Annotated in this window: 49 protein-coding genes, 1 tRNA gene and 5 pseudogenes; 27 read left to right on the forward strand and 28 right to left on the reverse strand. The window is 63.7% G+C overall.

Annotated elements, in window-relative coordinates; all coding sequences use genetic code 11:
* Positions 1-22: 22 nt before the first annotated feature.
* A complete protein-coding gene (locus tag N5J71_RS00005; RefSeq protein WP_074856336.1) occupies positions 23-394 on the reverse strand; it encodes a transcriptional regulator in 372 nt (123 codons plus the stop codon).
* 44 nt (positions 395-438) lie between these two features.
* Between N5J71_RS00005 and N5J71_RS00010 the strand changes: the two genes are divergently transcribed.
* Positions 439-852 (forward strand): BRO family protein, encoded by a 414-nt coding sequence (locus N5J71_RS00010; protein WP_279916025.1) that lies wholly within the window; start codon positions 439-441, stop codon positions 850-852.
* Positions 853-897: 45 nt separating this feature from the next.
* Here the strand turns inward: N5J71_RS00010 and N5J71_RS00015 are convergent, their stop codons facing one another.
* Positions 898-1542: a YecA/YgfB family protein gene (locus tag N5J71_RS00015; RefSeq protein ID WP_279916026.1), complete on the reverse strand. Its 645-nt coding sequence runs from the start codon at positions 1540-1542 to the stop codon at positions 898-900.
* Between the two features lie 146 nt (positions 1543-1688).
* Here N5J71_RS00015 and N5J71_RS00020 point away from each other — a divergent pair, with 146 nt between their 5' ends.
* Positions 1689-3698, forward strand: a complete 2010-nt coding sequence (locus N5J71_RS00020) for a peptidase U32 family protein (protein ID WP_084342439.1) — start codon at positions 1689-1691, stop codon at positions 3696-3698.
* Positions 3699-3817: 119 nt separating this feature from the next.
* On the opposite strand, the gene N5J71_RS00025 is transcribed toward N5J71_RS00020, so the two are convergent.
* Positions 3818-4126 carry a putative quinol monooxygenase gene (locus N5J71_RS00025; RefSeq protein WP_003462257.1) on the reverse strand — a complete coding sequence of 103 codons (309 nt, stop codon included), beginning with the start codon at positions 4124-4126 and terminating at the stop codon, positions 3818-3820.
* A 153-nt stretch (positions 4127-4279) separates the two neighbouring features.
* On the opposite strand from N5J71_RS00025, the gene mdaB reads away from it, so the two are divergent.
* Positions 4280-4867: an NADPH:quinone oxidoreductase MdaB gene (gene mdaB, locus N5J71_RS00030; protein ID WP_003462259.1), complete on the forward strand. Its 588-nt coding sequence runs from the start codon at positions 4280-4282 to the stop codon at positions 4865-4867.
* Between the two features lie 13 nt (positions 4868-4880).
* Here mdaB and N5J71_RS00035 read toward each other — a convergent pair whose 3' ends face one another.
* The gene (locus tag N5J71_RS00035) at positions 4881-5738 is read right to left on the reverse strand and encodes a CAP domain-containing protein (protein ID WP_003462261.1); all 858 of its coding nucleotides are present in this window, start codon (positions 5736-5738) and stop codon (positions 4881-4883) included.
* A gap of 182 nt (positions 5739-5920) precedes the next feature.
* On the opposite strand from N5J71_RS00035, the gene N5J71_RS00040 reads away from it, so the two are divergent.
* Positions 5921-6964: a diguanylate cyclase gene (locus tag N5J71_RS00040; protein WP_084342014.1), complete on the forward strand. Its 1044-nt coding sequence runs from the start codon at positions 5921-5923 to the stop codon at positions 6962-6964.
* Between the two features lie 11 nt (positions 6965-6975).
* On the opposite strand, the gene N5J71_RS00045 is transcribed toward N5J71_RS00040, so the two are convergent.
* Entirely contained in the window at positions 6976-7425 is a 450-nt protein-coding gene (locus N5J71_RS00045; protein WP_003462266.1) for a hypothetical protein, read from the reverse strand.
* 135 nt (positions 7426-7560) lie between these two features.
* Positions 7561-7901, reverse strand: a pseudogene (locus N5J71_RS00050) (hypothetical protein).
* 167 nt (positions 7902-8068) lie between these two features.
* Between N5J71_RS00050 and N5J71_RS00055 the strand changes: the two are divergent.
* The 3 genes from N5J71_RS00055 to N5J71_RS00065 all read left to right on the forward strand — a co-directional run bounded on the left by N5J71_RS00055 (position 8069) and on the right by N5J71_RS00065 (position 10746).
* Complete coding sequence (locus N5J71_RS00055) at positions 8069-8350, forward strand: peptidylprolyl isomerase (protein WP_003462270.1); 282 nt, start codon at positions 8069-8071, stop codon at positions 8348-8350.
* A gap of 267 nt (positions 8351-8617) precedes the next feature.
* A complete protein-coding gene (locus N5J71_RS00060; protein ID WP_279916027.1) occupies positions 8618-10147 on the forward strand; it encodes a GGDEF domain-containing protein in 1530 nt (509 codons plus the stop codon).
* Between the two features lie 59 nt (positions 10148-10206).
* Positions 10207-10746: a DUF1003 domain-containing protein gene (locus N5J71_RS00065; protein ID WP_279870215.1), complete on the forward strand. Its 540-nt coding sequence runs from the start codon at positions 10207-10209 to the stop codon at positions 10744-10746.
* A 184-nt stretch (positions 10747-10930) separates the two neighbouring features.
* On the opposite strand, the gene N5J71_RS00070 is transcribed toward N5J71_RS00065, so the two are convergent.
* Complete coding sequence (locus tag N5J71_RS00070) at positions 10931-11824, reverse strand: EamA family transporter (RefSeq protein WP_055986635.1); 894 nt, start codon at positions 11822-11824, stop codon at positions 10931-10933.
* A gap of 139 nt (positions 11825-11963) precedes the next feature.
* On the opposite strand from N5J71_RS00070, the gene N5J71_RS00075 reads away from it, so the two are divergent.
* From N5J71_RS00075 to N5J71_RS00090, 4 genes are all read left to right on the forward strand, one after another.
* Positions 11964-12698, forward strand: coding sequence for a sulfite exporter TauE/SafE family protein (locus N5J71_RS00075; RefSeq protein WP_003462287.1), 735 nt, complete (start codon positions 11964-11966; stop codon positions 12696-12698).
* Positions 12699-12818: 120 nt separating this feature from the next.
* On the forward strand, positions 12819-13520 hold the full coding sequence (locus N5J71_RS00080) for a YebC/PmpR family DNA-binding transcriptional regulator (RefSeq protein WP_003462289.1): 702 nt from the start codon (positions 12819-12821) through the stop codon (positions 13518-13520).
* Between the two features lie 138 nt (positions 13521-13658).
* Positions 13659-13928, forward strand: a complete 270-nt coding sequence (locus tag N5J71_RS00085; RefSeq protein WP_279916028.1) for an NUDIX domain-containing protein — start codon at positions 13659-13661, stop codon at positions 13926-13928.
* A gap of 141 nt (positions 13929-14069) precedes the next feature.
* Positions 14070-14399, forward strand: a complete 330-nt coding sequence (locus N5J71_RS00090; RefSeq protein WP_104728046.1) for a DUF2025 family protein — start codon at positions 14070-14072, stop codon at positions 14397-14399.
* Between the two features lie 143 nt (positions 14400-14542).
* Here the strand turns inward: N5J71_RS00090 and N5J71_RS00095 are convergent, their stop codons facing one another.
* From N5J71_RS00095 to N5J71_RS00105, 3 genes are read right to left on the reverse strand one after another with little or no spacing between them, the layout of a single operon-like run.
* Positions 14543-15451, reverse strand: coding sequence for an FHA domain-containing protein (locus N5J71_RS00095; RefSeq protein ID WP_279916029.1), 909 nt, complete (start codon positions 15449-15451; stop codon positions 14543-14545).
* Positions 15452-15466: 15 nt separating this feature from the next.
* Positions 15467-16945, reverse strand: coding sequence for a serine/threonine-protein kinase (locus N5J71_RS00100; RefSeq protein WP_279916030.1), 1479 nt, complete (start codon positions 16943-16945; stop codon positions 15467-15469).
* Positions 16946-16961: 16 nt separating this feature from the next.
* A complete protein-coding gene (locus tag N5J71_RS00105; RefSeq protein ID WP_074856319.1) occupies positions 16962-17750 on the reverse strand; it encodes a PP2C family protein-serine/threonine phosphatase in 789 nt (262 codons plus the stop codon).
* A gap of 140 nt (positions 17751-17890) precedes the next feature.
* Between N5J71_RS00105 and N5J71_RS00110 the strand changes: the two genes are divergently transcribed.
* The gene (locus tag N5J71_RS00110; protein ID WP_074856318.1) at positions 17891-18301 is read left to right on the forward strand and encodes a GNAT family N-acetyltransferase; all 411 of its coding nucleotides are present in this window, start codon (positions 17891-17893) and stop codon (positions 18299-18301) included.
* A 108-nt stretch (positions 18302-18409) separates the two neighbouring features.
* Positions 18410-19456, forward strand: a complete 1047-nt coding sequence (locus tag N5J71_RS00115; protein ID WP_279916031.1) for a GGDEF domain-containing protein — start codon at positions 18410-18412, stop codon at positions 19454-19456.
* A 4-nt stretch (positions 19457-19460) separates the two neighbouring features.
* Here N5J71_RS00115 and N5J71_RS00120 read toward each other — a convergent pair whose 3' ends face one another.
* From N5J71_RS00120 to N5J71_RS00130, 3 genes are all read right to left on the reverse strand, one after another.
* A complete protein-coding gene (locus N5J71_RS00120) occupies positions 19461-19787 on the reverse strand; it encodes a hypothetical protein (RefSeq protein ID WP_075748944.1) in 327 nt (108 codons plus the stop codon).
* Between the two features lie 141 nt (positions 19788-19928).
* Positions 19929-20004, reverse strand: a tRNA-Thr gene (locus tag N5J71_RS00125).
* Positions 20005-20059: 55 nt separating this feature from the next.
* Positions 20060-20902 (reverse strand): CvfB family protein, encoded by an 843-nt coding sequence (locus N5J71_RS00130; protein ID WP_084342003.1) that lies wholly within the window; start codon positions 20900-20902, stop codon positions 20060-20062.
* A gap of 240 nt (positions 20903-21142) precedes the next feature.
* Between N5J71_RS00130 and N5J71_RS00135 the strand changes: the two genes are divergently transcribed.
* The gene (locus tag N5J71_RS00135; RefSeq protein ID WP_003462311.1) at positions 21143-21334 is read left to right on the forward strand and encodes a PFL_1563 family small protein; all 192 of its coding nucleotides are present in this window, start codon (positions 21143-21145) and stop codon (positions 21332-21334) included.
* A 39-nt stretch (positions 21335-21373) separates the two neighbouring features.
* Here N5J71_RS00135 and N5J71_RS00140 read toward each other — a convergent pair.
* Both N5J71_RS00140 and N5J71_RS00145 read right to left on the reverse strand, forming a co-directional pair.
* Positions 21374-22518: pseudogene (locus N5J71_RS00140) on the reverse strand (PQQ-dependent sugar dehydrogenase).
* 83 nt (positions 22519-22601) lie between these two features.
* Positions 22602-23303, reverse strand: coding sequence for a substrate-binding periplasmic protein (locus N5J71_RS00145; RefSeq protein ID WP_084342002.1), 702 nt, complete (start codon positions 23301-23303; stop codon positions 22602-22604).
* A 171-nt stretch (positions 23304-23474) separates the two neighbouring features.
* Here N5J71_RS00145 and N5J71_RS00150 point away from each other — a divergent pair, with 171 nt between their 5' ends.
* Positions 23475-24452, forward strand: a complete 978-nt coding sequence (locus N5J71_RS00150) for a zinc-dependent alcohol dehydrogenase family protein (RefSeq protein WP_257597590.1) — start codon at positions 23475-23477, stop codon at positions 24450-24452.
* Positions 24453-24833: 381 nt separating this feature from the next.
* Positions 24834-26874, forward strand: a pseudogene (locus N5J71_RS00155) (hypothetical protein); the annotation flags it as partial.
* Positions 26875-26956: 82 nt separating this feature from the next.
* On the opposite strand, the gene N5J71_RS00160 reads toward N5J71_RS00155, so the two are convergent.
* Complete coding sequence (locus N5J71_RS00160; RefSeq protein WP_104729005.1) at positions 26957-27742, reverse strand: hydroxypyruvate isomerase family protein; 786 nt, start codon at positions 27740-27742, stop codon at positions 26957-26959.
* Positions 27739-28629, reverse strand: coding sequence for an NAD(P)-dependent oxidoreductase (locus N5J71_RS00165; RefSeq protein WP_003462323.1), 891 nt, complete (start codon positions 28627-28629; stop codon positions 27739-27741). Before N5J71_RS00165 ends, N5J71_RS00160 begins: the two co-directional genes overlap by 4 nt.
* 129 nt (positions 28630-28758) lie before the next feature.
* Between N5J71_RS00165 and N5J71_RS00170 the strand changes: the two genes are divergently transcribed.
* The 4 genes from N5J71_RS00170 to phnE are packed head-to-tail and all read left to right on the forward strand — an operon-like array spanning position 28759 to position 31986.
* Complete coding sequence (locus tag N5J71_RS00170) at positions 28759-29610, forward strand: putative selenate ABC transporter substrate-binding protein (RefSeq protein WP_074856304.1); 852 nt, start codon at positions 28759-28761, stop codon at positions 29608-29610.
* Entirely contained in the window at positions 29607-30407 is an 801-nt protein-coding gene (locus N5J71_RS00175) for a phosphonate ABC transporter ATP-binding protein (protein ID WP_003462327.1), read from the forward strand. The genes N5J71_RS00170 and N5J71_RS00175 overlap by 4 nt, the downstream gene beginning before the upstream one ends.
* Positions 30401-31228 (forward strand): PhnE/PtxC family ABC transporter permease, encoded by an 828-nt coding sequence (locus tag N5J71_RS00180; RefSeq protein ID WP_279916032.1) that lies wholly within the window; start codon positions 30401-30403, stop codon positions 31226-31228. The genes N5J71_RS00175 and N5J71_RS00180 overlap by 7 nt, the downstream gene beginning before the upstream one ends.
* On the forward strand, positions 31225-31986 hold the full coding sequence (gene phnE / locus N5J71_RS00185; protein ID WP_279916033.1) for a phosphonate ABC transporter, permease protein PhnE: 762 nt from the start codon (positions 31225-31227) through the stop codon (positions 31984-31986). The genes N5J71_RS00180 and phnE overlap by 4 nt, the downstream gene beginning before the upstream one ends.
* On the opposite strand, the pseudogene N5J71_RS00190 reads toward phnE, so the two are convergent.
* The 3 genes and pseudogenes from N5J71_RS00190 to pap form a co-directional block, all read right to left on the reverse strand.
* Positions 31977-32572 (reverse strand): annotated as a pseudogene (locus N5J71_RS00190) (LysR family transcriptional regulator); the annotation flags it as partial. The gene phnE and the pseudogene N5J71_RS00190 overlap by 10 nt on opposite strands.
* 237 nt (positions 32573-32809) lie before the next feature.
* Positions 32810-33430, reverse strand: coding sequence for a LysE family translocator (locus N5J71_RS00195; protein ID WP_003462333.1), 621 nt, complete (start codon positions 33428-33430; stop codon positions 32810-32812).
* Positions 33431-33621: 191 nt separating this feature from the next.
* Positions 33622-35109 (reverse strand): polyphosphate:AMP phosphotransferase, encoded by a 1488-nt coding sequence (gene pap / locus N5J71_RS00200; protein WP_279533664.1) that lies wholly within the window; start codon positions 35107-35109, stop codon positions 33622-33624.
* Positions 35110-35243: 134 nt separating this feature from the next.
* Between pap and mnmC the strand changes: the two genes are divergently transcribed.
* A complete protein-coding gene (gene mnmC / locus N5J71_RS00205; RefSeq protein ID WP_074856296.1) occupies positions 35244-37220 on the forward strand; it encodes a bifunctional tRNA (5-methylaminomethyl-2-thiouridine)(34)-methyltransferase MnmC2/FAD-dependent 5-carboxymethylaminomethyl-2-thiouridine(34) oxidoreductase MnmC1 in 1977 nt (658 codons plus the stop codon).
* Between the two features lie 151 nt (positions 37221-37371).
* On the opposite strand, the gene N5J71_RS00210 is transcribed toward mnmC, so the two are convergent.
* On the reverse strand, positions 37372-38265 hold the full coding sequence (locus tag N5J71_RS00210; protein WP_108234213.1) for a DMT family transporter: 894 nt from the start codon (positions 38263-38265) through the stop codon (positions 37372-37374).
* A gap of 149 nt (positions 38266-38414) precedes the next feature.
* On the opposite strand from N5J71_RS00210, the gene N5J71_RS00215 reads away from it, so the two are divergent.
* Complete coding sequence (locus tag N5J71_RS00215; protein ID WP_003462350.1) at positions 38415-40301, forward strand: DEAD/DEAH box helicase; 1887 nt, start codon at positions 38415-38417, stop codon at positions 40299-40301.
* A 610-nt stretch (positions 40302-40911) separates the two neighbouring features.
* Here the strand turns inward: N5J71_RS00215 and N5J71_RS00220 are convergent.
* From N5J71_RS00220 to bglX, 4 genes are all read right to left on the reverse strand, one after another.
* On the reverse strand, positions 40912-41442 hold the full coding sequence (locus N5J71_RS00220) for a cytochrome b (protein WP_279916034.1): 531 nt from the start codon (positions 41440-41442) through the stop codon (positions 40912-40914).
* Positions 41443-41633: 191 nt separating this feature from the next.
* Positions 41634-44174, reverse strand: a complete 2541-nt coding sequence (gene mdoH / locus N5J71_RS00225) for a glucans biosynthesis glucosyltransferase MdoH (protein WP_279916035.1) — start codon at positions 44172-44174, stop codon at positions 41634-41636.
* Entirely contained in the window at positions 44167-45702 is a 1536-nt protein-coding gene (locus N5J71_RS00230; protein ID WP_279916158.1) for a glucan biosynthesis protein G, read from the reverse strand. The genes mdoH and N5J71_RS00230 overlap by 8 nt, the downstream gene beginning before the upstream one ends.
* 260 nt (positions 45703-45962) lie before the next feature.
* Complete coding sequence (bglX, locus tag N5J71_RS00235) at positions 45963-48257, reverse strand: beta-glucosidase BglX (RefSeq protein ID WP_279916036.1); 2295 nt, start codon at positions 48255-48257, stop codon at positions 45963-45965.
* A gap of 511 nt (positions 48258-48768) precedes the next feature.
* On the opposite strand from bglX, the pseudogene N5J71_RS00240 reads away from it, so the two are divergent.
* Positions 48769-49131: pseudogene (locus N5J71_RS00240) on the forward strand (AraC family transcriptional regulator); the annotation flags it as partial.
* A gap of 109 nt (positions 49132-49240) precedes the next feature.
* Positions 49241-51871: a DEAD/DEAH box helicase gene (locus N5J71_RS00245; RefSeq protein WP_279916037.1), complete on the forward strand. Its 2631-nt coding sequence runs from the start codon at positions 49241-49243 to the stop codon at positions 51869-51871.
* A gap of 15 nt (positions 51872-51886) precedes the next feature.
* On the opposite strand, the gene N5J71_RS00250 is transcribed toward N5J71_RS00245, so the two are convergent.
* On the reverse strand, positions 51887-52381 hold the full coding sequence (locus N5J71_RS00250) for a phosphate-starvation-inducible protein PsiE (protein ID WP_003462362.1): 495 nt from the start codon (positions 52379-52381) through the stop codon (positions 51887-51889).
* 226 nt (positions 52382-52607) lie between these two features.
* On the opposite strand from N5J71_RS00250, the gene N5J71_RS00255 reads away from it, so the two are divergent.
* A complete protein-coding gene (locus tag N5J71_RS00255) occupies positions 52608-53582 on the forward strand; it encodes an MBL fold metallo-hydrolase (protein WP_279533669.1) in 975 nt (324 codons plus the stop codon).
* A gap of 108 nt (positions 53583-53690) precedes the next feature.
* Entirely contained in the window at positions 53691-53954 is a 264-nt protein-coding gene (locus tag N5J71_RS00260) for a YebG family protein (protein WP_013716633.1), read from the forward strand.
* A 39-nt stretch (positions 53955-53993) separates the two neighbouring features.
* Here N5J71_RS00260 and N5J71_RS00265 read toward each other — a convergent pair whose 3' ends face one another.
* A complete protein-coding gene (locus tag N5J71_RS00265; RefSeq protein WP_279916038.1) occupies positions 53994-54236 on the reverse strand; it encodes a hypothetical protein in 243 nt (80 codons plus the stop codon).
* An 82-nt stretch (positions 54237-54318) separates the two neighbouring features.
* On the opposite strand from N5J71_RS00265, the gene N5J71_RS00270 reads away from it, so the two are divergent.
* Positions 54319-54723 (forward strand): DUF488 domain-containing protein, encoded by a 405-nt coding sequence (locus N5J71_RS00270; RefSeq protein ID WP_279916039.1) that lies wholly within the window; start codon positions 54319-54321, stop codon positions 54721-54723.
* Positions 54724-54745: 22 nt separating this feature from the next.
* Here N5J71_RS00270 and N5J71_RS00275 read toward each other — a convergent pair whose 3' ends face one another.
* A complete protein-coding gene (locus N5J71_RS00275; protein WP_279916040.1) occupies positions 54746-55768 on the reverse strand; it encodes a Leu/Phe/Val dehydrogenase in 1023 nt (340 codons plus the stop codon).
* Positions 55769-55831 lie beyond the last annotated feature (63 nt).

Raw genomic sequence — 55831 nt, forward strand, 5'->3', positions numbered from 1 at the left:
TCTGAGCCAAGTGGGTGCATGTTCAGTGCTCGCTGGGCTTCTTCTCGGCCTTGGCTACAACAGCCAAGGCCATCACCACTTCGCGTGCCACCTTGCGCTGCGCAGCAGGCAGAGCCAGAAAGGCCTCGATCACCTCACGTTCCTGATAGAACTTGGGATCTTCCCAACGGCCACGCTGCTCGCGTACGGCGGCACCGGCCTGTGCGCTAAAGCGCAGTACCTGCGGTTCGATACGCAGCCACTCGGCAAGCACCTGCAATTTGTCCTGCGACGGTATCGCCTCGCCACGCAACCAGCGGGGAACCGCCTGGAAGGTCACGGAACGGCCCCAGTAACGCGAATTGAACTCGCGTTCGAGCACGGCGGGGCGATCTGGATATCCAGCCGCAATCATGGCGCTACGCAGGCGCTGGGCGAATTCGGTTTTCTCGTCTCACTGTGCAGCGCGCCGCAGACGGCCGTTTCTGGTTCGTCGCGAAGACCGTTTACCAGGCCCTGGAACTGGCCGACGAACAAGCCGCCCTGCTGCTTCACTGTCGACCGGAGGGCATCCTCTTCGGCAACGAGGAAACGCCTCAAGCCATGATCGACCTGGAGAACCTGCTACGCCTGAGCCTGAGCAGCACCAGCCCACGCGCGGAACGTCTGCGCAGCTGGCTCTGCCAAGTCCTGCTGCCGCACCTGTTCAGCAGCTCCAGCCTGCCCAGCTATCGACAGCTGAGCACGCCAAACAAACGCCTGCGCGTACTCAAGTGGCACGACGACTGGTGGATGTCGATGAATGACGTGATGCAGGTTTTCGGCACCCGGCCGGAGCTGCTGGCGATGAACGAGGACCCGTGCTGCAGTTGAGCACGACGCCGGGGCTCGCTCGCCAGGCATGCTGACAGCGACCGGTCAGCGCATGCAGCACTGCTTGTACTTCTTGCCACTGCCGCAGCTGCAGGGGTCGTTGCGCCCGACCTTGGCGTCATCACGGCGTACCGGCAGCAGCGGGTCCAGATTCTGCTGCCAGTACTCGTAAAGCTCGACGGCGGCCGGCTCCAGCATCGCTGTGCTGGCTTCGTATTCGGCATCGGTCATGGCCTTGAGCGTCTCGCTGCCGCTTTCGTCGCCGTGCAGAGTGATCAGCGCCAGGGCCGCCTGCGCCGACTCGGGCAGCGCCTGCTCCAGCCAACCGGCAACCGCCGCACCGCGCAGGTAGCCCGCGCACCACTCGGAGACGATCAGCTTCTCGCCCTTGCCGTTGTTGTCGGCCAGGAAGATCGCCTCATAGTCATCGGGTTCCTTGCTGAGCATGTAGGCGGCTTCGCTCATCAGCTCGACGGCCAGCTTCATGAAGCGCTCACCATCCTTGTCGCTCGGCCATTGCGGCGGCTGGTCGGCCCAGATCGCCGAATACCAGACGGCAGGCGCGACCTGGCGCGGGGCGGAGACGATGGCGGCGAAGAAGCCGTCCAGTTCGCTGGCAGAGAGGATCGAGTCATCGTTGCCGTACTTGAGCAGCCACTGATCGAGCCTCTCCAACCCTCTGTTGTCCATCGCCACGCCTCCGCCTGAAAAAGGCCGCTACTGTACCTGCATCGGCGCGTATTGCCAGCCGTCCGGCATCTGGCGAGTGCCCAGCGGGCCACAGCCCGGTACAATGCGCGCCTTGCCCGTGTGTCAGCCTGATAAAAGAAAACACCATGTCCTTGCCCAAGAACCACCTGGAACTGCTCAGCCCTGCGCGTGACGTCGAAATCGCCCGCGAGGCCATTCTGCATGGCGCCGACGCCATCTATATCGGCGGCCCGAGCTTCGGCGCGCGGCACAACGCCTGCAACGAGGTGAGCGAGATCGCCAAGCTGGTGGAGTTCGCCCGGCGCTACCATGCACGGGTGTTCACCACGCTCAACACCATCTTCCACGACGACGAGCTGGAGCAGGTACGTACGCTGATCCACCAGCTCTACGACGCAGGCGTGGATGCGCTGATTGTGCAGGACATGGGGGTGATGGAGCTGGATATTCCGCCCATCGAGCTGCACGCCAGCACCCAGACCGACATTCGCACCCTGGCACGCGCCAAGTTTCTCGACCAGGCCGGTTTCTCCCAACTGGTACTGGCACGAGAGCTGAACCTGCAGGAAATCCGTCAGATCGCCGATGCCACCGATGCCGCCATCGAGTTCTTCATCCACGGCGCGCTGTGCGTGGCCTTCTCCGGCCAGTGCAACATCTCCCACGCGCAGACCGGGCGCAGCGCCAACCGCGGCGACTGCTCGCAGGCCTGCCGCCTGCCCTACACCCTCAAGGATGAAAAAGGCGGCGTAATCGCCTATGAAAAACACCTGCTGTCGATGAAGGACAACAACCAGAGCGCCAACCTGCGCGCCCTGGTCGAGGCCGGCGTGCGCTCGTTCAAGATCGAGGGCCGCTACAAGGATGTGGCCTATGTGAAGAACATCACCGCCCACTACCGCCGCGAGCTCGATGCCATCCTCGAGGACCGCCCGGACCTCGCTCGTGCCTCCAGCGGCCGTACCGCGCACTTCTTCGTGCCCGATCCGGACAAGACCTTCCACCGTGGCAGCACCGACTACTTCGTCACTGAGCGCAAGGTGGATATCGGCGCCTTCGATTCGCCCACCTTCACCGGCCTGCTGGTTGGCAACGTGGAGAAGGTGAACAAGCGCGACCTGATCGCGGTCACCCATGAGCCGCTGTCCAACGGCGACGGCCTCAACGTGCTGGTCAAACGCGAGGTGGTCGGCTTCCGCGCCAACATCGCCGAGTTGAAAGGTGAGTTCGAGGAAGACGGCGAGAAGCGCTACCGCTACCGCGTCGAGCCCAACGAGATGCCCGTGGGCATGTTCCGCTTGCGCCCGAATCATCCGCTTTCGCGCAACCTCGACCACAACTGGCAGCAGGCGCTGCAACGCACCAGCGCCGAACGTCGTATCGGCGTGAGCTGGAAGGCCGAGCTGCGTGAAGACGCCCTCAAGCTCACCGCCACCAGCGAAGAAGACATCAGCGTCGACGTCGCCCTGCCCGGCCCGTTCGGTGTCGCCAACAAGCCGGAACAGGCGCTCGATGGCCTGCGCGACCTGCTCACCCAGCTAGGCACCACCATCTACCACGCCCAGAGCGTGACGCTGGATGCGCCGCAAGCGTTCTTCGTGCCCAACTCGCAACTCAAGGCGCTGCGCCGCGAGGCCATCGAGGCGCTGACCGCAGCGCGCGTGGCCGCCCATCCGCGTGGTAGCCGCAAGGCCGAGACCGAGCCGGCGCCGGTGTACCCGGAGTCGCACCTGTCGTTCCTCTACAACGTCTACAACCAGAAGGCCCGCGACTTCTACCATCGCCATGGCGTGCAGCTGATCGACGCCGCCTACGAGGCCCACGAGGAAACCGGCGAAGTGCCGGTGATGATCACCAAGCACTGCCTGCGCTTCTCCTTCAACCTGTGCCCGAAGCAGGCCAAGGGCGTCACCGGCGTGCGCACCAAGGTGGCGCCAATGCAGCTGGTACACGGCGATGAAGTGCTGACCCTGAAGTTCGACTGCAAGCCGTGCGAGATGCACGTGATCGGCAAGATGAAGGGCCATATCCTCGATCTGCCGCAGCCGGGCAGCGCCGCGACCCAGGTGGTCGGCCACATCAGCCCGGACGACCTGCTCAAGACCATTCGCCAGAAGCCGGGCTATAGCCACTGAGCCCAGCCTCGCCAGTTCCCGGTAGCCCGGGTGCAATCCGGGGCATGCGCCTGTATGTCCCGGATTGCATCCGGACTACCACAACAATCGCCAGCAAGCTGGCTCCTACGGATCGCGAACTAGGCCCGCGCGGCACTCGCCGGGCTAAGCATCTCGATCTCGCGAATCTCGAAATCACGACGCAGATAGTCCATGCGCTGGTCATGGAACTTGCGCATGTGCGGCAGTGCCGTGTGTTCGGCCAGCGCCTCCGGCGACGCCCAGACCTCGTAGAAGATGAACAGGGTCGGGTCCTGGGCGTCACGCAGCATGTGATATTCGACGCAACCGGGTTCGGCGCGGCTGGGTTCGACGTAAGCACGGAACAGTTGCTCGAAGGCCTCGGCCTGCTCGGATCTGGTGTGCGCGTGAAGGATGAAGCCGTACATGGATGCAAGCGCCTCGATGCGGGAAGATGCCTCACCTTAACGCAGCATTCGGCGAGCCTTTCATGATTTTCAGTCAACAATTATTTGATCACTTCGGGGGGTTTCGCACGCGCAGGGCCCGATAACCTGCCGCCACATTTTTGGAGAACCCCCATGAAAAAGATCCTCCTGCTCAACGGCGGCAAAGCGTTCGCCCACTCCCACGGCCAGTACAACAGCACCCTGCACGACGCGGCGGTGGCCTTCCTCGACCGCGCCGGCTTCGACGTCAAGACCACCTTCATCGACGGCGGCTACGACGTGGAAGAAGAAGTACAGAAATTCCTCTGGGCCGATGTGGTGATCTACCAGATGCCCGGCTGGTGGATGGGCGCACCCTGGACGGTGAAGAAGTATCTGGACGAGGTGTTCACCGCCGGCCACGGCAGCCTGTATGCCAACGACGGCCGTACCCGCTCCGATGCATCGCAGAAGTACGGCAGCGGCGGGCTGATTCAGGGCAAGCAGTACATGCTGTCACTGACCTGGAACGCCCCGGTGCAGGCCTTCGAGGACCCGACCGATTTCTTCGAAGGCAAAGGCGTGGACGCGGTGTACTTCCCCTTCCACAAGGCCAACGAGTTCCTGGGCATGACTGGTCTGCCCACCTTCATCTGCAACGACGTGATGAAGGAGCCGAACATCGAGCACGACGTGGCACGCTACGAGCAGCACCTGGCCCAGGTGTTCGGCGTCAACTGAAGCCGGCGCTCACTCATTGCCCGCCGAACAACGCCGTCCAGTAGATGCCGGCATCGCTCTGCGGGTCGTTGGCATAGGCAGCGCCTAGCTCGCTGAACTCCGGGTTCATGATGTTGGCGCAATGCCCGGAGCTGGCGAGCCAGCCCTCGACCACCTTGGCGGTGGTATCCAGCGCCGCGGCGATGTTCTCGCCGACCTTGGTACCGCTGTACCCCGCCAGTTCCGCGCGGTCACCCGGCGTCAGGCCGTCACGCCCTTGATGGGAGAAGAAGTTGCCGTTGGCCATGGCTCGGCTGTGGCTCTCGGCGGCGCTCCCCAGTTCGGCATTCCATACCAGCGGCGCGGTGGCAGCGAAGTGCTGGTCACCGCATTGGCGTGCCTCGGCGCGGGCAGAGTTGATCAGCAAGAGCAGACTTTCCCCCTCGGTCTGCCAGGTTTGCAGGCGCCCACTGAGCAGCGGCCGGGCCAGCACGATGCGCCAGTCGCGATCCTGCTGGCTGACGCCGATGTCGATGAATTGCGGATCGAGCAGCACGCGGCAGAAACTCTCGCTCAATGCCTGCATGGCTGCCTGCGCATTGCGCGGGCCGGAGAGGGTGATGGCCTGTACGTTAACCAACGGGTAACCAGCCGCGCTCAGCGAATCCTGCAGATCCGCGGTGCCGTTGGCAGGCAGGATCAGGCGTGGATCGTTGGTCAACGGCGGCAGTGGCTCGGAGGCCTGAACGCCACAGCGCTGCACCTCGCTACGATAGCTGTTGATCATCTCGATCAGCGCAAGGTCCTCAGCGGCCTGGGCCGCGCCGCAAATGCCCATCAGCAGCAGCGCCAGCAGGCAGCGTTGCCACCCCCATTTGTCCATTGTTGTCATACCGCCCTCTCCCAACTAACGTCGTGATTCTGACGCAATTTCCGGCGCAGGATCATGGCCGGTTTCCTAATCCCATCGAACGCCCGCGTACACTGGGATCGCGGCCCAACGGCAGGGTTCCTGCATGACGCCCTCTGCCGTCATCGAACAATTTACGCATTTGTCTCTCCCGCTCGAGAACACTGCTACCCGGTTACTTCGCCAAGAACGAACAACATCGCCGCCTGGTCCTCAAAGCCTTGCTATGGATCACCTTGAGCGGCGGTTTGTTCTTCTCGGTCGTCAATCTGTTGCACGACAACTGGCTGCTGGCCGGTCTGGAGATCGGCTATGCCGCGGTGTCGCTGTATCTGCTGACCATCATCGATAAAACACGCAACCTGCAGCTATTGACCGCAATTTACCTGCTGCCGTTCTTTAGCATCATGATTGTGGCGCTGTCTCAGACCACCACTACCTTCGCGGTGTTCGCCTGGATCCAGACAATTCCGATCATCTGCTATCTATTACTGGGGTTGCGCCTGGGGATGTACGGCTCGATCGTGTTCGTCGGTGTCGGCCTGTTCGTCTTCAGTCAGCGGTTTTCGTCCGATGAATTGCTGCAAAACGTCGAGATCATCGCCAATCTCGGCCTCGCCAGCTTGGCGATGATGATTTTCGCGCACATCTACGAGCGCAGCCGCCTGCTCAATGAGCAGCGCCTGACCGAGCAGGCGACCACCGGCTCTCTGACCAGCCAGCCAAACCGCCTGAAGCTGGCCGAGGTATTCGAGCGTGAGCGTGCCCATGCGTTGCGCAATGGCACGCCGCTTTCGCTGGTATTCGTCGATATCGACCACTTCAAGCAGATCAACGACCGCTTTGGCCACGAAGTCGGTGACCGTGCCCTGGTTCACTTCGCCAAGGTGCTGGCGCAGCGTTTACGGGTCAATGATCTGTTCTGCCGCCTGGGCGGTGAGGAATTTGCGGTGCTGCTGCCAGGCAGCAAAGCAGCGCAAGCTCGGGAAATCGCCGAAAGCCTGCGCGAACGCCTGGTTGCGCAATCGCTGACGGTGGATGAAACCACGCTGCACATGACGTTGAGCGCTGGCGTGGCCTGTTTCGGGGTAGATGGGCAATCACTGGACGAGCTGATGCTGGCGGCAGACAGGCGCACCTACGCGGCCAAGCGCGCCGGGCGTAACCGGGTGATCACCCGAGAGGACGTAGAACCCATTCTGGGCTGAACGGCTGCGGATCAGACGTAGATGCTGACTCCGCCCTTTTCCTGCAGCCACTGGCGGTAGGTTTCCAGCGAGTCGGTCTGCTGGTCGCCGTTGTAACCGGCGATGCGCACGCTGCCATCCATGCCGGCATCCACCATCTTCTGCACCTGCGCCAGCAGCTTGGCGGCATCGTCGCGATCGAGCTGCGTTACGTCCGGCAATTGAATCACCGAAGGCGTAGTCGGCTGACTGTCACCACTGCGCTGCACGGTATTGCTGGGCTGCGCCGCGCCACCATTCATCGCGCGTAGTAGTCCACCCTCACTGCGCGCCACCACCTGTTTGGCAAAACGCCGCAAGTCGGCAACTGGATCCTGACTGGCCTGACCGTCGGCTTCGCCACTGGACGCAGTCGAGCGATTGTTGAGCTGGCTACCGTAGTAGCTGAGCATGGCAGGCGTGCTGTTGTTGATACTGGTCATGAGGCCTCCGCGAAATCCGTTCGCCTGATGCAAAGCAGATTCCGGGCCAGCCGCTGCAGGCCAGTCACTACGCGGGTTGCACACACATTCGTGGCAGCGACTTGCCACCGCGGGGCAAGGTTTTGCCTGTGCCGGTCACCCCAGCAGATCGACCATCACCGCATTGCTGTAGATCAGGCAGCCATCCTCGGCGCTGTAACCGACCAGATGAAACTGGCCACGCCCCTCCTCGCCGCCAAGGTACACGCGCCATTTGCATTCACTCAGTGGGCCGAAGCCCTCCGGCATGACCAGCTCCAACGTCGCATGTCTGCGTCGATCATCGCGTCCCGGACGCCGCTGCGCTGCAGTTGCTCCTCAGCCTGCTCCAGGCGCAAGTGCTCCGACTCGCTGACATAGAACTGCAGAGTGCCGATAGGGATGGATTTGCTGTCATTGTCGGCCTTGCGCCAACCGTCGATGCTCAGGGTGTTCATCCGCAAGTCTCCTCAGTGAAGCCTGAGTTCAGGGCAGATGCCCACTTACAGAAGATGGGACAAGCCAGACGCCGAAACGGCTCCTGACAGGTGGACGAACGGCCGACCGTTTGCTTGTCGAGGCGATTGCGCTAGGCTCTGCACCTTCATTGATAGGAGGTACTCCCATGGCCCGCGCCACTGCCCGCCACATCCTGGTTGCCAGCGAAGACAAGTGCAACGAACTGAAAGCCGCCATCGAAGGCGGTGCCGACTTCGCCCAACTGGCCAAAGACAACTCCTCTTGCCCGTCCGGCCGTAGCGGCGGTGATCTGGGCTCCTTCGGCCCGGGCCAGATGGTCAAGGAGTTCGATACCGTGGTGTTCAGCGCACCGGTCGGCGTGGTGCAAGGCCCGGTCAAGACTCAGTTCGGTTATCACCTGCTGGAAGTCACCAGCCGTCAGGACTGATTCTCTCGCAATGGAAAAGCCACCCGCCGGTTAATGCTGATCAGTTAAGCGCCGACTGCCTACGATCAGTCCCCTCGCCCCTCTGGCGAGGCACGTTCGGAGAGGGGTAGATGGCCGTTTCGCGGTATTTCGGCCCTCTCCCCCAGCCCCTCTCCCGTAAACGGGGGAGGGGAGCCAAACGCGTACAGCCTTAACTGACTGGCATTAACCCGCCGGTGGTTTTTCCGTTAACCACGCTGTTCAGTCACACGGCAGGGCTCTGCCTTTATGAAACGCGGTACCCGCCTCACCTTCATCCTGCTGGTGTTCATATGCCTGTCGCTGGCATTGCTGACGGCCTGGCAGATCTGGTTTTCCCGCGAGCGTGCCCTGCATGATCTGAACGTGGCCAATCTCAACCTGGCGCGTGCCCTGGACAATTACAGCGAAGGGGTGATTCGCCAATCCGAGCTGGTATTGGTGGAGCTGGCAGAACGCCTGGAGCAGGAAGGCAAGGGTCGGGCACATCTCGATCGCCTGCAGCAGGTCGTGCAGGAACAGAGCCGGGTGCTCAAGCTGGCCAGCACCATCATCATCTACAACGCCAAGGGTGACCGCCTGCTGGTATCGCGGGGCGATATCAATGCGCGCCCGAACGCCGCTGATCGTGCGTTCTTCATCCATCATCGCGACAATCCCTCGCCCGAGACGTTCATCGGCCCGACCATCAAGAGCCGCCTGGCGCACGAGTGGATATTCACCGTCAGCCGGCGCCTGAACGATACCGACGGCAATTTCTCCGGCGCGGTGGCCATCACGTTGAGCGTGGAGCATTTCCTCCAGCTGTTCGGCAGCCTCGATCTGGGCCAGCAAGGCACGATGAGCCTCTCAACCAGCGATGGCACCCTGCTGTTTCGCCAGCCCTTCCGTGAACAGGATGTGGGGCTGGATTGGTCGAGCTCGCCGATCTTTCAGACATTACGCGAACGGCAACAGGCCACGACCACACAGGTCTCCCGCATCGATGGCATCGAGCGCCTGTACGCGTTCCGCCATAACAGCAACCTCCCCCTGATCACTGTGGTAGCGCTGGGTCGCGATGAGGCACTAACGGCCTGGCGCCGTGATGCACGACTGTTCGCCACGGTGGTTCTGATCCTGCTGCTCGCCGTCGCCATCATCGGCCTGCGGCTACTTGTCGACATGCACCGTCGCTCGCGCGCCGAGCGCCAACTGCTCAGCGCCCGGGAAGAACTGCTCGACGCCAATGCCCGCCTGGAAATACTGGCTTCGCAGGACGCCCTGACCGGCCTGGCCAATCGTCGCAGCTTCGACCAGACGCTGGAAGTGGAAATTCGCCGTGCGCAGCGCCAGGGTTCAGACCTTACCCTGATGCTGCTCGATATCGACCTGTTCAAGCGCTACAACGATCACTACGGCCACCTGGCGGGTGACGAATGCCTGCGCAGCGTCGCCGACCTGCTCCAGCGCTGCATGCGTCGCCCCGGCGACCTGGCGGCACGCTACGGCGGCGAAGAGCTGGCCGTGATTCTGCCGAACACCAGTAGCGAGGGCGCCGAAGCCATCGCTCTCGCGTTCATGGCAAACCTGGAGCACAGCGCACTGCCGCATGAGAACAGTCCATTCCAGAGAATTACAGTGAGCATCGGCCTGGCCAGCCTGAGCCCCGGCACCCAGGACAGCGCCACAAGCGCTCTGAGCCTGATCGACGCAGCGGACCAGGCGCTGTATCGGGCCAAGGCCAATGGTCGCAACCGCCTGGAAAGTGCAGCACGCCAGGATGCAGCGGACAGGTGACAAGTCAGCCGGAGCGATTCAGCATCCCTGCTACTGTCAGCCATAAATGAGCAGTCACGATGAGCAGCGACACCTCGCACCCGCTGCAAAAACTCGCCCAGACCCTGCTCGGCAAAGCCCCCCACGAACTGGAGCCGGAAGAAAGCCATGTGCTCGAACAGATTCGCCAGCGTCGCCCCATCAGCCGCGATGCTGCCGACGCGTCGGATGAACAGTCATCTTTCGGCGAGAGGCTTTCCGACAGGGTCGCATCGGTCGGCGGCTCATGGACCTTCATCATCTGTTTTTCACTGACCATGCTCGGCTGGATGCTGCTCAACACCGACGTGCTCTCTCACTTCGGCATGGCCTTCGACCCCTACCCTTACATTTTCCTCAACCTGATGCTGTCGACCCTGGCCGCCGTCCAGGCGCCGATCATCATGATGAGCCAGAACCGCCAGGCGGCAAAGGATCGCCTGGCCGCACGCCTGGACTTCGAGGTGAACCTGCGCGCCGAACTGGAAATCATGCGCCTGCACGAAAAGATCGATCAGCGCATCCAGCAACGCCTGGACCAGATCCTCGAACGCCTGCCGGAGCAGCCTCCGCAAGCCTAATGTTGATTCCGTAAACACCGCCCTCAGCGCTATAAGTCCGTAGGAGCCGGCTTGCCGGCGATGCCTTGTGTAAGTAGGCTGCATACACCGGATCGCCAGCAAGCTGGCTCCTACACACTCATCTTCTTCGCTTAACTCACTGGCATGCGACAGAATCTGTCGTATCGTACCCGCCACAAGCGTGTCAAACAGCCCCTGGAGCCCGTTGCCGCCAGCTATCGAGCAAGCGCCCGCCCCAGACGTTGATCAGCAGACCGGCCATGACCAGCGCCGCACCGACCATCTGCAATCCGCCGAGACGTTCGCCCAGCAGCAGCGCCGAGGAGCTGATACCCACCACCGGCACCAACAGCGAAAACGGCGCCACCTGGCTGGCCGGGTAAAGCGACAGCAGACGACTCCAGAGCCCGTAACCGAGAATGGTGGCACCGAATGCCAGGTAAGCCAGTACCAGCAGCGAGTCCAGGCTGAGACTACGCAGCGACTGGCTGATCAGTTCCGGGCCTTCCAGCCACAGCGATAACGCCAGAAACGGCAGCGGCGGGATCAGGCTGCCCCAGACCACCAGGCCAACCAGATTGACCTTGCCCAGCCTGCGCGTGACCACGTTACCCAGCGCCCACATCGAGGCAGCGGCGATAGTCAGGGCAAAGCCGGCCAGGGTCATTGCCTGCCCGCCCTGCAGGCCGATCAACACCAGGCCGCTGGCCGCCACCAGCAGGCCGAACAGGTTGCTGCCGCGCAGCCGCTCGCCGAGAAACAGCGCAGCGAAAAACAGAGTGAAGAACGCCTGCGACTGCAGCACCAGCGACGCCAGGCCAGCCGGCATGCCGACATACATGGCGTAGAAGAGAAAGGCGAACTGCCCCACTGAAATGGTCATGCCATAGGCCAGCATCCAGCGCAGCGGCACCTGCGGCCGGCGCACGAAGAGGATCGCCGGAAACGCCGCGAGCATGAAACGCAGAGCGCCCATCAGCATCGGCGGCATGCCGTGCAGACCGACCTTGATCACCACGAAGTTCAGCCCCCAGACGATGATCACCAGCAGCGCCAGCAGCAGATCCTTGGGTGTCATGAGCACGAACCTCGAATTGAGTGAGCCGGCATTAGAACAGCCTCACCCCGCAGCAGACAGACACAGAGGCCGAGTAAAAAAGCCACACAGCCACTGCCGGCTGCTAACCTGCGCGCTTCTGTAGTGGTACGCCAAACCCATGACTCTGCACGATTTCCTTCTGTTCGCCTTGCCGGCAGTGTTTCTCACCGGGCTGTCCAAGGGTGGCTTCGGTGGCGCTCTGGGCGGCATCGCCGTGCCGTTGCTGGCACTGGCCACGTCGCCGAAACAGGCGGTGGCGGTGATGTTGCCAATTCTCTGCCTGGCCGATGTGGTGGGCCTCAAGGCCTACTGGGGCAAGTGGGATGTGGCCAATCTCAAGGTCATGTTGCCGGGCGCGGTCATCGGCATCGCCATCGGCTCGATGACTTTCGGTCTGTTCGACGAACGCGCCATCGGCCTGCTGATCGGCGCCATCGCCATTATCTTCGTCGGGCTCGGCCTGGTAGTTGGCAACCAGGCACCTCGCCCGCTGCATAAAGGACGCGGCACACTGCTGTCGAGCCTGGCCGGCTTCACCAGTTTCGTCGCCCACGCCGGTGGCCCGCCGGTGATGATGCACCTGCTGCCGCAGCAACTGGAAAAGGTGCGTTTCGTCGCCACCATCAACCTGTTCTTCCTGCTGACCAACGCGGCGAAGCTGTTTCCCTACGCGGCGCTGGGTCAGTTCACCCAGGAAAACCTGCTGCTCAGTCTGATGCTCGCTCCCATCGTGCCACTGGGCGTGTGGAGCGGCCTGTGGCTGCAATCGCGGGTCAACCACCTGTGGTTCTACCGCATCGCCCGGCTGGGCATTCTGCTGGCGGGCGTACAGTTGATCTGGCGCTACCTCTGAGTCCGCCGGCTGAAATTGCAGGTGCCGATAGCCGCGCAAGGCACTAGAATCCGCAGCCTATCCGATCGTCAGGCGTACCAGGGCCTGACGCCGACTCACTTCTCGGCCAGGAGACCCCAGATGGGCGCCCAGTGGAAAGCCAAACCCAAAGAAGCAGCCGCCAATGCCCGAGGCAAGATCTTCGGCAAGCTGGTGAAGGAAATCATGCTCGCCGCGCGTAACGGCGCCGACCCGGACATGAACCCCAAGCTGCGCCTGGCCGTGCACCAGGCCAAGAAAGCCTCTATGCCCAAGGACACCCTGGAGCGTGCCATCAAGAAAGGTGCGGGCCTTTCCGGTGAAGTAATCAACTACGAGCGCACCCAGTACGAGGGCTTCGCCCCGCATCAGGTGCCGGTGATCGTCGAGTGCCTGACCGACAACGTCAACCGCACCGTCGCCGAGATTCGCGTGCTGTTCCGCAAGGGCCAGCTCGGCGCTTCCGGCTCGGTCAGCTGGGACTTCGACCACGTTGGCCTGATCGAAGCCACTACCGAAGAAGGCGCTGACCCGGAGCTGGCGGCCATCGAAGCCGGCGCCCAGGACTTCGTGCCCGATGACGAGGGCTCGACCCTGTTCATCACCGACCCGACCGACCTCGACGCCGTGTGCAAGGCACTGCCGGAACAGGGTTTCACCGTCAACTCGGCCAAGCTCGGCTACCGCCCGAAAAACCCGGTAAACAGCCTGACGCCGGAGCAGATGGAAGAAGTCGAAGCCTTCCTCGAGGCCATCGATGGCCACGACGACGTGCAGAACGTCTATGTCGGCCTCGCTGGCTGATGTTCGCTGGGCGCCCTGAACCGGCGCCCACGTCAGGCAAGGCTTCCGCCCTCTGTAGGAGCCCCGCCCCGGGGCGAAACTGTGCAACGTGCGTTGCGCAGTTTCGCCGGAGACGCCATCCGCTCAGTGCCTGCCCCCATGAAAACTACCCTGCATATCGCCGCAGCCTGCCTGTTCGAAGAACAAGGCCGCCTGCTGCTCGTGCGCAAGCGCAACACCCGATTCTTCATGCTGCCTGGCGGTAAACGTGAAGCGGACGAAGACGCACTGTCGGCGCTCGAACGTGAGCTGCTCGAAGAGCTGGAAGAACTGCGCTGGCTCGACACCGCCCAGCCCCTGCCCGATGACCTGGCGCTACTGCTGCGCGATCAGGTGCTGCCGGCCCTGAAACGGCTGCCGTCTGTGTAAGAGCGTCGCTCACGGCATCAAAACCGCTGACGGCAGTTTCTTGATCCACGACAACGCGGGTGACAGCACCAGCGATTAGGCTGCGCCGATAAACAAAACCATTCGCCTTGCCTGCAAACCCCACAGAAAACGAGGTTTGCCATGAGTATCACGTCCGCCCAAATCTGCGAGGCCGCCGACCAGCTGCAGGGTTTCGTCGGCTTCAACGCCAAGACCGAGCAGTACCTGCTGCGATTCTCCGAAGACAGCTTCGGTCTCGACGTACCGGCCGACACCATCACGCCTACCTGCGAATACGTCTGGCACGCTGACGAGGGCGAACTGATGCGCCTGGATCGCCAGCGCCTGGCCTGGCTACAGGAACAGCGCATCGATGACCGAGTGAATCTTAGCGAGCCGCTGCGCGTCTATCTGCGCCGCAGCGATTTGCCGGAGATCCGTGCGGAGCGGCGACGCCTGACGCCGGCCTGAGATTCAGCGTGTTTCGAGGCATTCGGTGCGCACCAACCCACCGGGACCACAACGGCGGGGTACCCCCGCCCTACGACACGAGCGCTACCCCGTAGGGCGGGTGCAACCCGCCATGCCGGTTCTATCGGGTGACGCGCCCCGCCTCAGCCCAATAGCCGCATGGCGACAGCACCGAGGCCTACGCCGATCAGCAGCAGTACGATCCCACCCAGCCACAGCTTGCCCGCACTGGCCGCAGGTGGCGCGGCAAGGGGGGCCGGCTTGGCCTGAGCCGCACGCAGCGGATTGGCCGCCGCCGGCGCTGCCTTGGCGCTGGCACGCGCTGCTACCTGCGGCGCCGGGGCGATCTGCGTGGCGCCGCCGCCAGCCGCCCTGGCGGCCAACGCAGGCGGCAGGTCCGCCACACGCATGAACTGGGTGGCATCCTCGTCGGGCGCATCGCTCACGTTCACCTTCGGCCCGATCACCAGCAGCGTCACCGAGCCCATCTTCAACTGATCGCCCGGTTGCAGCACGGCGGTTCGGACCTTCTGCTGGTTGACCAGCACGCCGTTGGCCGAGGCAAGGTCCTTGACCTCCAGTACGTCGTCCTTGAGAAAGAACTCGCAATGCCGGCGCGACAGCTCCAGATCGCTGAAGCACAGCTCGCACTTGCTCGAGCGGCCGAAGGTCATCGAGCCGTGGACATGAAACTTGCGCCCCTGGTGTTCGCCCTGGATCACCTGCAGAAACCAGCGCGGAGCCGCCGCTTCCGGCCTGGCCACGCGTTTCGCCGGATTGACCAGCTGCAGCTCGACGGCGCCCAGGCGCAGGCGATCACCGTCGCGCAGCTGAAAGCGTGTACCGACGCGCTGGTCGTTGACCCAGGTGGCGCCTTGACCGGCATCGCTCAGGTAGTAGTAGCCGTGATCCTGGCGGATCTCGGCGTGGAAGCTGGCGATTCCGGCATCGCCAAGCACCAGCTGGTTGCGGCTGTCCTGGCCGATGGTCAGGCGTTCGTCGGTCAGCCAGACCGGCGCTTGGCGGTTATCCAGGAACTGCAGTCTGAGCATCGTGGTCGCCTCGGGTCAGTCGAATAGATTGTTCAGCAAGCGCTTGATCGGGTTCTGCTGGGCCGGCTGAGCGCTGCGTGGGCGGCTCGCCGCCTGCCGCACGCGCTGCTCGTGGCTGTCATAAAGGGCCAGCAGCCGTTCGTTGTCGGGTTCTGCCTCGAGACCCTGCTTGATCTGCTCAAGCGCCAGGTTGTACTCGCGCCGGGCATACGCCGCCTCACTCTGCTCGATAAAACGCTGCGCCACGCGATTGATGCCAGCCCGGGCCAGCAGGTTGTCGGGCTCCCAGCCAAGCACCTGGCGAAAGTAATACACCGCACTGTCGTCCTCGGGCAGGATCAGCAAGCCCTCGCCGAGGCGTTGCTCGGCCAGGTCGAGATACTGCTGGATACGCGCCTGCAGCACGCGCTGCAGGCCATCGCTGGCCTGGGCGTTGTCCTCGTCCAGGGCCAGCGCCTGGCGAAAGTAATAGTCGGCGTTGTCTTGCGCCGGGGTCAGCAGGTGCCCCTCGCTCAAACGCGTTTCAGCCAGCGCGAGCAACCCGGCGATGCGCTGCTGCAGCTGCCAGTAGTAGCCACCTGCGCTACTCACAGCTAGCAATAGCAGGCCGAGCACGGCCCAGGGCAGCCAGCGCCGCCGGGGTGGACGAGGCGGCAGGCTGACGCCCGGGCTAAGACGGGTCTGGTCCTGATCGGCGTCCTGCAGCTCATCGAGGCTGGCCAGCAGCACGTGGCAGTCGGCGAAGCGATCTTCCGGGTCCTTGGCCAGCATGCGGTCGAGTAGCCACTGCAGCTCGCCCAGCGACTCCGGAAGCGGCGGCGCCTGTAGCTGCAATTGGTTCATCAGGGTCTGGGTGTAGTTACTGCCGCGAAAGGGGTTATGCCCGCTGAGCATCTCCAGCAGGATCACGCCCAGGCTGTAGATGTCGCTGCGTGCGTCCAGCGCCTGACACTGCGCCTGCTCGGGGCTGCTGTAGGCCGGGCTGCCGACGGCTATGCCCGACTGGGTCAGTTCGCTGTCGAGCTGCAGCTCCTTGGCCACGCCAAAATCGCTGAGCACCGCAGTGCCATCGTCGCGAAACAGGATGTTGCCGGGCTTGATATCGCGGTGCACCAGGCCCTTGTCGTGCACCAGCGCCAGGGCGCTGGCGATCTGCCGGACGATGCGCAATGCACGCGCCGGCTCCAGGCGCTGGCCCTTGTACTGGGCCAGATCACCACCTGCCAGGTACTCCATGGCGAGAAAATGGCGACCATCGTCGAGTTGGTCGATGCGGTAGATGGTGATGATCGAAGGATGCTGCAGGGAGGCGACGGTATGGCCTTCCTTGATGAAGCGCTGAGTGAAGGCTGCGTCCTCGCGATGCAACAGCACCTTGAGCGCCACCTGGCGCTGCAGCGCCTGCTCGGTAGCCAGATAGACCTCGGCCATGCCGCCTTTGCCCAGGCGGTGATGAATGCTGTAACCGGGTACGCTGATGGAAGGCTGACTCATGCGGCTCGACTGGCGCTCAGGGTTGAAGGGATTTGAACAGCTTGCGCAGCAGACCGGGGGGCGACGCTTCACGGGGTTCGGCAGCCGGGCCAAGGCCCAGGACGATACAGCTGATATTGTCTCTGCCGCCATGGCTATTGGCCAGCCCCACCAGTTGCTCGACCATCATTTCGAGCGTGGCCGCCTCAGCGCAACAGCGCTGGATGGCAGCGTCGTCCAGCTCGCTGGTCAGCCCGTCGCTGCACAGCAGCAGCAATTCGTCCGGCGCCAGTCGGACGCGCAGCAGACCGACTTCAGGCGCCTGCCCGACCTGCCCCAGGCACTGCAGAATCACGTTGCGGCGCGGGTGCTCACGCGCCTCCTCGGCGCTCATCCGGCCAACGTCGACCATGGCCTGGACCCAGCTGTGGTCGTGACTGAGCTGCTCGATATGTTCACTGCCGATGCGATAGGCGCGGCTGTCACCAACCCAGGCCAGCTCGAACTCATCCCCGTTCAGGCGCACGGCAACCAGCGTACTGCCCATACCCGCCTCGCCCGCAACAGGTTGCGCCGCCGCGGCGATAGCCAGGTGGGCTGCATGCACCGCTGCAAATAGCTCCTCGCCCTGTTGCAGGGCGCCCACCAGTTCCTCCAGCGCCAGGGCACTGGCCACCTCGCCACGCGCGTGCCCGCCCATGCCATCGGCCAGCGCCCACAGCCCCAGATCGGGACGGCAGGCCAGGGCATCCTCGTTATGCGTGCGTACCTGGCCGGCAACGCTCTGCGCAGCGAAGACCACGGATACAGGGGAAGGCTGAGACACGCGGCGAATCCTTGAGCAAAATGCGATTGCCCATGATGCGGCGCCACGAACGGGCTGTCACCGCCCGCAAGGCCGTAAATGCGCAACCGTTAACCAAAATACGATGGTTAAATAAGCCGCCAGATCCGCCACCTGAACCCATGACCTCACCGCGTTTTCGCCGCTTGCCCCTGCAGTTGCGACCTCTGGTCGACAAGTTCTACCGCGACCACCGCTCGCCGATGCGCAGCCAGGCGGGGGATGAACTGTGGGTGGCGGAAAACGCCAGCGAGATCGTCGCAACCCTGAGCCTTCGCCCTGTAGCGGGAGGAGAGTGGCTGACTGGCCTGTTCGTCGCCCCCGCGCTGCGGCGCCAAGGCGTGGCAGCGGCATTGCTCAGTCACAGCCTGGCGCTACATCCCGAGCCAGTCTGGCTGTTCTGTCATCCCGAGCTGCGCAGCTTCTATCAGCGCCTGGGCTTCGAGGACTGTCAAGGCCTGCCGACCGAGCTGGCCGTGCGGCTGACCCGCTATCAGCGCAACAAATCGCTTGCCTCGCTGCGCATCCACTGAGCAGCCTGTCGGTCTGGGCGAAAATACTGGCACTTTGCCCAGGAATGCCCCTTGCCATTAGCGGTCCATGCTCTGCATGCTTGCGTCATAACAACGAAAAGTAATGCCATGCCGACCCAGACCGCTCGCCTGCTCAAACGCCTGCGCAATGACTTTCAGCTGTCGATCATCACCCTGATGGGACTTTTCGGCGTGATCGGCATCTCGCCCTATGCCGTCTACCGCCTGCTGGAAGGCAACTACCTGGTCGGTATCGCCGACACCATCATCGTCCTGTCCACGCTCTTTGCCGTGCGCTATGCCTGGCTCACCCGGGATACGGTCAAACCTGGCATTTTCCTGGCAGCCGTGTTCTCTATCGCCGCCACGCTGATCGTCATCAATCTGGGGGTCAATGGCCTGTTCTGGATCTATCCGCTGATCCTGTTCAACTTCTTCATGGTCACCCCTGGCAAGGCCTTGCTCGCCAGTTCGCTGGTTCTGGGCAGCCTGACCAGCCATGCTCTGCTGATACCCGGCAGCGTGTTCGAAAGCCACTACCAGATGGTGTCGTTCCTGGTCACCTGCATGATGGCCAGCGTGCTCAGCTTCATCTTCGCCTTCCGCACCCGCAACCAGCGCGACCAGCTGCAATCACTGGCCATTCATGATCCGCTGACCGGCGCGCGCAACCGCCGGGCGATGAACGAAGAATTGAAGATTGCCATGGCCAGCCATCGCCGCCACAGCGACAGCTACGGCTTGCTGGTGATGGATCTGGATCACTTCAAACAGATCAACGACCGCTTTGGCCATCATGTCGGCGACCAGGTACTGGTGGCCTTCGTTGAACTGATCATGCGCTGCTCGCGCAAGGAAGACCGCCTGTTTCGCTTCGGTGGTGAAGAATTTCTGCTCTTGCTGCCCAACACCGACACAGAGGGTCTGCGCACTGCCGCACGGCATCTGCTGGACAAGGTCGCCAGTGAACTGCAGAGCCCGGGCGGCGCGGTCACCGTCTCCATCGGCGGCGCCATTCTGCATAGCGGCGAGCATTGGGAAAACTGGCTGCAGCGCGCCGATGAATGCCTGTACCGCGCCAAGAGCGAGGGACGCAATCGCGCGGTGATCGCCGACGCGCCAAACGGTCAGAGCAAGGCTGCCACCAGCCACTGAGGCGTCAGCGGCTACGCTGCTGCTGATAACTGCCACTGCCTGGCTGACGCTCAATGATCAGCCCGCCCGGGTATTCGGTGCTCTGGCGGATGCCCCCACGGCTTTCGCTGGAATAGCTGCCATAACTGTTTTCCTGACGCACGCTGCCCTGCGGCAAACGCTGACCGCCGTAGAGATTGTGCTGCTGATAACTGGACGAGCCCGAGACGCTGCCACTGGCACCGGGGCTGACGTAGCTCTTGGGAATGACCCGAATGGTCTGCGGCTGATCAGCGAACGCAGCGCTGACGAACGCCGTCGCCAGGATCAATACGAGGGAACGAATGAACATGAGCAACTCCCATCTGAGTCAGGGCCAGACGTCACGCGCCTGAGCCGAAAATCATCATCACACCGGCTTTGACAGCAACGCGAGGGAATTTTCAGCACTGATACGACAAAGGGTCAGCCGAAGCTGACCCTTTGCTGGAAATGGTGCCGGAGATAGGAATCGAACCTACGACCTTCGCGTTACGAGTGCGCTGCTCTACCGACTGAGCTACACCGGCGGGAAAACGTCGGCATTATGCGAGTTGCCACGCTCGCGCTCAAGTCGCTGGAGCATCAGCTGTCGAGTAGTTCGATGCGGTCGTCGTGGATGCGGATCAGCCCCTGCTTGTAGAGGCCACCGATGGCCTTCTTGAAGTTGCCCTTGCTGACCCGGAAATGCTCGGAGATCAGTTCCGGCGGGCTCTTGTCACCCAGCGCCAACACGCCGCCCTGCGCACGCAGGCGTTCGATGATCTGCTCGGCCAGGCCACTGGCGGCTTCATGACCGATGGGCTGCAGGCTCAGGCTGATCTTGCCGTCGGCGCGCAGCTCTTTGATGTAGCCCTTCTCGCGCATGCCGCTGCGGATGAACTTGAACAGCTCGTTCTTGTGGATCAGGCCCCAGTGCTTGCCGTCGATGATGGCCTTGAAGCCGAGATCAGTACGCTCGACCACCAGTAGGTCGACCTCCTGGCCGACCTGGTAGTTGGCCGGCACTTTATCCAGGTGACGATCCAGGCGCGCGGTGGCGGTGAGGCGGCGGGTGCGTTTGTCCAGATAGAGGTAGATCACGCAGTAGTCGCCGATCTGCAGGGGGCGCTTCTCTTCGGAATGCGGCAGCAGCAGGTCCTTGGGCAGGCCCCAGTCGAAGAACAGGCCGACGCGGTTGATGTCCACCACCTTGAGGCTGGCGAACTCACCGAGCTGGATCTTCGGTTTTAAGGTGGTGGCGATCAGCTTGTCTTCGCTGTCGAGGTAGAGGAACACGTTGAGCCAGTCCTCGACTTCGCTCGGCGTGTCCTTGGGGATGTAGCGCTTGGGCAGGAGGATTTCGCCGTCCGCACCACCGTCCAGATACAGACCGAAGTCGGTGTGCTTGACCACCTGCAAAGAATTCATCCGCCCAATCAAGGCCATCGCGTTTCACCTCACCAAAACAGCCGGCCATTCTACCCGAGTTAATCCGCGACCGGGCCGGCGTCGTAGCGAATCGACGACCGGTCGAATGGTGGTGTAAGTGGCTGGGAAACAAGCCATAAGTTGCCGCGAAAAGCTGGCCAGGCGCAGCCTTATGCTATTCACCAGAGCGATTAACCAAGCAGAAAGGAGCTGATTGAGGCATAATGGCCGGCCGCCCTTCTGAAAGAGATCAAGGTCATGGCCACCCTGCGCGTGAAGTCCTCCTCCAGCAAAGTCAGCAAACCCGCCCCAGCCGTGGAAACCCGCGAGTCCATCGAGGCGCAGATTGCAGCCTTCCTGCAGGGCGGCGGCGAGATCCAGCAGATCGCCAAGGGCGTCAGCGGCCAGACTTACGGCGGCACTCGCCAGATCACCATCAGCAAGAAGTGATCGCTTCGGGTGCGCATTGCGCACCCAGCCCCTCCCTCATTATTCGCTCGCCAGCCCCAGGCGCAGCAACTGCCCTTTCGGCGCATCCGTCAGCACATAGATATAGCCGTCCGGCCCCTGCCGTACGTCGCGTACCCGTGCGTTCAGCGATTCCAGCAACCGCTCCTCATGGGTGATCTTGTCGCCGTCGAGCTGCAGGCGAATCAGCGCCTGACCGGAGAGCGCACCGATGAACAGGTTGTGCTGCCAGGCCGGGAAACGCTCGGCATCGTAGAACGCCATGCCGCTGATGGCCGGTGATTTTTCCCAGACATGATGCGGCGGCTCGGTGCCCTCCACGGTTTTGCCCTTGGCCTCGGGAATCGCCAGCATCGAATAGTTGATGCCATGCGTCGCCAGCGGCCAGCCGTAGTTCTTGCCGGCCTCGGGAATGTTGATTTCGTCGCCACCACGTGGGCCGTGTTCATGGGTCCACAAGCGGCCACTCCAGGGATTGAGTGCCGCGCCCTGCTGATTGCGATGGCCGTAGGACCAGATTTCCTTGCGCGCGCCGTCGCGGCTGGTGAAGGGGTTGTCCTCAGGAATGCGCCCGTCCGGGAAGATCCGCACCAGCTTGCCTTGCAGCTTGTCGAGGTCCTGCGCGGTAGGGCGATTGTTGTTGTCGCCCAGGGCGATAAACAGATGGCCGTCGCGGTCGAACACCAGCCGCGAGCCGAAGTGCGTGCCACTGGACAGCTTGGGTTGCTGGCGGAAGATCACCTCGAAGCCTTCCAACGCCATGGCATCGGCCGACAGCTTGCCGCGCCCTACGGCCGTACCTGCGGCGCCGTCGCCCTCCTCGGCGTAGGCCAGATAGACCAGGCGATCCTCGGCGAAGTCAGGCGACAGCACCACGTCGAGCAAGCCGCCCTGGCCGACGGCGAAGACCTTGGGCACGCCGCGCAGCGGCTCGGACACTTCCCCATCGGTGCTTACCCGACGCAAGGCACCTGGCCGCTCGCTGACCAGATAACCCTGCCATCCGGCAGAAAGGCGACGGCCCAGGGGTTGGCCAGACCTTCGGCGACGGTGTGAACGTTCAATGGCCCCAGCTCGGAGCTCAGTTGGCGGTCTTCGGCGAAGCTGTACTGATAACCGAACAGGGCGAGCAGACCAAGGACTGCGAGGGGTTTCAGGCGCGGCATCGTGGCGTCTCCATGCGTCAGACAAGCGGCCATAGTGCAACAGCCCCTGAGCCGTGGCAGCCCCGCAAAAGTTTCCTCAGGTTTCAGTCCGTCAGGTAGCGCCGCTCGATACGCTGGTAGTCGCCGCTCTCTCTGAGCATACGAAGGCCCTCGTCGAAACGCCGACGCTGTTCGTCCCGGCGGAAGCCGACTCGGTATGGCGTCGGTGGGAAAATATCGAACCAGGCCAGTGGCTGGGTCACGTCGACCTGATCATCCACCTCGCGGTCCAGGTAGCGGATGATGCGCTTGTCGCCCACCACCACATCGGTGCGGCCGCTGTAGAGCAGGCGATTGCGATTGATCTGCAGCGCCTCCTCACGGTAACGCGGATTGTTCATGGCCATGCGCTCGAACTCGGGGCCCATGAGCAGTCGTGCACGCTGGAAGGCACTGACCGCGTACTGGCCGAGGTCAGCGATCTGCTCGATGCGATATCCGCGCTTGGCCAGCGCCACCGCCACGTTCTGGTAATGGATGTAGACGTCCGAATAGAAGGCCTGCACGCCACTGCGCTCATGAGTGGTGGTGATGGCGTCGATCTCACCACGGCGCAGCATCAGGTGCAGACGCTCCATGGGCGCGTAATAGGCGGTCAACTCAAAACCGGCATTGCGCGCAGCACGCTCCACCAGCTCATATTCCAGGCCGCGCGGCTCACCTTCGTAGACATAAGGCGGCTTGTGCGTACCAAAGCCGACATGCAGCACCTCGGCCGCAACCGTTGCGCTCAGGCACGCCAACATCAATCCCAGCCACCATCTGGCCATCGTCTACCTCGTTATCGGACCCGCCAGAGCATAGACGCCTGACTACCTTCATAAGCAGAGTGGATGCCGGCTGATTCATTCCGCTTTGCCCTATCGAGGCTAGACTGGCTGCACGCATTTTGCGCCTGCCTTCAGGAGACCAAGACCATGCTCAAAGCCGAATACCAACAGCGCGGCCCGGTACCGCAAGACGTGATCAGCGCAGTGCCACTGCAACTGCCGGAGCCCGCTGCCGGGCAGGTGCGGGTCAAGGTATTGGCTGCACCGATCAACCCGTCCGACATACTGACCCTGACCGGCGCCTACGGCATGCTGCCGCCACTGCCGGCCGTGGGCGGCAACGAAGGCGTCGGCAAGGTCGAGGCACTTGGTGAAGGCGTCAGCAACTTCAAGGTCGGCCAGACCGTGTTGCTGCCGGTCGGCTGCGGTACCTGGGTCACGGCCCTGAACGCCCCGGCAGAGAAACTCATCCCGCTGCCGGATGCCGACCCGCTGCAACTGGCCATGCTTACCGTCAACCCGCCAACCGCCTCGCTGCTGCTCAGCGAATTTGTCGACCTCAAGCCGGGCGACTGGGTGATCCAGAACGCCGCCAACTCCGGCGTCGGCAGCTACCTGATTCAGTTGGCCAAGCTGCGCGGTTTCAAGACCATCAACGTGGTACGCCGTGATTCGGCCATTGCCGCTGTCGAGGCCGAGGGCGGTGACCTGGTGCTGGTGGACGGCCCGGATCTGGCCAAGCGTGTGCGCGCAGCGACTGGCGGCGCCGAAGTTCACCTGGGTATCGATGCGGTCGGCGGCGTCAGCACCGACAACCTGGCCGCAGTGCTGGCCAACGGCGGCGTATTGGTGAACTACGGCATGATGAGCGGCCAGGCCTGCCAGGTCTCTCCCGCCGCCTTCGTGTTCCGTGACGTGACCCTGCGCGGTTTCTGGCTGGCCAAGTGGTTCCAGCAGGCCAGCCCGGCGCAGCAGATGAAGGTGTTCGGCGAACTGGTGCAACTGATCGCCAGCGGCAAGCTGAAGACCCGCGTCGCGGCGACCTATGACCTGGCACACATCAAGGACGCTGTCGCGGCGGCGGCCAGCGGCGAGCGCGACGGCAAGATTCTGCTGGTGCCCTGAGACTGACAGTGCACCCTGCCTCCAAAGTGCACCCGGCGCCCCCGTTCCCATGGGGCGCCCTCTCTCCTACCGCCCCCCGCAGCGCACTGCCTGCGGCGAGTACGCCCTGTGCAGGGCAGGCCACTGCCATTCGCCTGCTTTATCCGCAGCGTGAAACTGCTCAGCCAAAGCAGCTCATATCTGTAGGGAATAAGGCAAAGTACTTTTCCCACGCTAGAATCTATGGGCTTGGTCATTTTATGGCCAATGGCCAATACCCCGCTGACTCGCCGGACTGTCACTGATGGAAACGCCGCAGCCCCCGCAAAGGTAGCCACCCTGGCCGATATCGCCGACAACCTGCTGGCGCCGCCCGCGCTGCCGGGGCACAGCGTTAGCGGCGAGCAGTATCTGTATTTCACCGAACGCGATATCAAGCGCATCCTCGATAACCTCGATGGCCTGCGCAACATGGTGTTCCCGCTGGGCGAGCCGCTGGACGAAGGCGAGTGAAGCCGCATTCAGCAGTTTCCCTCTGTGTACCTGATCGGCCTCGGCCGCTGCGGCTCGAACATCGCACTGGACGTCGCCTCCCTGGTCTACAACGCGCGCCAGTTCTATCTGGAAGAGTTTCACAGCGAAGCCACTGCCACCATCGAGCAGGCCTCACGCCCCAGTCGCTGGATTCGCAGCAATCTGTTGCGCACGCCGCCCGGTATTCCTGATCGAGCCGCTGGTGATGCTCGGCGACCTGGACAAGGACATCGCCGGGCGCATCCGCTTCTCGCGCAAAGGCGAGATGAGCGGTTTTCTCGACGATTACAGCAAGATGAAGATCATGGACCTGTCCGAGGTGCATGCCGGCGGTGCCGGCAACACGCCGATCCTCGTGGCCAAGATCATCCTCAACAAGGACACCCGGCGCTTCTCCAACGAAGACTGGAAGTTCATCCACAGCTACCTGATCGACTCCTGCGGGATCAAGGCCAACCAGTCGCGCCTGTACTTCTATATCTTCAGCGCCGGCGGCGGCACCGGCTCGGGCATGGCCTCGGAGTTCGGCCTGGCGCAGCAGTTCGCCTACATGAGCAAGACCTTCGACAGCAAGACGCCGGACGATGGCGAGGCCGAACGCGAACGTGGTTTCGTCTTCGAACCGATCTTCACCAGCGGCATCTGCATCCTGCCGAACATTTCCGACCAGCGCAGCGAGATGTCCGAAGCCCTGCATATCAATGCCGGCCGCCTGCTGTGCAAGTACCTGGCCGAGGCATGGGACTTCTCCTACAACTTCGACAACGAGCAGAACAGCGCTGAAAACGTGATGCGCCGCATCCGCCCGTGGAACGCGATGATGCTGATCTCCAACGACATCATGCGTTAAGCCAAGGAAAGCGGTGACGGCAGCATCCACAACATCGACGTGACCGCCATGGAGCGCCACGCCAACCAGTACATCTCGCAGCAGATCTTCAACATCCTCACCGCCCAGGCGGTGACCAGCGACTACGACCAGAACTACTTGCGCCGCGCCGGCATCGACATCGGCGAAACCATCCGCCTCGACGCCAACGACCTGTTCATGAGCCTGGCCGGCCCGGTGGCCGTGGCTTACGCCGAATCCGTGGTGCCCGAACAGCACACACAACTATCGGAAAAATTCCGTGTACTGGACAAGGAACAAAGCCCGCCACGGCTGAACATCAACGACCTGTTCTTCCGCTCCATCGACCTGCCGCACTTCAACAAGGTCACCCAGGCCATCGAAGGCATCAGCCTGCTGCCGATCGAGTCCAAGCGCTATCGCCAGGCGCTGGAGCAGTACAAATCCAGTGGCTACGACGCTACGGAGCTGAGCGAACTGCATTTCTTCAAGAACTGCTCCTCGGTGCTGTCCATCGTCTCGCTGTCCAAGGACTACAAGCTGTCCTACATGGATCTGAACCGCCTCAAGACCCACCTCAACAACCTGTTCCCCAACACCACGCTCAAGCGCTACGCGCTGGTGATTGGCGCTTCGGCCAACCTCTCGCTGACCACCCTGATCGTCAAGAGCCCGTGCCTATCGGACGACTTCCTGACCCTGATCGTCGCCTACATCAAGTGCTGCTTCGCCCGCGACCAGTACCGCTTCGACGACAGCCTGGACGACGCCATACTCGACTTCATCGTCGCCGAGCGCTTCGATGAGGCCAGGCTCGACGCCATGCTCAACGAGCACCAAGACCCGGCGAAGATCCTCGACACCAACTGGTATGCGATCAAACCGATGTACGAGAAGAAGTAGCGCGAGCTGATCCACGACACGGAGAAATTCGTTTCGATCAATGACATCCGACTGACACGCGAAAGCGTCAAACAGGCGATCAAGTACCTGCGCGAAATCTATCGCCACCACATCGGCAAGACCCGGGTGATCTCGCTCAACGATTACGGCAAGTAGCCGCCCGCCCGCGTGGACGAGAACCCGGCGCAACGCCGGCAGGCAGGGCGGGCATAAGCATGCCCGCCCCTGCACGAATGCATCAGGTGCACTGCTGCCACTGCACCAACCAGCCCAGGCTGGCCTGCGTGCCCTCCTCGCCCGGCTTGTATTCGGCGCCCAGCCAGCCGCTGTAACCGCTGCCACGTAAAGCACCGAGCAGCGCGGGGAACGCCAGCTCGCCGGTACCTGGCGCGCCGCGCCCCGGCACGTCGGCGAACTGCACATGACCGATGCGCCCGGCCAGCAAGCGCATTCCTGCGGCCACGTCCAGCTCCTGACGCGCCATATGGTAGAGGTCGTACTGTGCGGCCAGATTCGGGTGATCCACTGCGCGCAGCAGCGTATCGAGATGCTCCGGCGTATTGATCAGGAAACCCGGCATATCGATCGTGTTAATCGCCTCCACCAACACGCGGATGCCCAACGTCGCGAAGGTCTCGGCGCTCTTGCGCAGGTTGGCGGCCAGGCAATCCAGCGCCTGCTCGCGGCTCACGCCTTCGGCCAGGCGGCCGGGCAGCACATTGATGCAGGCCGGGCGCGCCATGGCGGCGTAGGTCAGCGCCTCCTGCAGCGCCGCGTCGAACGCGTCCTGGCGCGCCGGCACGCTGGCCAGGCCGGGGCCGCCGCTCATCAGATCGCCTGCCGGCAGGTTGATCAGCACCAGCGGCAGCGCGGTCAACTCCAGCACTTCTTTCAGGGCGACGGCCGGCAACTCGTAGGGAAACTGAATTTCCACGCCATCGAAACCCGCCGTCATCGCCGCCAGCACGCGCTCGCGCAACGGCAGTTCGGTGAACAGCATGGACAGGTTGGCAGCGATCTTCATGGGCATTGCTCCCGCAGCAGTTCCACCAGGGTGGCAGGGTCGCGCTCAAGAAAGCCCTGGCTGCCGTGCAGGCGCATCAACTGCGCGGCCAAGCCGCTCATGGGCGTGGCGCTGCCCTGCTCACGGGATAGTTTGACCGCCGTATCTAGGTCCTTGAGCAGCGTGCGTACATGCCACTTGATCGGTTCGAACTGGCTGGCGGCCATCTGTGGCGCGAGGATCTGCAGCGGCTTGGAGTCGGCGAAACCACCGGCCAGCGCCGGGGCGATCAGGCTGGCGTCGACGCCGGAGCGCTCGGCCAGCGCCACCACTTCGGCGATCACCAGCGCGTTGCAGGCCACGATCATCTGGTTGCACACCTTGGTCACCTGCCCGGCGCCCACCTCGCCCATGCGCGTCAGGCGCTGGCCCAGATGCGCCAGCACCGGGCGCACACGCTCCACATCCTCCTCCCGGCCGCCAGCCATGATCGCCAGCGTGCCGGCCTCGGCACCCGGCGTACCACCGGAAACCGGCGCATCCACCCAGCGCATGCCAGTACGTGCCTCCAGCTCGGCGGCCATCTCACGGGTGGCCGCCGGCTCCAGGCTGGAAAAGTCCACCAGCAACTGCCCCGGCCGCGCACCCTCGACGATCCCGCCCGGGCCGAACACCACCTCACGCACCACCTCGGTATTGGCCAGGCAGAGCATCACCACATTGGCATCGCGACACAGTTCGGCAGGGTTCTCCACGCGATGCGCGCCCTGCTCCAGCAGCGACGCGCATTTGTCCGACGTGCGGTTCCACAGGGTCAGCGGGTAGCCTGCGGCGAGCAGGCGGCGGGTCATCGGCAGGCCCATCAGACCAATCCCGGCGAAGGCCAGGGCGGGAAGCGTTGCGGTCATCGATCAACTCCAGGCAGTTCGTATCCAGCGCGCATCTTAACCCCGGAGTCAGCGCGCGCGTGCTGCAAGCGCGTCGTTCGGCCACTATACTGCGCGCGCCTTCCCCGCTATTGAACCGGAGAATCCGACATGTTCAAGCAAACCCTGGCGCTCGCCGCCGGCATCGCCCTGTCCGTATCTGCAGTATTCGCGCACGCCGCCGACGTCCTCAAGGTCTCGGCCATCCCTGACGAAGCTCCCACCGAACTGCTGCGCAAGTTCAAGCCGCTGGGCGCCTACCTGGAGCAGGAACTGGGTATGAAGGTGGAGTTCGTGCCGGTGGCCGACTACGCCGCGGTGGTCGAGGCGCTGGCCGCCGACCGTATCGACATGGCCTGGCTGGGCGGTTTCACCTTCGTCCAGGCACGCCTGAAGACCGGCAACGCCGTGCCGCTGGTGCAGCGCGAGCAGGACGCCGAGTTCACCAGCAAATTCATCACCTCCGACCCGGCGGTGAAGTCCCTGCAGGATCTGAAAGGCAAGACCTTCGCCTTCGGCTCGGTGTCCTCCACCTCCGGCAGCCTGATGCCGCGCTACTTCATGCTGCAGGACGGCATCAAGCCGGAAGACTTCTTCAGCCGCGTGGCCTATTCCGGCGCCCACGACGCCACCGCCGCCTGGGTGCAGGCTGGCAAGGCCGACGCCGGCGTGCTCAACGCCTCGGTGTGGCAGAAGCTGGTGGACGCAGGCAAGGTCGATACTGACAAGGTCAAGGTCTTCGCCACCACCCCGACCTACTACGACTACAACTGGACCGTGCGCGGCAACCTCGACGCCGACCTGCAGGCGAAGATCAAGGCCGCCTTCCTCGCCCTCGACCCGGCCAAGCCCGAGCAAAAGGCGATTCTCGATCTGCAGGCCGCCAGCCGCTTCATCGAAACCAAGCCCGAGAACTACGAAGGCATCGAAGAAGCCGCTCGCGCTGCCGGCCTGTTGAAGTGAGCATCGCCCTGCGTGGCGTGGGCCTGGCCCACGCCAACGGCAAGGTCGCGCTGGAAAATATCGATCTGCAGGTCAGCCCCGGCGAACGGGTGGCCATCATCGGCCCCTCGGGCGCCGGCAAGACCACCCTGCTGCGCCTGCTGGCCACCAGCCTGCAACCCACCCAGGGTGAGATCGACCTGCTGCAGCACAACCCCTGGCGTCTGGCTGCCCGCCAGCGCCAGCGCCTGCGTGCACGTATCGGCCTGATCCACCAAGCACCGCCTTTGCCACCGCGTCAGCGCGTGGTCACCGCCGTGCTCGCCGGCAAGCTGGGCCAGTGGTCAGTGGCCAAGGGTCTGCTCAACCTGTTGCATCCACTGGATGCCGCCGGCGCTCAGGCCGCCCTGGCGCGTCTGGACATTGCCGACAAGCTCTACCAGCGCTGCGATCAGCTTTCCGGTGGCCAGTTGCAGCGCGTCGGCATCGCCCGCGTGCTGTACCAGGCGCCGGAACTGATCCTCGCCGACGAACCGGTCTCGGCCATGGACCCGGTGCTGGCCGGCCACACCCTGGCCGTGCTCAACCGCGAGGCCACCGAGCGCGGCATGACCCTGCTGGCCAGCCTGCACGCCGTCGACCTGGCGCTGGCGCACTTCCCTCGGGTGATCGGCATCCGCGACGGGCACATCGCCTTCGACCTGCCCACCATGCAGGTGCAACCTGCCCAGTTGCAGGCGCTGTATGCCAACGAACAACTGCAGGCCACGCCCAGCTCCCCCGCGCCGCCGCAACCGACGCATATCCCGCGATGCTGACCACCGCCCCACGCGACCCCGCCGCCCTGCCACGCCTGCTGATCAGCGTCCTGGCGCTGCTGTTGTTGTGGCCGGGCCTGAGCCTGAGCGAGCTGGACCTGGCCGTGCTGGTCGATGGCGATAACACCCGCGCCATGGGCAACTTCCTCGCCGGATTCTGGCCGCCTGCGCATGACGGCGAGTTCCTCGCCCTGCTCGGCCGCGCCGCCCTGGAAACCCTGGCCATCGCCACCGCCGGCATGAGCCTGGCGCTGCTGATCGCCATCCCCGCCGCGCTGCTGGCCAGCCGCGCGCTGTCGCTGTCAGCCGTGCATCGTGGTGGTCGCCCGACCTGGTGGGCGAACCTGGCGCGCTGGCCGGTGCGCGGCCTGCTGATCTTCCTGCGCAGCGTGCCGGAGATCGTCTGGGCGCTGCTGTTCGTCCGTGCCGTCGGCCTCGGCCCCACTGCCGGGGTACTGGCCATCGCCATCACCTACGCCGGCATGCTCGGCAAGGTATATGCAGAGATCTTCGAGTCGGTCGATGCCCGCCCCACCCGCGCGCTACTGGGTGCCGGCAGCGGCCGCCTGAGCGCCTTCGCCTACGGCGTGCTGCCCAATGCCGCCGGGGAAATGCTCTCCTACACCGTGTACCGCTGGGAGTGCGCCATCCGCGCCTCGGTGGTGATGGGCTTCGTCGGCGCCGGCGGGCTGGGCCAGCAGATCGACCTGTCGCTGCGCATGTTTGCCGGCGGTGAAGTGGCCAGCATGCTGCTCACCTTCCTCTTGCTGGTACTGCTGGCCGACCAGTTCAGTCGCCTGCTGCGCGCGAGGCTGACATGAGAGCCGGCAACCTGATCCTGCTTGCCGCCATTCTCGGTGCGGTGATCGCATCGTTCGTCTATCTGGGCATCGACCTCGGCGCCCTGGTCGCCGGCGACAGCCTGGCGCAGATGGGCCAGTACGCCAGCGGTTTCCTGCAACCGGACTTCTCCAGCGCACACCTGCAGGCCATCGGCCGTGGCGCGCTGGAAACCCTGGCCATGTCCGCCATCGGCACTCTGCTCGCCGCCCTGCTCGGCCTGGCCCTGGCACTGCCGGCCGCCGGGCGCTTCGGCGGCGCCGCCCTGCACGCCACACGCCTGCTGCTCAATGCCCTGCGTGCCATTCCCGAACTGGTCTGGGCCGCGCTGATGGTGCTGGCCGCCGGCCTCGGCCCCAACGCCGGCACCCTGGCCCTGGCGCTGCACACCGCTGGCGTGCTCGGCCGGCTGTTCGCCGAAGCGCTGGAAAACACTCCGCGCGAGCCGGCCGATGCCATCCGCGAAAGCGGCGGTGGCCGTATCGTCGCCTTCTGCTACGGCACCCTGCCCGGCGTCTGGCCGCAACTGGTGGCCTACAGCCTGTACCGCTGGGAGAACAATATCCGCATAGCCAGCGTGCTCGGTTTCGTCGGTGCCGGCGGTCTGGGGCAGATGCTCTACATGAGCCTCAGCCTGTTTCAGGAAGCGCAGGCGGCCACAGTGATCCTGGCCATGCTGGTGCTGGTGCTGGCGGTGGATGGCTTGAGTGGCTGGGCGCGGCAGCGCTGGGTGAGCTGAGCCGGCAGCGCGATATGGATATTTTGCTTATCGCGCAACTCATCCGGGTGGCGCGGGCGCCCGACGCGGTCGAGAAAATCTGGCGAGGCGCACACCACCGGACGAATCTGCCCGACCTGCAACGCCGGGTGATCGCCCTCGGGCAGCGAGCCGATGCGCACGGCCACGTCGATGCCCTCCTCCATCATGTTCACCACGCGGTCGACCAGCAGCGCATTGACCTCCACGTCCGGGTGGGTGTCGAGATACTGGGCGATGCGCGGAATCAGGTACAGCTCGCCGAACATCACCGGCGCGGTCACGGTGAGTCGTCCACGCGGGCGCACGCTGCCACCGGCGGCCAGTTCCTCGGCCTCCTCCAGCTCCAGCAGGATGCGCCGGCAGTCTTCGACGTAGCGCTGACCAGCCTCGGTCAGGCGCAGGCTGCGCGTGCTGCGGGCAGCAGCAGCGTGCCGAGGCGTGCCTCCAGCGCGGCGATGGCGCGAGTGACGCTGGGCGGCGAAATGCCCAGCAGCTTGGCGCCGCCGGCGAAGCTCTCGGCCTCGGTCACTGCCAGTAGCACCCTCATTTCCTGAAACCGAGCCATCGTCACCGCCTGGTTTTCTATGGCTATGTCTGCGTTAAGTGTTGGGCGTTGGTACAAAAGCCCGTAGGGTGGGCCGGGCGGCGCTCCGCTTCAGCCCACCAACTGCGGTCAGCGTGGGCTAAAGCCCACCCTACAAGGCTCAGAGCCTTCCTAGAACCGCTTGGCAACAGCTAACGCAGACATAGCCCTTTCTATTGCATCGACACAGAGTAACCCAAGCAGAAGCGGCGCCAGGACTCAGCGCCGGCTCAATGCCAGACGCGCGGCGAACAGAACGAAGATCAGCCCCGTGCTGCGATCCATCCACTTGATCACCACCTCGCGCCGCAACCAGTGACCGAGCGGCTGAGTGGCGCCGATCAGCAACAGCGCCCAGACCAGGCTGAGCGCCACGTGAATGCCGACCAGGCCGAACGTCCAGGCAATCAGTGACTGGCCCTGCGGGATGAACTGCGGCAGGAAGGACACATAGAAAATCCCCACCTTGGGGTTGAGCACGTTGCCCAGCAGACCGCGCAGGAACCAGTTGGCATCGGGTGTGCCGCTCGCCTGCGCGGGCGCCAGCGAGGTACGCGGGCGCAGCAGCATATTCAGCCCGAGCCAGGCCAGATAGGCCGCACCGCAATACTTGAGCAGGTTGTAGCCGAATTCGGAAACCGCCAGCAGCGCGCCGAGGCCGAAGGCCACCGCCGCGCCCCAGAGCAGGCAGCCGGCATTGATGCCCAGCGCCGCGCGAAACGCCTGCTGCCGGCCCTCGACCGCCGCGGTACGCAGCACCAGCGCCGTGTCGATCCCCGGCGTCAGGGTCAGCAGCGTGGCCGCCAGGGTGAAGGCGATCAGGTTTTCGGCAAAGGGCATCGTCAGGCACTCCAGTCGAAGGACAGAGCGCAAGTATAAACAGCGCACCGTTCAAACCGTAGGGTGCGCCACGCGCACCGCCAACTACCGGTAAACCACCCGGTGCGAATCGCGGCTGAAACCGCTCCTACGGTATTCACCGCACCGTAGGAGCGGCTGGGCGGCATTCCGCTTCAGCCGCGATTAACGCTTCAATCCTTGGCGAACGCCGCCTCGATGGCCTCGTTGATGGTGCGCAGTACCTTGACCCGGGCGAAGCGCTTGTCATTGGCCTCGATCAGCGTCCAGGGCGCGATCTCGGTGCTGGTACGGTCGACCATGTCGCCTACCGCATCGACGTAGTCGTCCCACTTTTCACGGTTGCGCCAATCCTCTTCGGTGATCTTGAAGCGCTTGAAGGGGATCTGCTCGCGCTCCTTGAAACGCTTCAGCTGCGTCTGCTTATCGATGGCCAGCCAGAACTTCACCAGGATCACCCCGGCGTTGGTCAGCTCCTCCTCGAAATCGTTGATCTCGCCGTAGGCGCGCAGCCAGTCGGCCTGGCTGCAGAAGCCCTCGACCCGCTCCACCAGCACACGGCCATACCAGCTGCGGTCGAAGATGGTGAACTTGCCGCGTGCCGGAATGTGTCGCCAGAAGCGCCACAGATAGGGCTGGGCACGTTCTTCCTCGGTCGGCGCCGCCACCGGCACGATGCGGTACTGACGCGGATCGAGGGCGCCGGTGACGCGGCGGATGGCACCTCCCTTGCCAGCGGCATCGTTACCCTCGAATGCCGCGATCAGGGCGTGCTTGCGCATGCGCTTGTCGCGCATCAGACCCGATAGGCGCGCCTGCTCGGTGGTCAGCTGTTCCTTGTACTCGTCCTTGCTCAGTGCCTGGGTCATGTCCAGGCTGGCCAGCAAACCGCGATTGTCCAGACTGGAAACCAGCGGCGCGGCATGCGGTTGCAGCCGGGTGCGCTGTGGGTTGGCCAATGCCGCCTGCAAGCCTTCGAGCAGGATGCGCCCGACGGTGAGACTGCGGTAATAGTGATCGACGCCCTCGACTACGTACCATGGCGCGTAATCGCGGCTGGTGCGGCGCAGCACGCGCTCGCCGTAGCGCACGAACTTGTCGTAGGTCTTCGATTGCTGCCAGTCCAGCGGGCTGATGCGCCAACTGTGCAACGGGTCGTCCTTGAGCGCTTCGAGGCGCGCCTTCATGTGTTTCTTGGACAGGTGGAACCAGAACTTGAAGATCAGTGCGCCCTCGTCGCAGAGCATGCGTTCCAGACGCTCGGCACCGTCGATGGCCTGATCCAGCACCGCGTCCTTGAACTTGCCGTGCACCCGCCCCTGCAACATCTGGCTGTACCAGCTGCCGAAGAACACGCCCATGCGTCCCTTGGGCGGCAGCTGGCGCCAGTAGCGCCAGGCCGGCGGTCGTGCCAGCTCTTCGTCGGTCTGTATATCGAAGGTGCTGACCTGGATCAGCCGTGGGTCCATCCACTCGTTGAGCAGTTTCACCGTCTCGCCCTTGCCGGCGCCCTCGATGCCGTTGATCAATACGATCACCGGAAAACGCGCCTGCTGCTTGAGCTCGTACTGCGCTTCCAGCAGCGCCTCACGCAACGCCGGTTCTTCGGCCTCGAACGTGGCCTTGTCGATACTGCGGCCGATTTCGGCGGTCTCGAACATAAAGCAACCTCCCTGGAGTCATCTTCACAGTCTAACGGAACATCCAACACTTTGCCCGCCGACACGCTGCCTTGTTCCAGCGCCACGACACCTGTGCACGGTAGAATCGCCGCACGACCCAGCGGAACCCAGCCATGTCAGACACCCATCACGCCCAGCTCGACTGGGACGAGCGCGGCCAGCCTCTGTCGCGCAGCTACGGCGACATCTATTTCTCCCAGGAAAACGGCCTGGAAGAGACGCGCTACGTCTTCCTCGCCAACAACGATCTGGCGGCGCGCTTCGCCGCTCTCGCCGACGGTGAATGCCTGAACATCGGCGAAACGGGTTTCGGCACCGGGCTGAATTTCCTCTGCGCCTGGCAGTTGTTCGAGCAGCAGGCACCCGCTGGCGCGCGTCTGCACTTCGTCAGTGTCGAAAAATATCCGCTGCATCACGACGACCTGCAGCGCGCCCTGGCCCTGTGGCCGGAGCTGGCACCGTTCAGCACAGAACTGCTGGCGCAGTACCGCGCCATTCACCCCGGGTTCCAGCGCCTGTTGTTGGCGGGTGGTCGGGTGGTGCTGACATTGTTGATCGGCGACGTGATGGCGCAATTGCCGCAGTTGGATGCGCGCATCGACGCCTGGTTTCTCGACGGCTTCAACCCGGCGAAGAACCCTGAAATGTGGACGCCCGAGCTGTTCGCCGAACTGGCGCGACTGTCGGCCCCCGGCACAACCATCGGTACATTTTCCAGCGCCGGCCGGGTACGGCGCGCACTGAATGAAGCCGGCTTCAAGATGACACGCGTGCCAGGCCTGGGCAAAAAATGGGAAGTGGCTAAAGGGCAGTTCATCGGTGAGCCGCAAACCGTCGGCAAGCCCTGGTTCGCCCGCCCCGCTCGCCTTGCTCAGGAAAAACACGCGGTGGTGATCGGCGCTGGTCTGGCCGGCTGCGCCACTGCCGCCAGCCTGGCCGCGCGCGGCTGGCGAGTGAGCCTGCTGGAGCGTCACGCGGCGGTTGCCTGCGAGGCCTCGGGCAACCCGCAGGGCGTGCTCTACCTCAAGCTCTCGGCCCATGGCACCGCGCTGTCACAGTTGATCGTCGCCGGCTTCGGTCATACCCGCCGGCTGCTCGAGCGCCTGCAGCGCGGTGCCGACTGGGACGCCTGCGGCGTGCTGCAACTGGCCTTCGATGACAAGGAAGCCGCGCGCCAGGGCAAGCTGGCCGCCGCCTTCTCTGCCGATCTGCTGCATTCCGTTGGGCGCGAGCAGGCCGAAGCGCTGGCCGGTATCGGCCTACCGGCTGGCGGTCTGTTCTACCCCGACGCCGGCTGGGTACACCCACCGGCGCTGTGCCGGCAACTGGTGCAACACCCATTGATCGAACTGCGCCCCTACCAGGAGGCGCTGAGTCTGAGCCGGCAGGATGCCCACTGGCGCGTCGACGGGCCGAGCGGCACACTGGTCGAGGCGCCGGTGCTGGTACTGGCCTGCGCCACCGAAATCGGCCGCCTGTTGCCGGATGCGAACCTGCCGCTCAAGCGTATCCGTGGGCAGATCAGCCGCCTGCCGGCCAACTCACTCAGCCGTCAACTGCGCACCGTGGTCTGCGCCGAAGGCTATGTCGCGCCGCCGCGCGACGGTGAACACACCCTGGGCGCCAGTTTCGACTTCCACAGCGACGAGCTCACACCCAGTGTGGCCGAGCATGCCGGCAACCTGGAGCTGCTGCGGGAAATTTCCACGGATCTCGCCGAACGCCTGGACGCACAGACACTCGACCCGGCGACGCTGGAAGGCCGCGCCGCGTTCCGCTGCACCAGCCCGGACTACCTGCCGATAGTCGGGCCGCTGGCCGATGCCGAGGCTTTTGCCGAGACCTATGCGGTACTGGCCAAGGATGCCCGCCAGGTACCGGACGCACCCTGCCCCTGGCTGCCGGGCCTGTACATCAACAGCGGCCACGGCTCACGCGGTTTGATCACCGCGCCACTGTCGGGCGAGCTGATCGCCGCCTGGCTGGAGGACGAGCCGCTGCCCGTGCCACGCGAGGTGGCCGAGGCCTGTCATCCCAATCGCTTCATGCTGCGCACGTTGATTCGCGGGAGTGGATCACCCAGGCAGTGATGTAGGGCGTACTCGGCTTTGGCTTTCTGCGTCGCTCTACCTCCTAGCAGTACGCCGTTTTCAGGCTTGGCATGGATCGGCGGACTGTTCGCTTCGCTACGCGCGGCCGGCATTCCCGCCCTACGACGAGCACCCAGCATTTCGATCGCCCCTATGCCCTGGCCTCGGCAAGCACCGGCTTCGGCTTACGAAACACCAACACGTTGCCCAGCATCACCAGGCCCAGGCCGAGCAGCGCCGGGGCCGTCCATTGGTAGCCCTCAAGGAATACCGAGATGTTCAGCGCCACCACCGGGAACAGTACCGTGCAGTAGGCCGCGCGCTCCGGGCCCATGCGCCCGACCAGGGTCAGGTAGGCGGTAAAGCCGATCACCGAGCCCGGAATCGCCAGATACAGCAACGAGCCGACGTAGTGCGCGCTCCACTCGAAGGCGAACGGCGTGCCGCTGACCAGGCAGATACCCACCAGCATCAGCGCGCCATAGAGCATGCCCCAGGCGTTGGTGGTCAGCGGCTTGAGCCCGGCCCTCTGCTGCAGGCTGGAGAGCATATTGCCGGCAGAGAAGAACAGCGTGCCGAGCAGCGCCAGGCCGATGCCCAGCAGGCTTTCGCGGCTGGCCTCATGCCCGGCCAGCTCCGGCCTGAACAGTAAGCCCAGACCGACCAGCCCCAACGCGCCACCGAGCAGCACGTTGGCGCCAATGCGCTGCTTGAAGAACAGCCTTGCATTGATCGCGTTCCACAGGGTGGCGGTGGAGAAGATCACGGCGATCAGGCCACTGGGTATCCACTGGCTGGCGGTGTAGAAACACAGGAAGTTGAGGCAGAACAGGCACAGCCCCTGCACCAGGCAGATGCCCTGGCCACGGCGATCCAGCGGTTGCAGGCGGCCGCTGAACCAGAGCATGGCGAACAGCACCGCCGAGGCCAGCGCGAAGCGATAGGCGATGGAAGCGGCAACGGCCACCTCGCCCATCTGAAATTTGATGGCGATCCAGGTCGTACCCCAGATCAGTACGGTCAGCAGGTAAAGCGACAGGTTCATCGAGTATCTCCCAAGACTGAGCACAGTCTGGAAGCGATACTCGTCGGGCGCTTGCACAAAGTTGCGCATTTATCGCTGCGCCATCACTGCCTGCCATCGCGCTGCAGGCTTTATCATGCGGGCTTTATCCATCAGGTCATTCTCAACGCATGCTTTCTGCTGTCGCGCGCTACAAACAATTGCTGTCCAGCGCCCTCGCCCGCTACTTCCCTCACACCACCGCCTACCTGCGTGCCGAGCGCGAAGCCGCGCAGCCACGTAAACCTGCACGCAAGCAAAGTAAGAAGAAGTCCACTGGCGACAAGAAAGCCAGCGGCCGCAAGACTGACAGCGGTAAACCTGGCCCTGCCGGCATCTACCCTGCCACCCGGTTGAAGGTCGAAGACGCTCAGGTACAGGCGATGCGCGAACGCGTGGCGCAGGCGGTGAACGCCAGGCTGATCGGCGCACCGTCGGACGAACAATGGGCGATGATCCTCTGCCGTGCGCCGCTGGCACGCATCTTCGCCGGCGCCGGCTCGGGCAAGTCGAGCACGCTGGTACTGCGTGTGGTGTTCCTGCTCTGTCACCTGGAGGTCGACCCCAAGCGCCTGACGGTGATCTCCTTCACCAACGCCTCCTGCCACGAACTGCGCGAGCGCCTGCAACGCCTGCTCGACTTCTGGCACTACCCGCACGATGCACGCCAGTGCGTGCGCACCTTCCATGCGGCCATGGCCACGCTGGCCAAGGAACAGCTGGGCAACCCGCGCTGGTTCGAGCAACTGGACGACCCCAGCGACGAGCCGGACAACCCGCTCACTGGCGGGCGCTTGCGCCCCGCACAGCAGCGCCTGCTCAAGCAGGCCTACCAGAGCGCCTACGCCGACGATGCGCGCTTTCGCGCCCTGACTCACCGCCTGCTCAAGTTACCGGCCCCAGAAGAGCCGCCCAAGGGCAAAGCCAAGGCGCCCCTGGATGCCTGCAAGTTGCCTGGCGAATTCGCCGCCCTGCCGCTGTTCGAACTGCTGCACGGGCAGATCGACTTCGCCGAGAGCCTGGGGATTCGCCTCGACCGTCTGGAGGTGAAAGCCCTCGATTGCGCGCCCCGCGAACGCGACTTCATCGAGGCCATGCAGCGTTTCCACCAGCACTTCAACGCCCTGTTGCAAGGCCAGGGGTTGATCAGTTTCAACGGCGCTTTTGCGCAGCTGAGCGAGCGGCTGAGCAGCGACGGCGGCAAATCCGGCCCGGCCCTGCTCGCCCTGAGCCACCTGCTGATCGACGAATTCCAGGACATCTCACCGCAGATCGTGCTGTGGCTGCAGGCCGTGCATCGCCGCCTGCATGCGGCGGGCGAACGCATCAGCCTGATGGCCATCGGCGACGACTGGCAGTCGATCTACGGTTGGCGCGGCAGCTCGCCGGAGCTGTTCATCGATTTCGACCGCCACTTCCCCAGCCGTGGCCGCAGCAAGAGCAGCACCCTGCTGCTGGGCACCAACTACCGCAGCATCGAGCCGGTGATCCGCGATGGCGAGAAGGTGCTGGCCGAGGTACACAGCAAGCAGGCCAAGACCTGCATAGCGGCCAAGGCAATGCAACCGGGCGACCATGGCGTCAAGCTGATCCAGCGCTTCGACCTGGCCAGCGGCCTGCCGGCGCTGCTCCAGGAAATTACCGCGCAGTGCCAACACGTCAGCCAGCGCCCCAATGCAGATCGCACCGCCGTGCTGCTGCTCAGCCGGCGCAACGAGCCTCTGCAGCAGGTGCGCGCGCAGTTGGACAAGACGCTGCCGGTCAGAGCCATGACCATCCACCGCGCCAAGGGCCTGCAGGCCGAAGTGGCGATCATCCTCGACGACTGCCTGCCGGCGGACAAACACCCGCTGCGCAACGCGCTCTACGCCCAGTGCGGTTTCTTCGCCGGCAGCTACGACCAGGCCATGCAGGACGAAGCCCGGCGCCTGGCCTACGTCGCCATCACCCGTGGCGTAAGCCGGGTGCTGTGGTACACGCGCAAGGCGCAGGGTGCGACGCAGTGCCTGGCCAGCTAGAACGCCCGGCGAATACTCCGCGCCCAGGAGGCTCACAAAGCAGCCTTGCGTAGGAGCCCCGCCCCGGGGCGAAGCTGTTGGCGTCAGCGCGGCGCAGATTCGCGGCGAGGCGCCGCTCCTACGGGTTCGCGGCATGACGTCGGGCTTCGTCCAATTGCAGCACCAAAAGCAGTCTGGCGTAGGAGCCCCGCCCCAGGGCGAAGCTGTTGGCGTCAGCGCCGCCCAGATTCGCGGCGAGGCGCCGCTCCTACGGGTTCGCGGCATGGCGTCGGGCTTCGTCCAATTGCAGCACCAAAAGCAGCCTTGCGTAGGAGCCCCGCCTCGGGGCGAAGCTTTTCAGGTCAGCGCCACGCCTAAAACGCTGGAGCTAGGCGATTGATCAGGCTCTCGTTATGACCTGACACTTTTTACAGGCAACAAAAAAACCGCCGAAGCGGGTTTCTTCTCAACCATCCAACATCCTGTCGGCAGCCTTCCTGGCATGGTCATCTTCCGTAATCCTCAGCGATCCGTCGCTGCAGGGGATGGCTGTAGATTAGTGATCGGCCCGCACGGGCAACAGTGGCGGTTGCCGTTATCGCCTGTAAGACATTCGCCATAGACGACTGCTTCAGCGACCGATCATTCGCGCCAATACATCCTCACCGCCCTGACGGCGATGGACAAAGGCCATGGCGGCATGGCCAATCACCATGAACAGCAACAGCCAGCCCAGGTTGCCATGCAACAGGCCAGCTGGAGCAATCATCCACTCGATCTTGCCGTCAAAACCGGGCATGACGGTCATGCCGAATGCCACGAACTCCCGGCCCGAGCCGTACTGACGCAGCAGCGCGACAAAAGGAATCACGAACAGCAGTGCATACAGGGCCAGATGCCCAAGGCGCGCCGGGATGCTGACTGCGGCGGGACGGCGGTTGCGGTTGTAAAACGCCCAAAGCAGACGAATCACCACCAGCACCATCAGCAGCAGTCCTGTTGCCTTGTGCGTGCCCCAGGCGAACTTGTCCAGCGCGCTGTCTTCCAGCAGGACATGGGCCAGTACGGTGACGAACTGCCACCCCAGCACAACGGCCATACCCCAGTGCAGCCAGCGTGTAACCGCACCATAGCGCTGCGCGGAATCATGCAGATTCGACATCGTGGTTCCTCTCCAATGTCATGTACGAAAACGGTGTTCGGGCCAGACGGCGGAATGCCCCATCCGAGGCAAAGACCCGCCCCAGACGCAATGGTGCCGCGCAGCAGAACGTTGATGCGCCTATAGATGTTAGCGGGTATGTCAGAAGGGCATCACGTCACGCCCCCGGCAGGCGGGGGCGTGACGGATGATCAGGCGTCGCGCAGGGCTTCGCGCCAGGCGTGATATTGCGGCTCCTGCCAGATGCGCGCGTGCAGGCGCGCCATGCCGTCAGGATCGTTGAGCAGACGCCAGCGGGTCGCCTCGACCTTACCCTCAGGTCCGGCGCTGAGGATCTCATCGATACGCTCGTTGCGCAGCGCTTCGGCAGCAGGCACCACCTTGGCGTGGCGGGCACGGGCCATGGCGCAGACCAGGGCGTTGTACAGCGGGTCGACCACTGCACGCAGGAAGCCCTTGCGCAGAGCCCGTGAGCTGTTCAGTTGCTCGTACTCGGCGGTGTTGCTCAGCTCCACCGGCACCTTGTGTTCTTCCGGAATCAGGAACAGCTTGCTGCGCCGTGCTGCCAGGCCCGGTGCCGTGCGGCTGGTCAGCACCGAGACCACCGGCGACAGCACCAGTGAAATGACGATAGGTGCCAGCCACCAGAGGAAGTCCGGGTTGAGCCAGGCCACCAGCGCCGTCCAGCTGAGTCCGATCAGCACCTGGGTGCCATGACGGCGGAAGGCTTCGCTCCAGGGGGTCGAGTCATCCACGCGCTGCGGCGAGTTCCACTGCACCGACCAACCGAGGAAGGCGGCGGTGACGAACAGGCTGTGGAACAGCATGCGCACCGGCGCCAGCAGCACCGAGCAGGAGGCCTCCAGCAGCATCGACAACAGCACCCGCGTGCGACCACCGTAGGCCTCCGCGCCCTTGATCCAGATCAGCAGCACGCTAAGCAACTTGGGCAGGAACAGCAAGGTCATGGTCGCCGAGAACAGGGCGATGGCCTCGTGTGGCTGCCAGCGCGGCCACAGCGGATAGAGCTGGTTGGGCTGCAGGAAGTACTCCGGCACCATCAGCGTATGAATCGCCAGCAGGCAGGTCGAGAGCACCAGGAACAACAGCCACAGCGGCGCGGACAGGTAGGACATGACCCCGGTGAGAAACACCACGCGGTGTACCGCGTGCATGCCACGCACCAGGAACAGGCGGAAGTTCATCAGGTTGCCGTGGCACCAGCGGCGGTCACGCTTGAGCTCGTCGAGCAGGTTCGGCGGCAGCTCTTCATAACTGCCCGGCAGGTCGTAGGCGATCCATACACCCCAACCGGCGCGGCGCATCAGCGCGGCTTCGACGAAATCGTGGGAGAGGATCGCGCCGGCGAAGGAACCGGTGCCCGGCAGCGGCGCCAGGGCGCAGTGCTCGATGAAGGGTTTGACCCGAATGATCGCGTTGTGGCCCCAGTAGTGCGACTCACCCAGCTGCCAGAAGTTGAGGCCAGCCGTGAACAGCGGCCCGTAGACGCTGGTGGCGAACTGTTGCAGCCGCGCATAAAGGGTGTCCATCCCGGACGCCTTGGGCGCGGTCTGGATGATGCCGGCACCCGGGTTGGCCTCCATCAGGCGTACCAGGCGGGTCAGGCATTCGCCGCTCATCACGCTGTCGGCATCGAGCACCACCATGTAACGGTAGTTGCTGCCCCAACGACGGCAGAAGTCGTCGATGTTGCCGCTCTTGCGCTTCACCCGACGGCGACGACGGCGGTAGAAGATATGGTCGAAGCCTTCCACCTCACTGCACAGCTCCATCCAGGCCTGCTGTTCGGCGACGCAGATATCCGGGTCGTTACTGTCACTGAGGATGAAGAAATCGAAATGCTCCAGTTGCCCGGTAGCCTTGAGCGATTCGAAGGTCGCCCGCAGGCCGGCGAACACACTCGGCACGTGCTCGTTGGCAATCGGCATGACCAGCGCAGTGCGCGCCCGGGGTGAAATGGGTTCATCACCGCAGCTGCTGGCCGAGATGCTGTAACGATCGCGGCCCTTGAGCAACTGGAAGAAGCCCATCAGCGCAGTCCAGAAGCCCATCGACACCCAGCAGAACAACAGGGCGAACAGCGCCAGGATGCTGGTCTGCACTACATAAGGCAGAATCTGCCGTGCCGATTCCTGCCACGGCTGCTCGAACACCAGGCCCAGATCGACTAGCGACCAGCCCTGATAGGGCAGCACTGACTTCATGTACCAGGTAGCGACCACGGTCTGCGTGATCATCAATACCAGCAGCGCGGCACGACGCACCGCCGCGACATGCCGCCAACGCTCTTCGGCGAAGTCTTCGCTCTCACGTGTACGAGGTCGCGGGGCGGGTTTCTCGCCCTTCAGACGGCGCCAGCCGCGATCCAGGATATTGGTCTGCCAGGGCTCCGGCACCATGCGCGTGCGCTTGATCGGCGGCGTCGAATCGATGGTGGGCCGGCCCTGATGATCCCGGACGATGCGGCAGCCACGCTCAAGTGCATCCGGCCAGCCCAGCGCCAGGCGGGCTGGCACCGACTCGAGCATCTCGCGGGTTTCGTCCTGAGGCTCGGCGGCCGCAAGGTCGTCCTCGTGCAAGGCACGATGCAGGGTGGCAAAATCGCCGCCCTGCTCTTCCAGGCGATGAGCCAGTGCTTGCCGGCGCTCATGATCGAGCGGTAGTTCGCCCAGGTAATCCTGGATCTGAGTAGCGTCTAGGCTGTTATTCATGAGAAGGCAGCTGATAGCTCCAGGTTTCCGACACAGGCTTGCCGTCCTCGACCAGCGCGGCACGCATCTCCACCGGCTGCGCCGGGTCCTTGATCTTGACCCGCAGCAACAGACGCCAGCCTTTGCTCACCGGGTTGTAACGCAGGTTCTCTTCCAGCAACTCGGCGTTGTCATCGACACTGACCTGTACCTGCGGTGCCGCATCAGGCGAGCGCTTGGCCAGTTCCTTACCGACAAAATCGATCACCAGCGCGGTGCTGCCATCGGCCTGGCGAATCAGGTTGGCCTGCTTGATATCACCCTCCGACAGACGGGTCTGACTGACCATGGCCAGTTGCGGATCGTGCAGTTTGGCATCGTCACGGCTGAAGTGTAGGCGATAGGCCACATCCAGCGACTCACCCGGCGCCGGCAGCTTCTCCGGGCGCCACAGGGCGACGATGTTGTCGTTGGTTTCATCCGGGGTGGGAATTTCCACCAGCTCGACATGGCCGGCCCCCCAATCACCGACGGTCTCCACCCAGCCGCTCGGCCGCAGCTCGTAGCGATCATCGAGATCCTGATACTGGCTGAAATCACGACTGCGCTGCATCAGGCCGAAACCACGCGGGTTGTCGATACGGTAGCTGCTGACATTCAGGCGCTGCGGGTTGTTCAGCGGACGCCAGATCCACTCGCCGTTGCCGGCATGAATCCCCAGGCCCTCGGAATCATGCAGTTGCGGACGGTAGTTGGGGCGTGGCCAGGGTTGGTTGGCACCGAACAGGTACATGCTGGTCAGCGGCGCGATGCCGAGTTTCTCGACGTTCTCGCGCAGGTAGACCTTCGATTGCACGTCGAGCACGCTGTCGCGGCCCGGTTTGATTTCCATGCGGTAGGCGCCGGTGGCCCGTGGCGAATCAAGCAATGCGTAGATCACCAGGCTGCGGCGGTCGGGCTGCGGCTTTTCGATCCAGAATTCGGTGAAACGCGGAAATTCCTCACCCGATGGCAGCGCCGTGTCGATGGCCAGACCGCGCGCGGAAAGACCGAACACCTGCCCCTTGCCGACGATGCGGAAGTAGCTGGCGCCGAGCACGCTCATCACTTCGTCGTGCGTACCTTTGGCATTGATCTCGTTGATGACCTTGAAGCCGGCAAAACCGAGATCCTTGAGGTCGTCCGGGTTCAGATTGAGGTCGCCGAAGTCGAACATCGACGGGTCGTACTTGATCTCGCGAGTACCCTCGGCGGTCACCTCATTGATCTTCACCGGCACATCGAAGTGCATGCCCTGGTGAAAGAAGTACAGCCGAAACGGCGTCTTGCCATCCGCCCAGTGTGCCTTCTCTTCGAGGAAGCGCACCTTTTGATAGCCGGCGAACGGCAGCTCACGCAGCGAAGCGGGCAACTGGCTTTGCGGGGCACTGTAGCCTTCTGCAGCCAGAGCCTTGGCCTTGACCGCCACATCATCCAGATCGAAGGCCCAGCTCTGGGCAGCGAACAACAGCGGGAGCACGCAGAGGGCCAGCTTGCCGGCCTTGCCCATACGGGTTCCAGAACAACGACTCATCGACACACAACCTCCAGGGCAACACGTACTGACGGGCAGCGGCCAGCCCATCAGGCGGTCGCTGCGCGAGTTGAAATCAGGCGAATGATGCAAAGACAACGCGAGCGCGATACAGGTAGTCAGCCGGACGGCGACATCCCCGCATGCGCGGATTCTTTCTGCGCATTATTACCAGATCGTGAAGTCCGGCACAGGTACCCACACAAGTAAATTTTCCGCCACCTTGGACCACGCCCTCATTGGCGTGACAACAGTTCGAAACGCGCCTCCTGCACGCTCTGCGAATCCAGCCCCAGCTGAACACGGAAGGCGCCTGGCTCACTGACATGCTGCAGGTTGGCGTTGTAGAAACGCAGCATGGCTTCGTCGATCTCGAAACTCAGCTCACGCGTTTCGCCTGCCTCAAGCTTGACCCTGCGAAAATCCTTGAGTTCCTTCACCGGACGGATCACCGACGCGGCCTCGTCGTGCAGATACAGCTGCACCACGGTGGCGCCAGCCCGAGGCCCGGCGTTCTTCAGGGTGACGCTGACACGGATCTTCTCGCCCGGCTTCATGCGCTCGGCAGACAGCTTCGGCGCCGACAGTTGGAAGTCGCTGTAGCTCAGACCGTAGCCAAACGGATACAACGGGCCGTTGGGCTCCTCGAAATACTGCGAGGTGTAGTTGCCAGGCGTGCCGGGCGTGTACGGACGGCCCAGGCGCAGATGATTGTAGTAGGTGGGAATCTGCCCGACCGAACGCGGGAAGGTGATCGGCAGCTTGCCGGAGGGGTTGTGCTCACCGAACAGCACGTCGGCGATGGCGTTGCCGCCCTCGATACCGCTGTACCAGGTCTCCAGTATCGCATCGGCGTTTTCCTTCTCCCAGCCGAGCGCCAGCGGCCGGCCGTTCATCAGCACCAGCACCAGCGGCTTGCCGGTGGCCTTGAGCGCACGCAGCAGGGCCTGCTGGCTGTCCGGCAGATCCAGACGCGTGCGACTGGACGACTCATGCGACATGCCACGAGCTTCGCCCACTGCTGCAACGATGACGTCAGCCTGGGATGCCACACGCACAGCCTCCTCCAGCATCGCCTGCGGCGTGCGCTTGTCCAGCACGACTTCAGGGCGGTCCCAATTGAGCTGGTTGAGGTAATTGATCACATGGGCATCGTCGGTGACGTTGGCACCGACGGCGTAGAGCAGCTTGCCCTGACCTTGCAGCGCCGCCTCCATGCCCTTGCGCAGGGTCACTGCCTGCTGGGCCACACCGACCGCCGACCAACTGCCGAGCATGTCCACGGGCGAATCGGCGAGCGGGCCGATCAAGGCGACAGTGGCCTTCTTGCTCAGCGGCAGGGTGTCGTCATGGTTTTCCAGCAGCACCAGGGAGTCGCGTGCCATGGCCCGCGCATCGGCGCGGTGCAGGCGGCTTTCGGCATTGACGTCGGCCGGGTCGTCTTCGGCGCGGCCGATGCGGCGGAACGGATCGTGGAACAGGCCAAGGTCGTACTTGGTGTTCAGTACATGGTTGACGGCTTCATCCAGCACGCTCTGCGGCACCGCGCCGCTGCGCACCAAAGCAGGCAGCTGCTGATCGTAGAGCGTGTCAGCCATGCTCATGCCGACACCTGCCGTGACGGCCAGTTTCGCAGCCTCACGGCCATCGGCGGCCACACCATGGCGTAGCAGTTCGGTGATCGCACCGTGGTCACTGAGCGCCACGCCCTTGAAGCCCCAGTCGCGGCGCAGCAGATCACGCAGCAGCCAGGTATTGGCCGAGGCCGGCACGCCGTTGATTGCGTTGAGCGCGACCATCACCCCGCCGGCGCCGGCATCGATGGCAGCGCGATAGGGCGGCAGGTAATCCTGGTACATGCGCATCGGGCTCATGTCGACCACGTTGTAGTCGCGCCCTCCTTCCACCGCACCGTACAGAGCGAAGTGCTTGACGCTGGCCATGATGCGCTGCGGATCGCTGGGGTCAGCGCCCTGGTAACCGCGCACCATGGCTGCGGCGATGCGCGACACCAGGTAGGGGTCTTCACCGAAGCCTTCGGACGTGCGCCCCCAGCGCGGATCGCGGGAAATGTCCACCGTCGGCGCGAAGGTCATGTCCAGACCATCGGCACTGGCCTCGAAAGCCGCGACCCGGGCACTGTTCTCGATGGCGGCAATGTCCCAGCTCGAGGCCAAGCCCAGCCCGATGGGGAAGGTGGTGCGATGACCATGGATGATGTCGTAAGCGAAGAACACCGGGATGCCCAGGCGGCTGCGCAAGGCAGCCTCCTGCATCGGACGGTTCTCCGGGCGCACCACCGAATTGAAGGTGGCGCCGATGCGCCCCGCTGTCATTTCCTCGCGAATGCGTTCGCGCGGCATGTCGCCACCGATGCTGATCAGGCGCAGCTGGCCGACCTTTTCCTCCAGGGTCATGCGTTCGACCAGGTCGGCGATGAAAGCCGATTTGTCATCCATCGATGGCGCAGCGACCAGCAAGTTGGGCGCGAACAGGGCAGAAACGAGAGCGAACTGGCGCAGGTATTTCATCGGGTGCGGCATCCTGGATACAGGTCATTGTCTGAATGGTCGCCACGATACTCCGAGTCCTTGCACCGCGCCTTGGCTCCATGCAAAAAAACCGCTGCCACTCAACGGCGTGCCAGGTATTACGACGCCCGCCTTGCGCAAAATTGCGCTTTTATGGGGCATCACTGGTTTTGCCTGCCAGCAGGCGTAGCATGGCCGCATCAGGGAGAAGGTGATGGCGTAATTCGAACGTCAGCAGGTATTCCAGAGCATGAGTCGCTCGCCCAACGCGTGCCTGCACGCCTTGGCCGAGCTGGGTAATGGCATGGCCTTGGCGCGCTAGCAGGCCGTTGAAAAACGTAGGCGAGGCAGCCAATGCAATACCGATGGCGGCCCCACAAAAACAGGCGAAAAACGGTCGGAGTCGCGCTCGACTTTACGAGCTGTAAATGAGCATTTTGATCGGACTCGCGCACGAGCCTGTTTTTAACGCAGCAGTGGCAACGCAGATAGTTTTTCAACAGCCTGCTAGAGCAATGCCCATGATGCGCGCGACTACCTGGCGCCCAGTCATCACACGCTGTCCTGCTACCTGGCCGGCGGCACCGGCACCTTTCGCCGCGAGCAGCCGGGCAACAAGGGCGCACCGGACAAACTGTGCATCCTGCCGGCCGAACACCAGTCGGCCTGGGTCATCAACGGCGAGATTCAACTCGCCCACCTTTACATCGAGCAGGAACAGTTCGCCCTCGGTGCGGTGGCCCTGCTCGACCGCGAACCACGCAGCCTGCAACTGGCAGAAGCGACCTTTCTCGAGGATACCGAGCAGTCCGCGCGCTTCCGCCAGCTCTGTACTCTCGACTGGCAGGAGCCGGGCGAACGCCTGCTGTCGGCAATCTGCTGACAACGCCTGCTAATCGCCACGCGGCTATGCGAAAATCTGCGGCTTTGCATTGCCACGGCCCAGTCATGCGCCCATCCATTGTTGCCACGGGGCTTCGTTGATGCCCCTGGATATCCACCAGCTACGCCAGGAAGACTGGCGCTCGGAGTTCGGTGCCGGTGACCTGCGTCGCGGCCACGGCTACGCCGAGGAAAAGCGCAGCAAGCTGCTCAGCCTCAAAGACAGCAGCCTGCTCGCCAATTGCCGTGGCTCGGCTGGGCAGACCTATCAGCAGCGCATCACCCTGCATCCCTATGGACGCAAATGGAGCGTGACCGGCCACTGCAACTGCCCGGTCGGTTTCAACTGCAAGCACGTGGTCGCCGCGCTGCTCACCCTTGAGGCCCAGCAACGCGCCGGCAGTGACCTCTCCGACATCATCGTGGCGGACAAGGAGCTGGCGGAAACGCGCCTGGAAGGCATCGCGCCCACCGCCATCCTCAGCCTGGGCAGCCAGGTGCGTGTACATTTCGACGCACGCAAGGGGCGCATGCAGGAGCAAACCCAGCACCGTGCGGCGCTGGCCTTCGACTACGCCGGGCACAAGGTCTTCGGCAAACCGCCCAAGGACCTGGTCAAGCGCCTGGACGAACACAGCAACCTGCGCCTGATCCGCGACGGCGCTGCCGAAGCCGCCCTACGCAAGCGCCTGGAAGGCCTCGGCCTGCAGGTGGCGTTGCGCCAGAGCGAAGCGCTGCCGGCCGAAGCCGGCGAGCCGTTCGAACTGGAGCGCGAGCGCGACTGGCTGGATTTCGTCCAGCAGCAACTGCCGCAGCTGCGCGCCGAAGGCTGGCAAATCCACATGCGCCCGGACTTCCAGTACAACCTCGCCGAGGTCGACGACTGGTACGCCGAGGTCGAGGAAGACCCGCAGCAGAACTGGTTCGATCTGGAGCTGGGCATCGAAGTTGAAGGCCAGCGCCTGAGTCTGCTGCCGATCCTGCTCCAGGCCATTCGCCGCACGCCCTGGCTGCTGGCGCCCGAGGCGCTGGCCCAGCGCGCCGACGAAGACCGCCTGCTGGTCAGCCTGCCGCAGGGCGGCAAACGCATCGCCCTGCCCTTCGCCCGCCTGAAGCCGCTGCTGGCCACGCTCGGCGAGCTGTATTTCCGCGACCCTGGCGACGACCATCTGCCGCTGCGCCTGGGTCGCGCCGACGCCGCGCGCCTGGCCGAACTGGCGCAGGGTCCTGAACTCAGCTGGCAAGGCGGCGATGAACTGCGCGGTTTCGCCCAACGCCTGCAAAGTCTGGCAGTGCGTGAAGTCTCACCACCCGCGGGCTTGCAGGCCGAACTGCGCAGCTATCAGCTGCAGGGCCTGAACTGGATGCAAACCCTGGCCGAACTGCGCGTCGGTGGCGTGCTGGCCGACGACATGGGCCTGGGCAAGACCCTGCAGACCCTGGCGCATATCCTCTGCGAGAAACAGGCGGGTCGTCTCGACAAGCCCGCGCTGATCGTCATGCCCACCAGCCTGATTCCCAACTGGCAGGACGAAGCGGCGCGCTTCACCCCGCAGTTGCGCGTATTGGCACTGCATGGCAGCAAGCGCAAGGCGCTGTTCGAAGAGATCACCGAGCACGATCTGATCCTCACCACCTACGCCCTGCTGCCACGCGACCTCAAGGCGCTGAATCAACACCGCTACCGCCTGCTGATCCTCGACGAAGCGCAGAACATCAAGAACCCGCGCAGCAAGGCGGCCACCGCAGCGGCTCAGATACAGGCCGAGCTGCGCCTGTGCCTGACCGGCACGCCACTGGAAAACCACCTGGGCGAGCTGTGGTCACTGTTCCATTTCCTCATGCCCGGCTGGCTGGGGGATGCCAAAGCCTTCACCCGTGACTACCGCACGCCCATCGAGAAACGCGGCGACGCCCAGCGCCTCAATCACCTGAACGGGCGCATTCGCCCCTTCCTGCTGCGCCGCAACAAGGAGCAGGTGGCCAGCGAACTGCCGCCGAAGACCGAGATCACCCACTGGGTCGAGCTGACCCAGCTGCAGCGTGACCGCTACGAAACCCTGCGCCTGGCCATGGACAAGAAGGTGCGCGAGGAAATCACCCGCCAGGGTCTGGCACGCAGCCATATCGTCATCCTCGAAGCCCTGCTGCGCCTACGCCAAAGCTGCTGCGACCTGCGTCTGCTGGGTGACGACAACGGCGAGTTGAGCGCCAGTGATTCGGGCAAACTCAGCGCCCTGCTGGACATGCTCCAGGAGCTGGTCGACGAAGGCCGCCGCGTGCTGCTGTTCTCCCAGTTCACCTCGATGCTGGCCCTGATCGAGGCGGAATTGCAGACGCGCAAGATTGCCTACGCGAAACTGACCGGCAGCACCCAGGACCGACGCACACCGGTACAACGCTTCCAGGCGGGAGAGTTTCCGGTGTTCCTGATCAGCCTCAAGGCCGGCGGCAGCGGCCTCAACCTGACCGCCGCCGATACCGTGATTCACTTCGATCCCTGGTGGAACCCGGCCGCCGAGGCCCAGGCCAGCGACCGCGCCTACCGCATCGGCCAGGACAAGCCGGTATTCGTCTACAAACTGATCACCCGTGGCAGCGTCGAAGAGAAGATCCAGCAACTGCAGCAAACCAAGGCCAACCTGGCCAGGGGCGTACTCGACGGCGGCAGCCAGGGCCAGTGGCAACTGAACGAGGACGATCTGGCGGCGCTGTTCGCGCCGCTCGACTGACAGCGCAACGGTGACTCAATCCGAGGTATCGTCGCGCTCGGCCTCGGCATCCTCACGGTTGCGCGCCTTGCTGCGGGGGTGCGGGCCGGCCACGGCCGGAAAGCGCGACGAGGCGTAGCGCACCACCAGAATCGCCAAAGCCAGCAGCAGGATCGCCCCGGAAACCATCACCACGCCCCAGGTCGGCTTGTGCGTGTGGGAAATGTCGGAGATCAGCAAACGGGTCAGCGCCGTGATCGCCACGTAGATCATGAAGCGGATCGGCATGTGGTTGGTCTTGAAATAGATCCCCACCATCGCCGCCAATTCCAGGTAGATGAACAGCAGCAGAATATCATCGACCGTGATGTGGCCCTTCTCCAGCATGCCGATGAAGGCCATCACTCCCGCCCAGGCCGTGATAGCCCCAATGGCGAACAAGGCCAGGTAATGAAAGGCCTCCATCAGCAGATTGCCCAGCGACTCCGCCAGACCGTGCATGTTTTCGCGCAAGCGCTCAGCCCAATTCATCCTTCAACTCCCCACGAGACCTGACAAACCACCCCGAATCCCCACCTCGGGTATTCGCAAGAAACAATCATGCAGAAAAAAGACCAGCCCGAGGATGCCGCTGCGATGTGACGATTTGGCACGCTCCAGCCGACCGCGACGAGGCTGAGACTGACAGCACAGGCTCGCCAAGATACCCCGACGCGTCGCACACTACGGCATCGCCACTCTCAATGAAGGATCCCCCATGCGTCTTTTCTCGCTGAGCACCGCATTGTCGTCCGCCATGATCGCCCTGGTCAGCCTGCCGCTGCAGGCGGCCGCACCGGCACAACAGAAGACCCAGGTACCGGGCTACTACCGTATGGCACTCGGTGACTTCGAAGTCACCGCTCTGTATGACGGCTACGTCGACCTGCCTGCCAGCCTGCTCAAGGGCATCGATGACAAGGACCTGCAATCGCTGCTGGCACGCATGTTCGTGGCGTCCGAGAAAGGCGTGCAGACTGCAGTCAACGCCTACCTGATCAACACCGGCGACAACCTGGTGCTGATCGATACCGGCGCCGCCCAGTGCTTCGGCCCGACTCTCGGCGTGGTGCAGACCAACCTCAAGGCATCCGGCTACCAGCCGGAGCAGGTGGATACCGTGCTGCTCACCCACCTGCACCCGGACCATGCCTGCGGCCTGGTCAACGCCGACGGCAGCCCGGCCTACCCCAACGCGACCGTGGAGGTGCCGCAGGCGGAAGCTGAATTCTGGCTAGACGAGGCGACCATGGCCAAGGCCCCCGAAGGCATGCAGGGCATGTTCAAGATGGCGCAACAGGCAGTCGCACCCTATGCCAAGATGAACAAGCTCAAGCCCTACAAGACAGAAGGCGAATTGTTGCCTGGCGTCAGCCTGGTAGCGAGCCCAGGACACACGCCCGGACATACCTCTTACCTGTTCAAATCGGGTGGACAGAGCCTGCTGGTATGGGGCGACATTCTGCATAACCACGCCGTGCAGTTCGCCAAGCCTGAAGTGGTCATCGAGTTCGATGTCGACAGCGACCAGGCCAGGCAATCCCGCCAACGCATCCTGGCCGAAGCGGCCACAGACAAGCTGTGGGTCGCTGGTGCGCACCTGCCCTTCCCCGGCCTGGGCCACGTACGCAAGGAAGCCCAAGGCTACGCCTGGGTACCCGTCGAGTTCAGCCCGATCCGTAGCGACCGCTGAATTCTCGACACTCGCTGCTGGCAAAACGGTAGCGAGTTCTTTATGCTTGAATCACTGTATAAATAAACAGTTACCAACAGACACGCATGAAGGCAGATGAGGTGATGAATGGCCGTCGAAGTGGTGTATCGCAGCAGTCGCGATCCGGAGCGCTTGTTCATGGATAAGGCCGAAGCCGACCGTTACGACAAGATGCTGGAACTGGCCGAGCGCCTGAGCGAGGTTCTGCACAAGGCGGTGCCGTCCTTGAGCGAGGAACAGGGCGAGGAGTTGGGTATCTTCATGGCCAAGAATCGCGACGTCTTTGCCAAGGCGTTCAAGAGCCAGCCGGACGCGCTCGACGAACTGGAAATCGACACCGCCAGCGAATGACCAGGAACCGCGGCCCCGTTCCGCCAACGGGGCCTCGACCTATGCGTGACTGACGGGATACTGCGCTGCGGCCTGCTCCAGCCAGACCGGCAAGTCTCGCCGCTTTACCCCCTCACGCCGGGCACGGGCCAACTGTTCCAGCATGTACTGACGCTTGTGCTCGTTACCTTCGGCGAAAGACAGCGCCAGGTCACGATCGGTCCACTGACGAATACGGCGAAACAGCCACCAGTGAAAGTACAGGCCGGCGGCCGTGGTGACGAAAATGATGAAATAGTCCATGGTGAATCCTCCTTTCACCACGCTAATCGAGCCCGCGGGCGGCGCCAAGTGCGGCATTGCCGCAGGCGATGGAGGCAGGCCCATGATCCAGTGCAAGCGGGTTTATCTCGAGGCCGAGACCAGCGACGGTATACGCGCTCTAGTCGACCGCCTGTGGCCTCGCGGCATCTCCAAAGATGCCCTGGCGCTCGATGAATGGCTACCCGATGTCGCGCCCTCCACTGAACTGCGCAAGTCCTATGCCCATCGCGCCGAGGTCTTCGACGAGTTCCGCACGGCCTACCGTCGAGAACTATGCGCCCATCCCGAGCACTGGCAGCGCCTTTTGCACTGGGCAACGAAAGGCACAGTGACGCTGCTCTACGCCGCGCGCGACGACACGCACAACAACGCGCGCGTGCTGGCCGATTTTCTCGAAGAGGAACTACTGCGCCATGATTCGCCGAGTTCGCCGGTGTGCTATCAGGGCGAATTCGACGCTCATTGACCGCGCAAACCTCGGCTAGCGACTACGCGTCGTACAGCAGGCGCTCGGCGAGGTAGTCGGCAACGCGCGCCGGGGAGCGTTTTTCAGCCTGGGCGTGGGCGTAGATTTCCATGAGCCGCTGACTGATTTGCGCCAGGTGCGCCGTGATCGCCGCCAGCGCCTCACCACGATGACGCAGTGCCACGTAGATCAGCCCTCCGGCATTGAGCACGTAATCCGGTGCGTAGAGAATCCCGCGAGCTTCCAGCTGGTCAGCCACTTCGGGGCTGGCCAACTGATTGTTGGCAGCCCCTGCCACCGCTGCGCAGCGCAGATGAGCGACTGTCTGTGCATTCAGCACGCCACCCATAACGCAAGGCGCGAGGATGTCGCATGGCGTGCTGAGCAGTGCATCGCAGGCAACCGGATGTGCTCCCAGTTGCTCGACAGCCAGTTGCACACGCCCGGCATCAAGATCGCTGACCAGCAGTTCGGCCCCGGCAGCATGCAGCGCTTCGGCCAGGGCGAAGCCGACATTGCCCAGCCCCTGTATGGCCACCCGCAGCCCTTCCAGATCATCGCTACCCAGGCGCGCCTGCGCCGTGGCACGGATACCCGCGAATACCCCCAGCGCCGTGTGCGGCGACGGGTCACCTTCCCGGGTCGTGCTGGTGACATGATTGGTGTACTGGGCGATGCAGTCCATGTCGGCACTGGAGGTGCCGCTGTCGATAGCGGTGATGTAGCGTCCATTGAGGGTTTCGATAAAGCGTCCGAAAGCTTCGAACAAAGCGGCACGGCTGGGTACATGCGCAGGCCGGATGATCACCGCCTTGCCGCCACCGTGATCGATACCGGCCAGCACCGCCTTGTAGCTCATGCCCTGAGCCAGGCGAATGGCATCGGCAATGGCACTCTGTTCATCGGCATAGGCCAGGTAGCGGCAACCGCCGAGCGCTGGTCCGAAGCGGGTATTGTGAATGGCGATAACGGCCCTGAGGCCGCTGGCCGGATCCTCGGCCAGGTGCAGAGCTTCGAGCTGGGCGGCTTGCATCATGCTGAACATGGCTGCGCTCCGGGTCGGATGTCACGCCTCAGTATAGGAGAGGCCCACTGGACGACGATCCTG

This window comes from Ectopseudomonas oleovorans (genome assembly GCF_029845265.1).
Classification (GTDB): domain Bacteria; phylum Pseudomonadota; class Gammaproteobacteria; order Pseudomonadales; family Pseudomonadaceae; genus Aquipseudomonas; species Aquipseudomonas oleovorans.

Bases quoted from the DNA above. Each gene is read 5' to 3' on its own strand.
- N5J71_RS00005 (WP_074856336.1), bottom strand. From the start codon at position 394: ATGATTGCGGCTGGATATCCAGATCGCCCCGCCGTGCTCGAACGCGAG.
- N5J71_RS00015 (WP_279916026.1), bottom strand. From the start codon at position 1,542: ATGGACAACAGAGGGTTGGAGAGGCTCGATCAGTGGCTGCTCAAGTAC.
- N5J71_RS00020 (WP_084342439.1), top strand. From the start codon at position 1,689: ATGTCCTTGCCCAAGAACCACCTGGAACTGCTCAGCCCTGCGCGTGAC.
- N5J71_RS00025 (WP_003462257.1), bottom strand. From the start codon at position 4,126: ATGTACGGCTTCATCCTTCACGCGCACACCAGATCCGAGCAGGCCGAG.
- mdaB (WP_003462259.1), top strand. From the start codon at position 4,280: ATGAAAAAGATCCTCCTGCTCAACGGCGGCAAAGCGTTCGCCCACTCC.
- N5J71_RS00035 (WP_003462261.1), bottom strand. From the start codon at position 5,738: ATGACAACAATGGACAAATGGGGGTGGCAACGCTGCCTGCTGGCGCTG.
- N5J71_RS00045 (WP_003462266.1), bottom strand. From the start codon at position 7,425: ATGACCAGTATCAACAACAGCACGCCTGCCATGCTCAGCTACTACGGT.
- N5J71_RS00055 (WP_003462270.1), top strand. From the start codon at position 8,069: ATGGCCCGCGCCACTGCCCGCCACATCCTGGTTGCCAGCGAAGACAAG.
- N5J71_RS00060 (WP_279916027.1), top strand. From the start codon at position 8,618: ATGAAACGCGGTACCCGCCTCACCTTCATCCTGCTGGTGTTCATATGC.
- N5J71_RS00065 (WP_279870215.1), top strand. From the start codon at position 10,207: ATGAGCAGCGACACCTCGCACCCGCTGCAAAAACTCGCCCAGACCCTG.
- N5J71_RS00070 (WP_055986635.1), bottom strand. From the start codon at position 11,824: ATGACACCCAAGGATCTGCTGCTGGCGCTGCTGGTGATCATCGTCTGG.
- N5J71_RS00075 (WP_003462287.1), top strand. From the start codon at position 11,964: ATGACTCTGCACGATTTCCTTCTGTTCGCCTTGCCGGCAGTGTTTCTC.
- N5J71_RS00080 (WP_003462289.1), top strand. From the start codon at position 12,819: ATGGGCGCCCAGTGGAAAGCCAAACCCAAAGAAGCAGCCGCCAATGCC.
- N5J71_RS00085 (WP_279916028.1), top strand. From the start codon at position 13,659: ATGAAAACTACCCTGCATATCGCCGCAGCCTGCCTGTTCGAAGAACAA.
- N5J71_RS00090 (WP_104728046.1), top strand. From the start codon at position 14,070: ATGAGTATCACGTCCGCCCAAATCTGCGAGGCCGCCGACCAGCTGCAG.
- N5J71_RS00095 (WP_279916029.1), bottom strand. From the start codon at position 15,451: ATGCTCAGACTGCAGTTCCTGGATAACCGCCAAGCGCCGGTCTGGCTG.
- N5J71_RS00100 (WP_279916030.1), bottom strand. From the start codon at position 16,945: ATGAGTCAGCCTTCCATCAGCGTACCCGGTTACAGCATTCATCACCGC.
- N5J71_RS00110 (WP_074856318.1), top strand. From the start codon at position 17,891: ATGACCTCACCGCGTTTTCGCCGCTTGCCCCTGCAGTTGCGACCTCTG.
- N5J71_RS00115 (WP_279916031.1), top strand. From the start codon at position 18,410: ATGCCGACCCAGACCGCTCGCCTGCTCAAACGCCTGCGCAATGACTTT.
- N5J71_RS00120 (WP_075748944.1), bottom strand. From the start codon at position 19,787: ATGTTCATTCGTTCCCTCGTATTGATCCTGGCGACGGCGTTCGTCAGC.
- N5J71_RS00130 (WP_084342003.1), bottom strand. From the start codon at position 20,902: ATGGCCTTGATTGGGCGGATGAATTCTTTGCAGGTGGTCAAGCACACC.
- N5J71_RS00135 (WP_003462311.1), top strand. From the start codon at position 21,143: ATGGCCACCCTGCGCGTGAAGTCCTCCTCCAGCAAAGTCAGCAAACCC.
- N5J71_RS00145 (WP_084342002.1), bottom strand. From the start codon at position 23,303: ATGTTGGCGTGCCTGAGCGCAACGGTTGCGGCCGAGGTGCTGCATGTC.
- N5J71_RS00150 (WP_257597590.1), top strand. From the start codon at position 23,475: ATGCTCAAAGCCGAATACCAACAGCGCGGCCCGGTACCGCAAGACGTG.
- N5J71_RS00160 (WP_104729005.1), bottom strand. From the start codon at position 27,742: ATGAAGATCGCTGCCAACCTGTCCATGCTGTTCACCGAACTGCCGTTG.
- N5J71_RS00165 (WP_003462323.1), bottom strand. From the start codon at position 28,629: ATGACCGCAACGCTTCCCGCCCTGGCCTTCGCCGGGATTGGTCTGATG.
- N5J71_RS00170 (WP_074856304.1), top strand. From the start codon at position 28,759: ATGTTCAAGCAAACCCTGGCGCTCGCCGCCGGCATCGCCCTGTCCGTA.
- N5J71_RS00180 (WP_279916032.1), top strand. From the start codon at position 30,401: ATGCTGACCACCGCCCCACGCGACCCCGCCGCCCTGCCACGCCTGCTG.
- phnE (WP_279916033.1), top strand. From the start codon at position 31,225: ATGAGAGCCGGCAACCTGATCCTGCTTGCCGCCATTCTCGGTGCGGTG.
- N5J71_RS00195 (WP_003462333.1), bottom strand. From the start codon at position 33,430: ATGCCCTTTGCCGAAAACCTGATCGCCTTCACCCTGGCGGCCACGCTG.
- pap (WP_279533664.1), bottom strand. From the start codon at position 35,109: ATGTTCGAGACCGCCGAAATCGGCCGCAGTATCGACAAGGCCACGTTC.
- mnmC (WP_074856296.1), top strand. From the start codon at position 35,244: ATGTCAGACACCCATCACGCCCAGCTCGACTGGGACGAGCGCGGCCAG.
- N5J71_RS00210 (WP_108234213.1), bottom strand. From the start codon at position 38,265: ATGAACCTGTCGCTTTACCTGCTGACCGTACTGATCTGGGGTACGACC.
- N5J71_RS00215 (WP_003462350.1), top strand. From the start codon at position 38,415: ATGCTTTCTGCTGTCGCGCGCTACAAACAATTGCTGTCCAGCGCCCTC.
- N5J71_RS00220 (WP_279916034.1), bottom strand. From the start codon at position 41,442: ATGTCGAATCTGCATGATTCCGCGCAGCGCTATGGTGCGGTTACACGC.
- mdoH (WP_279916035.1), bottom strand. From the start codon at position 44,174: ATGAATAACAGCCTAGACGCTACTCAGATCCAGGATTACCTGGGCGAA.
- N5J71_RS00230 (WP_279916158.1), bottom strand. From the start codon at position 45,702: ATGGGCAAGGCCGGCAAGCTGGCCCTCTGCGTGCTCCCGCTGTTGTTC.
- bglX (WP_279916036.1), bottom strand. From the start codon at position 48,257: ATGAAATACCTGCGCCAGTTCGCTCTCGTTTCTGCCCTGTTCGCGCCC.
- N5J71_RS00245 (WP_279916037.1), top strand. From the start codon at position 49,241: ATGCCCCTGGATATCCACCAGCTACGCCAGGAAGACTGGCGCTCGGAG.
- N5J71_RS00250 (WP_003462362.1), bottom strand. From the start codon at position 52,381: ATGAATTGGGCTGAGCGCTTGCGCGAAAACATGCACGGTCTGGCGGAG.
- N5J71_RS00255 (WP_279533669.1), top strand. From the start codon at position 52,608: ATGCGTCTTTTCTCGCTGAGCACCGCATTGTCGTCCGCCATGATCGCC.
- N5J71_RS00260 (WP_013716633.1), top strand. From the start codon at position 53,691: ATGGCCGTCGAAGTGGTGTATCGCAGCAGTCGCGATCCGGAGCGCTTG.
- N5J71_RS00265 (WP_279916038.1), bottom strand. From the start codon at position 54,236: ATGGACTATTTCATCATTTTCGTCACCACGGCCGCCGGCCTGTACTTT.
- N5J71_RS00270 (WP_279916039.1), top strand. From the start codon at position 54,319: ATGATCCAGTGCAAGCGGGTTTATCTCGAGGCCGAGACCAGCGACGGT.
- N5J71_RS00275 (WP_279916040.1), bottom strand. From the start codon at position 55,768: ATGTTCAGCATGATGCAAGCCGCCCAGCTCGAAGCTCTGCACCTGGCC.